This is a genomic window from Streptomyces sp. SudanB5_2050 (genome assembly GCF_964272335.1).
Taxonomy (GTDB): domain Bacteria; phylum Actinomycetota; class Actinomycetes; order Streptomycetales; family Streptomycetaceae; genus Streptomyces; species Streptomyces rochei.
Genome location: NZ_OZ186760.1, coordinates 3,519,021 through 3,575,239, shown reverse-complemented (window position 1 = coordinate 3,575,239; position 56,219 = coordinate 3,519,021). Strand labels below are relative to the sequence as shown.

General features: G+C 74.2%; 51 protein-coding genes (2 of these 51 cut by a window edge). 28 read left to right on the top strand and 23 right to left on the bottom strand.

Features of this window, described 5'->3' with window-relative positions:
* Positions 1-322, bottom strand: the 5' portion of a protein-coding gene (locus ACFZP7_RS15845; RefSeq protein WP_046248910.1) for a MurR/RpiR family transcriptional regulator. It extends 593 nt beyond the left edge of the window; 322 of the gene's 915 nt are visible here — the first part of the coding sequence; it begins with the start codon at positions 320-322; its stop codon lies beyond the left edge, outside the window.
* Positions 323-377: 55 nt separating this feature from the next.
* Here ACFZP7_RS15845 and ACFZP7_RS15840 point away from each other — a divergent pair, with 55 nt between their 5' ends.
* A complete protein-coding gene (locus ACFZP7_RS15840; RefSeq protein WP_019326639.1) occupies positions 378-761 on the top strand; it encodes a hypothetical protein in 384 nt (127 codons plus the stop codon).
* A 19-nt stretch (positions 762-780) separates the two neighbouring features.
* Positions 781-1,068: a DUF4031 domain-containing protein gene (locus tag ACFZP7_RS15835; RefSeq protein WP_019326638.1), complete on the top strand. Its 288-nt coding sequence runs from the start codon at positions 781-783 to the stop codon at positions 1,066-1,068.
* Here ACFZP7_RS15835 and ACFZP7_RS15830 read toward each other — a convergent pair.
* Entirely contained in the window at positions 1,050-2,117 is a 1,068-nt protein-coding gene (locus ACFZP7_RS15830; RefSeq protein WP_019326637.1) for a GNAT family N-acetyltransferase, read from the bottom strand. The two genes, ACFZP7_RS15835 and ACFZP7_RS15830, sit on opposite strands and share 19 nt — an antisense overlap.
* A 10-nt stretch (positions 2,118-2,127) precedes the next feature.
* A complete protein-coding gene (locus ACFZP7_RS15825; RefSeq protein WP_031016151.1) occupies positions 2,128-2,790 on the bottom strand; it encodes a hypothetical protein in 663 nt (220 codons plus the stop codon).
* 107 nt (positions 2,791-2,897) lie between these two features.
* On the opposite strand from ACFZP7_RS15825, the gene ACFZP7_RS15820 reads away from it, so the two are divergent.
* From ACFZP7_RS15820 to ACFZP7_RS15810, 3 genes are all read left to right on the top strand, one after another.
* A complete protein-coding gene (locus ACFZP7_RS15820) occupies positions 2,898-3,548 on the top strand; it encodes a TetR/AcrR family transcriptional regulator (protein ID WP_385634657.1) in 651 nt (216 codons plus the stop codon).
* Between the two features lie 33 nt (positions 3,549-3,581).
* The gene (locus ACFZP7_RS15815; protein ID WP_031016150.1) at positions 3,582-4,265 is read left to right on the top strand and encodes a maleylpyruvate isomerase family mycothiol-dependent enzyme; all 684 of its coding nucleotides are present in this window, start codon (positions 3,582-3,584) and stop codon (positions 4,263-4,265) included.
* Between the two features lie 96 nt (positions 4,266-4,361).
* On the top strand, positions 4,362-5,051 hold the full coding sequence (locus ACFZP7_RS15810) for a copper homeostasis protein CutC (protein ID WP_062131711.1): 690 nt from the start codon (positions 4,362-4,364) through the stop codon (positions 5,049-5,051).
* Positions 5,052-5,234: 183 nt separating this feature from the next.
* On the opposite strand, the gene ACFZP7_RS15805 is transcribed toward ACFZP7_RS15810, so the two are convergent.
* Positions 5,235-7,280 carry an AAA family ATPase gene (locus tag ACFZP7_RS15805; RefSeq protein WP_125770585.1) on the bottom strand — a complete coding sequence of 682 codons (2,046 nt, stop codon included), beginning with the start codon at positions 7,278-7,280 and terminating at the stop codon, positions 5,235-5,237.
* Between the two features lie 303 nt (positions 7,281-7,583).
* On the opposite strand from ACFZP7_RS15805, the gene ACFZP7_RS15800 reads away from it, so the two are divergent.
* Positions 7,584-7,769, top strand: a complete 186-nt coding sequence (locus ACFZP7_RS15800) for a hypothetical protein (RefSeq protein ID WP_007390268.1) — start codon at positions 7,584-7,586, stop codon at positions 7,767-7,769.
* Positions 7,770-7,772: 3 nt separating this feature from the next.
* Here the strand turns inward: ACFZP7_RS15800 and ACFZP7_RS15795 are convergent, their stop codons facing one another.
* The 3 genes from ACFZP7_RS15795 to ACFZP7_RS15785 all read right to left on the bottom strand — a co-directional run bounded on the left by ACFZP7_RS15795 (position 7,773) and on the right by ACFZP7_RS15785 (position 12,735).
* Positions 7,773-9,410 (bottom strand): DNA repair helicase XPB, encoded by a 1,638-nt coding sequence (locus tag ACFZP7_RS15795; RefSeq protein WP_019326630.1) that lies wholly within the window; start codon positions 9,408-9,410, stop codon positions 7,773-7,775.
* Between the two features lie 76 nt (positions 9,411-9,486).
* The gene (locus tag ACFZP7_RS15790; RefSeq protein ID WP_019326629.1) at positions 9,487-9,699 is read right to left on the bottom strand and encodes a hypothetical protein; all 213 of its coding nucleotides are present in this window, start codon (positions 9,697-9,699) and stop codon (positions 9,487-9,489) included.
* A gap of 426 nt (positions 9,700-10,125) precedes the next feature.
* Positions 10,126-12,735 (bottom strand): helicase C-terminal domain-containing protein, encoded by a 2,610-nt coding sequence (locus ACFZP7_RS15785; protein WP_385634656.1) that lies wholly within the window; start codon positions 12,733-12,735, stop codon positions 10,126-10,128.
* A 138-nt stretch (positions 12,736-12,873) separates the two neighbouring features.
* Between ACFZP7_RS15785 and ACFZP7_RS15780 the strand changes: the two genes are divergently transcribed.
* Together ACFZP7_RS15780 and ACFZP7_RS15775 are read left to right on the top strand one after the other, a co-directional pair.
* Entirely contained in the window at positions 12,874-13,893 is a 1,020-nt protein-coding gene (locus ACFZP7_RS15780; RefSeq protein ID WP_385634655.1) for a hypothetical protein, read from the top strand.
* Positions 13,894-14,055: 162 nt separating this feature from the next.
* Positions 14,056-14,712: an HAD family hydrolase gene (locus ACFZP7_RS15775; protein WP_019326625.1), complete on the top strand. Its 657-nt coding sequence runs from the start codon at positions 14,056-14,058 to the stop codon at positions 14,710-14,712.
* Here the strand turns inward: ACFZP7_RS15775 and ACFZP7_RS15770 are convergent.
* Positions 14,667-14,939 (bottom strand): hypothetical protein, encoded by a 273-nt coding sequence (locus tag ACFZP7_RS15770; RefSeq protein WP_031016144.1) that lies wholly within the window; start codon positions 14,937-14,939, stop codon positions 14,667-14,669. The genes ACFZP7_RS15775 and ACFZP7_RS15770 overlap by 46 nt on opposite strands.
* Positions 14,940-15,101: 162 nt before the next feature.
* On the opposite strand from ACFZP7_RS15770, the gene ACFZP7_RS15765 reads away from it, so the two are divergent.
* The gene (locus ACFZP7_RS15765) at positions 15,102-15,485 is read left to right on the top strand and encodes a cold-shock protein (RefSeq protein WP_019326623.1); all 384 of its coding nucleotides are present in this window, start codon (positions 15,102-15,104) and stop codon (positions 15,483-15,485) included.
* 13 nt (positions 15,486-15,498) lie between these two features.
* Here the strand turns inward: ACFZP7_RS15765 and ACFZP7_RS15760 are convergent, their stop codons facing one another.
* From ACFZP7_RS15760 to ACFZP7_RS15745, 4 genes are all read right to left on the bottom strand, one after another.
* A complete protein-coding gene (locus ACFZP7_RS15760) occupies positions 15,499-16,362 on the bottom strand; it encodes a 1,4-dihydroxy-6-naphthoate synthase (protein ID WP_030975152.1) in 864 nt (287 codons plus the stop codon).
* Entirely contained in the window at positions 16,352-17,101 is a 750-nt protein-coding gene (locus tag ACFZP7_RS15755) for a futalosine hydrolase (RefSeq protein ID WP_385634654.1), read from the bottom strand. Before ACFZP7_RS15755 ends, ACFZP7_RS15760 begins: the two co-directional genes overlap by 11 nt.
* On the bottom strand, positions 17,071-17,559 hold the full coding sequence (locus ACFZP7_RS15750) for a DUF2771 domain-containing protein (RefSeq protein WP_233535363.1): 489 nt from the start codon (positions 17,557-17,559) through the stop codon (positions 17,071-17,073). The genes ACFZP7_RS15755 and ACFZP7_RS15750 overlap by 31 nt, the downstream gene beginning before the upstream one ends.
* 73 nt (positions 17,560-17,632) lie before the next feature.
* Positions 17,633-19,024, bottom strand: coding sequence for an MFS transporter (locus ACFZP7_RS15745; protein ID WP_019326619.1), 1,392 nt, complete (start codon positions 19,022-19,024; stop codon positions 17,633-17,635).
* Positions 19,025-19,379: 355 nt separating this feature from the next.
* On the opposite strand from ACFZP7_RS15745, the gene ACFZP7_RS15740 reads away from it, so the two are divergent.
* Positions 19,380-20,303 (top strand): DUF3027 domain-containing protein, encoded by a 924-nt coding sequence (locus ACFZP7_RS15740; protein WP_062131726.1) that lies wholly within the window; start codon positions 19,380-19,382, stop codon positions 20,301-20,303.
* Positions 20,304-20,514: 211 nt separating this feature from the next.
* Positions 20,515-23,652 carry a sacsin N-terminal ATP-binding-like domain-containing protein gene (locus ACFZP7_RS15735; RefSeq protein ID WP_175462264.1) on the top strand — a complete coding sequence of 1,046 codons (3,138 nt, stop codon included), beginning with the start codon at positions 20,515-20,517 and terminating at the stop codon, positions 23,650-23,652.
* Between the two features lie 58 nt (positions 23,653-23,710).
* On the opposite strand, the gene ACFZP7_RS15730 is transcribed toward ACFZP7_RS15735, so the two are convergent.
* From ACFZP7_RS15730 to ACFZP7_RS15720, 3 genes are all read right to left on the bottom strand, one after another.
* The gene (locus tag ACFZP7_RS15730) at positions 23,711-26,104 is read right to left on the bottom strand and encodes an HAD-IC family P-type ATPase (protein ID WP_385634653.1); all 2,394 of its coding nucleotides are present in this window, start codon (positions 26,102-26,104) and stop codon (positions 23,711-23,713) included.
* Positions 26,105-26,203: 99 nt separating this feature from the next.
* On the bottom strand, positions 26,204-26,764 hold the full coding sequence (locus ACFZP7_RS15725) for a GNAT family N-acetyltransferase (protein ID WP_385634652.1): 561 nt from the start codon (positions 26,762-26,764) through the stop codon (positions 26,204-26,206).
* A 5-nt stretch (positions 26,765-26,769) separates the two neighbouring features.
* Entirely contained in the window at positions 26,770-27,024 is a 255-nt protein-coding gene (locus tag ACFZP7_RS15720) for a DUF2530 domain-containing protein (RefSeq protein WP_019326614.1), read from the bottom strand.
* 182 nt (positions 27,025-27,206) lie between these two features.
* Here ACFZP7_RS15720 and ACFZP7_RS15715 point away from each other — a divergent pair, with 182 nt between their 5' ends.
* A complete protein-coding gene (locus tag ACFZP7_RS15715; RefSeq protein WP_385634651.1) occupies positions 27,207-28,664 on the top strand; it encodes an NCS2 family permease in 1,458 nt (485 codons plus the stop codon).
* 16 nt (positions 28,665-28,680) lie between these two features.
* On the opposite strand, the gene ACFZP7_RS15710 is transcribed toward ACFZP7_RS15715, so the two are convergent.
* Complete coding sequence (locus ACFZP7_RS15710) at positions 28,681-28,869, bottom strand: hypothetical protein (protein ID WP_029393620.1); 189 nt, start codon at positions 28,867-28,869, stop codon at positions 28,681-28,683.
* Between the two features lie 150 nt (positions 28,870-29,019).
* On the opposite strand from ACFZP7_RS15710, the gene ACFZP7_RS15705 reads away from it, so the two are divergent.
* The 3 genes from ACFZP7_RS15705 to thpR are packed head-to-tail and all read left to right on the top strand — an operon-like array spanning position 29,020 to position 31,455.
* Positions 29,020-29,457 (top strand): MarR family winged helix-turn-helix transcriptional regulator, encoded by a 438-nt coding sequence (locus tag ACFZP7_RS15705; RefSeq protein ID WP_019326611.1) that lies wholly within the window; start codon positions 29,020-29,022, stop codon positions 29,455-29,457.
* 26 nt (positions 29,458-29,483) lie between these two features.
* On the top strand, positions 29,484-30,845 hold the full coding sequence (locus ACFZP7_RS15700; protein WP_029393619.1) for an MFS transporter: 1,362 nt from the start codon (positions 29,484-29,486) through the stop codon (positions 30,843-30,845).
* Between the two features lie 37 nt (positions 30,846-30,882).
* On the top strand, positions 30,883-31,455 hold the full coding sequence (gene thpR, locus ACFZP7_RS15695; RefSeq protein WP_385634650.1) for an RNA 2',3'-cyclic phosphodiesterase: 573 nt from the start codon (positions 30,883-30,885) through the stop codon (positions 31,453-31,455).
* A gap of 151 nt (positions 31,456-31,606) precedes the next feature.
* Here thpR and ACFZP7_RS15690 read toward each other — a convergent pair whose 3' ends face one another.
* Positions 31,607-32,599 (bottom strand): aldo/keto reductase, encoded by a 993-nt coding sequence (locus ACFZP7_RS15690; RefSeq protein ID WP_385634649.1) that lies wholly within the window; start codon positions 32,597-32,599, stop codon positions 31,607-31,609.
* Between the two features lie 52 nt (positions 32,600-32,651).
* Entirely contained in the window at positions 32,652-33,245 is a 594-nt protein-coding gene (locus ACFZP7_RS15685) for a Uma2 family endonuclease (RefSeq protein ID WP_030975134.1), read from the bottom strand.
* Between the two features lie 90 nt (positions 33,246-33,335).
* Here ACFZP7_RS15685 and ACFZP7_RS15680 point away from each other — a divergent pair, with 90 nt between their 5' ends.
* Complete coding sequence (locus ACFZP7_RS15680) at positions 33,336-34,103, top strand: aminoglycoside adenylyltransferase family protein (protein ID WP_385634648.1); 768 nt, start codon at positions 33,336-33,338, stop codon at positions 34,101-34,103.
* Here the strand turns inward: ACFZP7_RS15680 and ACFZP7_RS15675 are convergent.
* Positions 34,082-34,765, bottom strand: coding sequence for a GDSL-type esterase/lipase family protein (locus ACFZP7_RS15675; RefSeq protein ID WP_031016132.1), 684 nt, complete (start codon positions 34,763-34,765; stop codon positions 34,082-34,084). The two genes, ACFZP7_RS15680 and ACFZP7_RS15675, sit on opposite strands and share 22 nt — an antisense overlap.
* Positions 34,766-34,865: 100 nt before the next feature.
* Here ACFZP7_RS15675 and ACFZP7_RS15670 point away from each other — a divergent pair, with 100 nt between their 5' ends.
* Positions 34,866-35,837 (top strand): YncE family protein, encoded by a 972-nt coding sequence (locus ACFZP7_RS15670; RefSeq protein WP_210902818.1) that lies wholly within the window; start codon positions 34,866-34,868, stop codon positions 35,835-35,837.
* Here ACFZP7_RS15670 and ACFZP7_RS15665 read toward each other — a convergent pair.
* The gene (locus tag ACFZP7_RS15665) at positions 35,811-36,614 is read right to left on the bottom strand and encodes a TetR/AcrR family transcriptional regulator (RefSeq protein ID WP_031016130.1); all 804 of its coding nucleotides are present in this window, start codon (positions 36,612-36,614) and stop codon (positions 35,811-35,813) included. The genes ACFZP7_RS15670 and ACFZP7_RS15665 overlap by 27 nt on opposite strands.
* A 93-nt stretch (positions 36,615-36,707) precedes the next feature.
* Here ACFZP7_RS15665 and ACFZP7_RS15660 point away from each other — a divergent pair, with 93 nt between their 5' ends.
* Together ACFZP7_RS15660 and ACFZP7_RS15655 are read left to right on the top strand one after the other, a co-directional pair.
* Positions 36,708-37,691: an ATP-binding cassette domain-containing protein gene (locus ACFZP7_RS15660; RefSeq protein ID WP_210953185.1), complete on the top strand. Its 984-nt coding sequence runs from the start codon at positions 36,708-36,710 to the stop codon at positions 37,689-37,691.
* Complete coding sequence (locus tag ACFZP7_RS15655; RefSeq protein ID WP_019326601.1) at positions 37,688-38,515, top strand: ABC transporter permease; 828 nt, start codon at positions 37,688-37,690, stop codon at positions 38,513-38,515. The genes ACFZP7_RS15660 and ACFZP7_RS15655 overlap by 4 nt, the downstream gene beginning before the upstream one ends.
* Before the next feature lie 83 nt (positions 38,516-38,598).
* On the opposite strand, the gene serC is transcribed toward ACFZP7_RS15655, so the two are convergent.
* Positions 38,599-39,717 carry a phosphoserine transaminase gene (serC, locus tag ACFZP7_RS15650; RefSeq protein ID WP_029393617.1) on the bottom strand — a complete coding sequence of 373 codons (1,119 nt, stop codon included), beginning with the start codon at positions 39,715-39,717 and terminating at the stop codon, positions 38,599-38,601.
* A gap of 110 nt (positions 39,718-39,827) precedes the next feature.
* On the opposite strand from serC, the gene ACFZP7_RS15645 reads away from it, so the two are divergent.
* On the top strand, positions 39,828-42,686 hold the full coding sequence (locus ACFZP7_RS15645; RefSeq protein WP_385634647.1) for an FAD-binding and (Fe-S)-binding domain-containing protein: 2,859 nt from the start codon (positions 39,828-39,830) through the stop codon (positions 42,684-42,686).
* Between the two features lie 6 nt (positions 42,687-42,692).
* On the opposite strand, the gene ACFZP7_RS15640 is transcribed toward ACFZP7_RS15645, so the two are convergent.
* Positions 42,693-43,877, bottom strand: a complete 1,185-nt coding sequence (locus tag ACFZP7_RS15640; protein WP_385634646.1) for an alpha/beta hydrolase family protein — start codon at positions 43,875-43,877, stop codon at positions 42,693-42,695.
* 181 nt (positions 43,878-44,058) lie between these two features.
* On the opposite strand from ACFZP7_RS15640, the gene ACFZP7_RS15635 reads away from it, so the two are divergent.
* On the top strand, positions 44,059-45,615 hold the full coding sequence (locus ACFZP7_RS15635) for an FG-GAP repeat domain-containing protein (RefSeq protein WP_385634645.1): 1,557 nt from the start codon (positions 44,059-44,061) through the stop codon (positions 45,613-45,615).
* 140 nt (positions 45,616-45,755) lie between these two features.
* Here the strand turns inward: ACFZP7_RS15635 and ACFZP7_RS15630 are convergent, their stop codons facing one another.
* Positions 45,756-46,208 carry an NUDIX hydrolase gene (locus ACFZP7_RS15630; RefSeq protein WP_371847493.1) on the bottom strand — a complete coding sequence of 151 codons (453 nt, stop codon included), beginning with the start codon at positions 46,206-46,208 and terminating at the stop codon, positions 45,756-45,758.
* A 206-nt stretch (positions 46,209-46,414) separates the two neighbouring features.
* Here ACFZP7_RS15630 and ACFZP7_RS15625 point away from each other — a divergent pair, with 206 nt between their 5' ends.
* The 7 genes from ACFZP7_RS15625 to ACFZP7_RS15595 all read left to right on the top strand — a co-directional run.
* Positions 46,415-47,395, top strand: a complete 981-nt coding sequence (locus tag ACFZP7_RS15625; protein ID WP_019326595.1) for a DMT family transporter — start codon at positions 46,415-46,417, stop codon at positions 47,393-47,395.
* Positions 47,396-47,482: 87 nt separating this feature from the next.
* On the top strand, positions 47,483-49,267 hold the full coding sequence (locus tag ACFZP7_RS15620; RefSeq protein WP_385634644.1) for a serine/threonine-protein kinase: 1,785 nt from the start codon (positions 47,483-47,485) through the stop codon (positions 49,265-49,267).
* 156 nt (positions 49,268-49,423) lie between these two features.
* A complete protein-coding gene (locus ACFZP7_RS15615) occupies positions 49,424-50,218 on the top strand; it encodes a TIGR03084 family metal-binding protein (RefSeq protein ID WP_385634643.1) in 795 nt (264 codons plus the stop codon).
* A complete protein-coding gene (locus tag ACFZP7_RS15610; RefSeq protein ID WP_385634642.1) occupies positions 50,215-51,885 on the top strand; it encodes an acyclic terpene utilization AtuA family protein in 1,671 nt (556 codons plus the stop codon). The genes ACFZP7_RS15615 and ACFZP7_RS15610 overlap by 4 nt, the downstream gene beginning before the upstream one ends.
* On the top strand, positions 51,882-53,480 hold the full coding sequence (locus ACFZP7_RS15605) for an acyl-CoA carboxylase subunit beta (RefSeq protein WP_385634641.1): 1,599 nt from the start codon (positions 51,882-51,884) through the stop codon (positions 53,478-53,480). The genes ACFZP7_RS15610 and ACFZP7_RS15605 overlap by 4 nt, the downstream gene beginning before the upstream one ends.
* A 14-nt stretch (positions 53,481-53,494) precedes the next feature.
* Positions 53,495-55,339, top strand: coding sequence for an acetyl/propionyl/methylcrotonyl-CoA carboxylase subunit alpha (locus ACFZP7_RS15600; protein WP_385634640.1), 1,845 nt, complete (start codon positions 53,495-53,497; stop codon positions 55,337-55,339).
* Positions 55,340-55,420: 81 nt separating this feature from the next.
* Positions 55,421-56,219: the 5' portion of an acyl-CoA dehydrogenase family protein gene (locus ACFZP7_RS15595; RefSeq protein ID WP_385634639.1), read on the top strand. It continues 347 nt past the right edge of the window; only the first 799 of its 1,146 coding nucleotides appear in the window; its start codon is at positions 55,421-55,423; its stop codon lies off the right edge, out of view.

Here is a 56,219-nt window from a genome sequence, read left to right as displayed (position 1 = left end):
CGTCGACCGCGATGTCGGTGGTGATGGCGGGCGCGCGGCCGGACTGCTGCTGGGCGGCGAGGCCGGCGAGGGCGAGGCGCAGGTCCCGGTAGCCGGGGTAGCCGAGCAGCCGGGCGGTGCGGACGACCGTCGCCTCGCTGGTGCCGGTCAGCTCCGCGAGGCCGGTGACCGTGAGGGCCGCGCAGCCGGCCGGGTCGCCCGCGACGGCCTCGGCGACCCGCTGCATGGAACGGGTCATCGACGGTGACAGCGTGCGCACCTTGGCCGCCAGCGCGCCCGGTGCGGGAGGTGAGGCGAAAGTTTCCTTCACTTCATCGGTCACTCATGAAAGATATTTTCGTTTCGGTCCGTGGGTCAAGAGTGCGCACAATGGGTGCATGGACCCCATCAGCCCCCTGGAGCAGGCGCTGCACGCCGCACGCGCCCTGGTGCTCGCCGATCTGGTGGCGGGCCAGGTCGCCGAGCCGGACGTCGTGTCCCTGGTGGAGGAGTCCGTCGCGCAGCGTCGCTGGTGGGTCGAGCAGTGGCCCGAGGGCGCCGAGTTCGTGGCCGGGCTGGTCGCGCAGGACGTGCAGGACGCGCTGCTGGAGCGGTACGGACGCTGGCCGCTGTGCCCGGTGTGCGGCTCCGGCGACCCCCACGCGCTGGACGTCGAGCCGGAGTTGGGACCCGACCCGCACTGGGTGTGCGGCAAGGCGGGCGTGAAGGTGGCGGCGGTCGGCTCGCTGGGCACGGCCGGCGCCGGCCCGCGGCCGTCGTGAGCCGGACGGGGACGAGCCGGTGACCGTCTACATCGATCCGCCGACCTGGCCGGGCCACGGCCGTCTGTGGTCGCACCTGGTCAGCGACGTCTCCTTCGCCGAACTGCACGCGTTCGCCGAGGCGCTGGGCGTGCCCCGCCGCGCCTTCGAGCGGGACCACTACGACATCCCCGCGCAGCGGTACGCCGACGCGGTGTCGGCCGGCGCGCGGGAGGTGAGCAGCCGCGAGGTGGTGCGGCTGCTGCACGGGGCGGGACTGCGGCGGCGCAAGGGCGCGGGCGCCGACGCTCAGTCGCGCAGCTCGTAGGTGAGCAGGTCCTCGTCCTCGGCGACCAGGCGGTAGCCGGCCCGGGTGACGACCGCCTGTGAGCGGAGGTTGGCCCGGTCGATCTTCGCGCGCAGGACGGTGCCGTCGCGCCGCGCCGGCGACCAGGCCGACAGCGCGCGCAGCGCCTCGGTGGCGTAGCCCATGCCGCGGGCGTCCTCGGCGAGGTCGTAGCCGATCTCGGCCCGCCCCTCCTCGTCCGGTGGCCCGTGGAAGCCCATGGCGCCGACCGCGCGGCCGTCCTCGCTCCGCACGAGGACGAAGACACCCCACTCCGGCCGGTGCGTGCCCGCCTCGTACGCCTTCAGCAGCATCCCGGCGGCGTCCCGGGTGCCCTGGTAGGGGCCGCTGTCGACCCACGCGAACCCGCCGTCGCCGCCCGCGGCCAGGTCGGCGGCGGACGCGGGGGTGACGCCCTGGAGGGTGAGGCGTTCGGCGTCGATCACCAGGTTGTTGCGCCAGCGCCACTCGGTGACCGCCGGGCGTCCGGGCAGGTCGCCGCGGCCGGTGGCCCACAGCAGGGTGCGCCAGGGGTCGGGGCCGGGGCGGACGTGCGGGAAGAGGCGGGCGAGCACGTCCGCGCAGAGCCCGGCGGGCGGCTCGTGGGCGAGGCCCAGGCCCTCGGCGATGTCGTGCGTGTGGACCAGCACCTCGGTGATCCCCATCGCGGCGAAGCCTTCGCGGTCCGCGCTGCGGAAGGGGTACGGGTGGAAGGCGCGGACCTCGCGCGGCGTGGTGCGGACGGCCGCCGCGAGCAGGGCGCCCGTCGTCTCGATGACGTGCAGGCACCCCTCGTTGTCGGTGCCGTCGTCGAGCGTGATCTCGAACGGGACGTACGCCCGGGTGGCACGGCCGGCGAGCTGGCCCGCGTAGGCGATGAGGTCGCTCGCGATGTGCTCGGCCGTGCGCCGGCAGTCCCAGTCCAGCCGGCCGGCCCGCACCGCCGTCCAGTCCCGGTCCGTCGCCGTCCGCAGCAGCGCCACGGCGCCCGCGACGGCCTCCTCCACCTGTTCCCCGCCCAAGGTCAGCATGCGGGGCAGGCTACGTCGCGGCCTCCCCGCCCGGCGACAGCATTTCCAGCTCGCCGGTGAGGTTGTAGCGGGCGGTCGCCTCCCACGCGCGGCGGCCGTGCGGGGTGTGGAAGAGAGCGGGCAGCGCGAGGAGTCGGCGCAGGATGGCGGCGCGGCCCTCGCGGAAGGCGTCGTCCGGCACGAAGTGGTACTCCTGCCGTACGGCCGCCGTGTACGCGGCGTACGCCGACGGGGGCGAGGCGAGGATCGCGAGGTCGGCGTCGCACAGCACCTGCCCGTCCCGGTCGTCCTCGGCCGGGGCGTGGGTGACGGTGAGGCGGACCAGGCGGGCCACCTCGGCGGTCCGGTCCGCCGGGACGCCGGCCTCGGGCAGGGCGCGCTCGGCGAGACGGGCCGAGCGCTCCTCGTTCTCCGAGCGCTCGGGCAGATAGACCGCGTCGTGGAACCAGGCGGCGAGCCGCACCGCGTCCGGGTCGTCGGCGTGCTCCTCCAGTACGTCGATGTGGTCCAGGACCGCCGTCAGGTGCGCGAGCGTGTGGTAGCGCCGCTGGGGTTCCCGCCAGCGGGCGAGCAGGTTGTCGGCGTACGGCGCGGGGTCCGGACCGCCCCCGGGGCCGCGGGCCCCGTCCAGGGCGCGGGCGAAGCGGGAGCGCAGGGCGTCGAGGTCGGCCATGGGCCCATTGTCCCCGCGCGGAGGACGGCGACCGCGGTGATAACCTCTAACTCAATCTTGACTCTGTAGTCACGCAGGACCCACGCGGACCGGAGAGGCGGCGGACCATGACGCAGGCGGGCACCGGGACACCGCGCGAGCGCTACCGCGCCCAGGTGCGCGCGGAGATCAAGGAGCACGCCCGGGAGCAGATCGCCACGGCGGGGGCGTCCGCGCTCTCCCTCAACGCGATCGCCAAGCGGATGGGGATGAGCGGGCCCGCGCTCTACCGGTACTTCGCCGGCCGCGACGAGCTGATCACCGAACTCGTCAGGGACGCCTACCGCAGCCTCGCCGACACCTTCCGGACAGCCGCCGGTTCCGGCGCCGACCTGGCCGGGCTTGCGCACACCATGCGCTCCTGGGCGCTGGCCGACCCCCAGCGGTACTTCCTGGTCTTCGGCACCCCCGTCCCGGGCTACCACGCGCCCGCCGACGTCACCCAGATCGCCGCCGAGACCATGGCCGTCATCCTCGACGCCTGCGCCGGGCCGGCGGACGAGGGCGGGGGGCCGACGGCGTTCGAGGCGCACCTCGACGGCCACCGGCAGTGGGCGGGCGGGCACCCGGCTCCCCCCGCCGCCCTCCACCGGGCCCTGTCCTTCTGGACCCGGCTGCACGGCGTGCTGTCGCTGGAGCTGGCCGGTCACTTCGCCGGCATGGGATTCGACCCGGCGCTCCTGTTCGCCGCCGAGCTGGACGATCTCACGGCACACTGACCGCGGGGACGGCCGCGCCCCTAACGTGGAGTCATGACGACTCCTGCTGACGTGCACGACGTACGCGATCCCGAACGGCCCGGGCGGCTGCTGGCCGCGGAGCGGGACGAGCTGCTGCCGCTGCTGCGGTCCCGGACGGACGCCGACTTCGCGCTGCCGGTGGCCGCGTGTCCCGGCTGGACCGTGCGGGACGTGCTGGCGCACTGCTCCTCGGCGCTGACGCGGGCGGTGGAGAACCGCTTCGAGCGAGGCGTCTTCTCGCCCGAGTCCAACGACCGGGACATCGCCGAACGCGCCGACTGGACCAACGCCCGGATCCTCGACGAGCTGGAACGCGGCATGACCGAGGCCGGTCCGGTGATCGGCCGCGCCGGCGGCGTCCTGGACATGCTGGCCCTGGGCGAGTGGGTACACGCGGGCGACGTACGGGTGGCCCTCGGCGAGCCGGGGGCGTACGCCGGGCGCGGACTGCCGGAGGCGCTGGCGCTGCTGGGCACGCTCACCCGCGACCGCGGCCATGTGCCGCTCCACGCCGACCTCGACGACGTGGACGAGCCGCTGAAGCTGGGCGGGGCGAGCGGCGAGCGGCCGCCGGGCCGGTTCATCGGGGACGCGCCGACGCTGGTGCGGCTGTACGCCGGCCGGCCCGTCGAGGACGGGAACGGCTACGAGCTGGCCGGGGTGGAGGCGGCGGAGCTGAACCTCTTCGGGGGCTGAGCGGCGCCGGGAGGCGGCGTGGGGGAGTCCCGGCCGGGCTTCGGGGCGTAGTCTTGGATTGGACTAGACCTGTAGTAGGCCGACGAATGGGGTCCCATGAGCAAGCGTGCAGTCCTGGAGGTGATCGCCCTCGACGTCGAGGACGCCGTCGCCGCCCAGGCCGGAGGCGCGGATCGCCTCGAACTGGTCACCGACATGGCGGCCGACGGACTCACCCCGTCGGCCGAGACCGTCGCCGCGATCCGCGCCGCCGTCGACATCGACCTGCGGGTGATGCTGCGGCTGGCGGACGGTTTCGCCGCCGGGGACGTCGAGCGGCTGGTCGGGGTCGCCGGGCGGCTGCGGGAGGCCGGGGCGACGGAGTTCGTGCTCGGGTTCCTCGACGCGGACGGCGACGTCGATCTCGGTGCGGTGGAACGGGTCGCCGGGGTGCTGGAGGGGTGCCGGTGGACCTTCCACCGCGCGATCGACCGCGCCGCGAACCGGGACGCCCTGCGCAAGCAGCTCGCGGACTTTCCCGGGCTGGACACGTATCTGACGGCCGGGGCGGCCGGCGGGGTGGACGACGGGCTGACCGTACTGCTCGCCGAGGCGCGGCGGCGCGGGGAGCCGGGGTACGAGCAGCAGCTGCTGGTGGGCGGCGGGCTGCGGCTGGAGCACGTGCCGGGGCTGCTGGACGCGGGGATCGACGGCTTCCACATCGGTGGGGCGGCACGGCCCTCCGGATGGGACGGGCCGGTCTCGGCGGAGGCGGTCGGGGAGTGGCGGCGGGTGCTGGGGGACTGAGCGGCGTCCGAGCGGTCCCCGGCGCTCGCTGCTCGCGGGGGCGGTTCGCGCGGCCCGGCGCCGCGGGGTGCCTCCCCCACTCTCGGCTTCGCTCGAGCGGGAGGTGCCCCCACCGCCCACCCGTGCCGCCCCGGGGGTGCCTCCCAGGCCGTTCGGACACGGGGAGGCACGCCTGCCCGCGGATCACGCGAGCTGCGGCGGCAGTCCCGACCCGTGGGTCACGATCAGGCCGGACACCGCGCGGGTCAGGCAGACGTACAGCCGTCGCAGCCCCGTCCGCTCGTCCGGCTCCCCGTCGACCACGGCCCGCGGCTCGTCCAGGACCACGTAGTCGTACTCCAGGCCCTTGGCCAGCGAGGCCGGTACCAGGGTCAGGCGGGTGGCCCGGGTCGTCTCCTCGCCGGGACCGACGTGGCCCATCCCCGCCGCCCCGAGCGCCGCCGCCACCTCCGGGACGCGCGCGTCGGCGGCGATCAGGCCCACCGAGCCCTCCCGCTCCAGCAGTTCGCGGCACGCCGCCACCACGTCCGCCGTCCCGTCGGCCGTCTCACGGACCTCGAAGAACCCCGGGTTCTCACGGATCGACGCCACCGGGGTCAGCCCCGGCGCGATGTGCGGCAGCAGCCGGGAGGCGTACGCGATCACGTCCGTCGGCACGCGGAAACCGGCGGTCAGCTCCTCGATCACGGCCCCCTCCTTGCCCAGGTGGGCCAGCGCCTCCTCCCAGCTCCGGGTCGCCCACGGGGTGGTGCCCTGCGCCAGGTCGCCCAGGACGGTCACCGAACCGGTGGAGCAGCGCCGGCCCACCGCGCGGTACTGCATGGGGGAGAGGTCCTGCGCCTCGTCGAGGACCACATGCCCGAGGGAGTGGGTGCGCTCGATCAGGTCGGTCGCCTCGTCGATCAGCACGGCGTCGGCGGGCGACCACCTGGCGGACTTCACCGAGCGGGCCGGCTTCACCCACAGCACCGCCTTCTGCTCCTCCTCACCGAGCAGGCCCTCGGCGTGCTCGGCGAGGAAGTCCGCGTCGGTCAGCAGGCGCAGGACGAGCTTGGCGGGGTCCACCTGCGGCCAGACGGTCTTCACCACGGCCTTCACGGCGGCGTTGCGCGCCACCGCGTTCTGCACCCGGTCGTCCGGCGCCTCGCCCGCCCGCTCCATCTGCACCAGCACGGCGTGCGCGATGCGCTGCGGAAGCGCCTCGCGCGCGGCGCCGTAGCGGATGTCGCGGGCGAGCAGCTCGCGGACGATCTCCTCCAGCTCGTACGCCGCCACCCGCCAGCGGCGCGAGCCGCGCACCACCACGACGCCCTCGGTGGGCATGACGACGTGCGCGTACAGGGCACGGCGCAGCACCCGCGCCATCCGCGCGTCGCCCTTGATCACCGCCGCCGTCGCCTCGTCGGTGCCCCGCACCTCGACGTGCGCCACCAGATCGTCGACGGTCGCCTGGCGCACCGTCAGCTCGCCGAGGGCCGGCAGGACCTGCTCGATGTAGTGCAGGAAGGACCGGTTGGGGCCGATGACGAGGGTGCCGGTGCGGGCCAGACGCTCGCGGTGGGCGTAGAGGAGGTAGGCGACCCGGTGCAGGCCCACGGCGGTCTTGCCGGTGCCGGGGCCGCCCTGCACACAGACCGACCCGGACAGCCCGGCGCGCACGATCTCGTCCTGCTCGGGCTGGATGGTCGCCACGATGTCCCGCATCGGACCGACGCGGGGCCGCTCGATCTCCTGCTGGAGCAGCTTGCTGGTGGTCGCCGCCTCGTCGGGGTCGGACAGGTGCTCGTCCTCGTACGCCGTGAGGTCGCCGCCGGTGTAGCCGAAGCGGCGGCGCAGGGCGATGTCCAGCGGGTTCTTCTTCGACGCCTGGTAGAACGGCTGCGACACCGGGGCGCGCCAGTCGATCACCATCGGGTCGCCGTCCGCGTCGTGCACATGCCGGCGACCGACGTAGAAGCGCTCCCCCTCCGCGCCCTCCGCCTGCTCGGCGCCGGGGGAGTGCAGGTAGTCGAGCCGGCCGAAGAAGAGCGGGGTCTCGCTCAGGTCGGCGAGCGCCTTGATGCGCTCCTCGATCTGGCTCTCCAGCACCGCGGCGTTGACCCAGTTCGCGGTGACGTCGGTGATGTCGAGGGACTCGACGTCCTCCCGCATGGCGCGCAGGGCGGAACGCGAGGCGGCGAGGTGGGCGCGCTCCTTGGCGAGGGGGTCGTCGTGGACGGGCGTGGACAAGGGGGTGCCTCCGGATGACCTGCGGTGGGGTGGGCGCGGTTTCCGCGCGCGGGGAACCGGCCGGTTTCCGTCCGGTCGGCGGCGCTCCTGGGGGAGGCGGGCAAGAGCGGAGATTGTAGGGGAGCGGACGGGAGGCGGGCCAACGGTTTTTCCGTGCCCCGCCGTTCCGCCCGGCCCGACCCCTAGGGGTTCGGGCCTCCCGCTCTCGGGGGACGCGCTCCCTCCACGGTCGTAGCGGGGGACGGCGGGGCTTCGGCCCGCAGACCGATGCCGGTCGGGGGTGGGCAGTCGCACCATGGAGACATGAGCGCAGCAACCATCTCCCCCGCCCCGGCACCGGGCCGCGCGTCCGGTGCCACGCCCGTGGCCGGCAGCCACCGGCACCGGCTCGGCGACGCCGTGCGCGCCGTGCGGGTGTTCGCGGGCGCCGCCTTCGACGTCGTCATCCTCGGCGAGTACGGCGAGGAGGCAGGCGTCCGCCGCCGCTGAGCGTCAGTTCAGGATCTCGTCCGCGTCCATGATCCGGTAGGCGTAGCCCTGTTCCGCCAGGAAGCGCTGGCGGTGGGCGGCGAAGTCCTGGTCGAGGGTGTCGCGGGCGACCACCGAGTAGAAGTGCGCCTGGTGACCGTCGGCCTTCGGCCGCAGCACCCGGCCCAGGCGCTGGGCCTCCTCCTGCCGCGACCCGAAGGTGCCCGACACCTGGATCGCGACCGTCGCCTCCGGAAGGTCGATCGAGAAGTTCGCGACCTTCGACACGACCAGCACGCTGATCTCACCCTGCCGGAACGACTCGAAGAGCTTCTCCCGCTGGGCGTTGGACGTGTCGCCCTTGATCACCGGCGCGCCCAGGTGCTCGCCCAGTTCGTCGAGCTGGTCGATGTACTGGCCGATGACGAGGATCTGCTGCCCGGCGAAGCGGCGCACGATCGCCTCGGTCACCTTGCGCTTGGTGTCGGTCGTCGCGCAGAAGCGGTACTTCTCCTCCGCCTCGGCCGTCGCGTACGCCAGCCGCTCCGAGTCGGTCAGATTGACCCGGACCTCCACGCAGTCGGCGGGCGCGATGTAGCCCTGCGCCTCGATCTCCTTCCAGGGCGCGTCGAAGCGCTTGGGCCCGATGAGGGAGAACACGTCCGACTCGCGGCCGTCCTCGCGCACCAGGGTCGCGGTCAGGCCGAGGCGGCGGCGCGCCTGGAGGTCGGCGGTGAACTTGAAGACCGGCGCCGGCAGCAGGTGCACCTCGTCGTAGACGATCAGCCCCCAGTCCCGGGAGTCGAACAGCTCCAGGTGCGGGTAGACACCCTTCCGCCGGGTCGTCAGCACCTGGTACGTGGCGATGGTGACCGGCCGGATCTCCTTCTTCGTGCCGCTGTACTCGCCGATCTCGTCCTCGGTCAGCGAGGTGCGCTTGACCAGCTCGTGCTTCCACTGCCGGGCGGAGACCGTGTTGGTGACCAGGATCAGGGTCGTCGACTTCGCCTGCGCCATCGAACCGGCGCCGACCAGCGTCTTGCCCGCGCCGCAGGGGAGGACGACGACGCCGCTGCCGCCGTGCCAGAAGTTCTCCACCGCCTGCTTCTGGTACGGGCGCAGCGCCCAGCCGTCCTCGGCCAGCTCGATCGGGTGCGCCTCGCCGTCGACGTATCCGGCGAGGTCCTCGGCGGGCCAGCCGAGCTTCAGCAGCGTCTGCTTGATCTGGCCGCGCTCGGAGGGGTGCACGGCCACCGTGTCGGGGTCGATGCGGGCGCCGACCAGCGGCGCGATCCGCTTCGACTTCAGGACCTCCTCCAGCACCGGCCGGTCGGTGGTCGTCAGGACCAGTCCGTGCGCCGGGTGCTTGGAGAGGGTGAGGCGGCCGTAGCGGTCCATCGTCTCGGCGATGTCGACCAGCAGCGCGTGCGGCACCGGGTAGCGGCTGTACTCGACGAGCGCGTCGACGACCTGCTCGGCGTCGTGGCCCGCCGCCCGCGCGTTCCACAGGCCCAGCGGCGTCACCCGGTAGGTGTGGATGTGCTCCGGGGCCCGCTCCAGTTCCGCGAAGGGCGCGATGGCCCGACGGCAGTCGGCGGCCTGCTCGTGGTCGACCTCGAGGAGCAGGGTCTTGTCGGACTGGACGATCAGCGGACCATTCACGGGCGGCACCCTTTCGCGTGCGTGAGGCCGACGACGGCTCGGCCAACAGTCCAGTGTGCCTGATCGTCCCGGCGGCCTACCGCAGGGCGATGTTGTTGATCAGCGGTCCCTCGACCGTGACCCCCTCCGTGACCAGGGACTCCACACCGGTGGCCGGCAGCGGCAGGGGCAGGGCGGCGGCCTTGGGAGCGAGGGCGCCGAACAGCGCGGCGGCGGTGATCAGGGCGGCGACGGAGACGGCGACGGCGGAACGGGCGGCGCGGTCCGGATCGGGGAGCTGGGAGCGCATGAGGTGCCTTTCGGGAGACTGGCGGGGGGGGAGGAGACGGGAGGACCTGGGGCAGCGGGCCGGGCCCGGGGGGCTGGGACCCGGCCCGCCGTCAGGGGACGTGAGCGCGTAGCTCAGCGAGCGGTCAGAGGGTCAGGCCCCCACCGAGGTCGATGCCGACCGCGGCGGCCTCGGCGGCGAACGCCGCGATCAGCGCGGCGGTGGAGGTCAGGACGGTGGCGACTCGACGAACGGCACGCATCGGATGGTTCCTTTCGGTTCGGTGTGCAGGACACCCGGTGGCTGCCCGACCGCCGAAAAATCGATGCGGATTATGAAAAAAGCTCCCTCTCAGGTGCTAATCACCCGGCGTGGCGTGCATGATCCGGCCCGTTCCCCCGGAAGAGGGGGCGCGCAGGAGGTGGCGGAGGGGCGCGTCGGCTCGCTTCAGCCCGCGTCGTCGGCGAGTTCGGCCACACCCGTGATCCGGTGCAGCGGGTAGGTGCGCACCTCGTCCGCCGTGTGGTCGTACGCCGTCACGAAGCCGCCCTCGACCCGGATCGGGGCGATGAGGCGCTGGCTGGCGGCGCCCTCCGCGTTCACGTAGCCGATCCACAGCGCCTCGCCGGTCAGCACGGCCGCCTGCACGGTGGCGAGCGTCTCGGCGGCGCCCGTGCGGGGCAGTTCGCCGCCCGACCGGGCCGGGCCGTCGCCCGCGTCGTCCCCCGGCCCCGGCTTGCGCGGGGTCGTGGAGGCCAGGTCACCGGCCCGGATGGCGCGCACCGCGGCCGTCAGCAGGGTGTCGTCCGGCACCGGCGGACCGTCCGGGACCGGCTGCGGCGCCGCACGCGGCGGGGTGCGGTGGGCGTCGGCGCGGGCGATCAGCACGTCACCGGCGGCGGACTCCGCGGCCGGCGCGAACCCCATCGCGCGCAGCCCCTCCAGCAGCGCCGCCGGGTCGGCCTGCGCGGCCAGCACGGTCGGCGCCAGCCGGCGCAGCCCGAGCCCGGCGGCCCGCTTGTCGGCCAGGATCTCGTCCAGCGTCGCGTCGTCGTCGCAGCGCACGTACGCCGACGCCGCCCCCACCCGCAGCCGCCCGTGCCGCCGGGCCACGTCGTCGATCAGGTACGTCAACGGCTGCGGCACCGGCGTGCGGGAGTGCCGGGCGAGGAAGGCGTGCAGGTCGGCCGCGCTCTGCCCGGCGTCCAGCGCGCGCCGCACCGAGCCCGGCGTGAACCGGTAGACCGTCGCCCCGCCCTTCGACTCCACGTCCGCCAGCACCCCGAGCACATCGGCCAGCTCCCGCTCCAGAGGCCCCGGCGCCACCGCCGTCAGGTCGGCCTGGAGCAGGACGTGGTCCAGCGGCTCGGGGAAGAGCGGCGCGAGCAGCCGGGCGGCGGCCGCGGTGGCGGCGGCCTGCTCGGCGGGGGTCGCGGGGGCGGGCACGGGGGGCGTGCGGTGGTGGTGCACGGGAAGCTTGTCGCCGGGACCCTCGGGCTCGGGCTCCGCCGCCGGGTGCACGGGCTCGGGCGCCCCGATCAGGGCCCGGCCGGGCGCCGCCAGCGCACCGCGCCCGGTGACGCCCAGCAACTCGGCCTCGGACAGCGTCCAGCGGGCGAGCCGGCTGCGCAGGTCTTCCTCCCCCTGGGCCCCCTGGCCCCCTTGGCCCCCTTGGCCCCCCTGGTCCCGCTGCTGCGCCCCGCGCAGGGGCCGCTCCCAGCGCAGCCGGGCCAGCACCGACTCGGCGTCGGGCGCGGCGCCCTCGGGCAGCCCGGCCAGCAGGGCCAGCACCCGGTGCCGCACCTCCGGCGCCGCCGAGCGGTCCAGGTTCGGACCGAGCGCCGAGAGCGTGCGGTCCTTCGCGTCCCGCCCGCCGATCACGCCCGGCGTCCGGGTGGCCGTCAGCCACGACTCGGCCAGCCGCGCCCAGCGCTCGGCCGGCGGCAGCTCCCGCCACTCGTCGTACGCCGGGGTCGCCGCGTACCGCTCGTCGGCCTCCCCGTCGGAGGCGATCAGCCCGGCCGCGTAGGCCAGTTCGACCCAGAAGGCGGCGACCGGCTCGGGCACGTCCAGGGCGACGGCCGTCCGCTTCAGGTCGCGCACGCTCAGCCCGCCGGCCCGCAGCACCGCCGGACCGCCCTCGTCCCACTCCTTCAGCAGCTCCTCCACCGTCGCCAGCGCGGCCAGCGCCTGTCCGGCCGCCGTGGCGTCCACAACCTGTGGACGGTGCGCGGCCGCCGCCTCCACCGGCGGCGGCACCGGCTCGGTCGTACGGTGCGCCCGGCCCCCGCGCAGATGAAGGGCGACCTCCCGGGGCAGGACGACCGTGCCGGGAGCCGTCGGCAGCAGCAGACCCCGGTCCAGCAACGCCCGCAGGTGGGCCGCCGGATCATGCGTGACCTGCCCGTACGGCGGGCCCCACATCAGCCGCTCCAGCACCTCCCGGGACGGTCCGGGCAGGGCGTCCAGGAGCGCCGCCATCCGCGTCCGGTCGGTGAACAGCCCGCCGAGCGCGGTCACGGCGGAGACGGAGTCATGGGTCGAGGAGAGACCGGCCGCCGCGAGGATCTCCTGGATCCGCCCCGGCGACATCCCCGCCGTCGCCTCCCGCACGGTCGGCCCAAGCCCCGTCGGGGAAGGGTGCTGCGCGGACGGCGCGAGCAGCTCGCGGGCGGTGCGCACCAGCCGCAGCCGGTCGTCGGCGCCCCACACCAGGGCCTGCTCGCGCAGCAGGGCGACGGCCCGGGGCAGGGCCGCGGAGACGGCCGGGTCCCCCTCGTCACCGGCCATGAGACCGAGCAGTTCCTCGTACGACGCCGGGTCCTCCGCCACGGCCAGCGCCTCGGCCGTCTGCAGCGCGAACCGGTCCAGCCGCTCCAGGGCGCGGACCACCGAGGCGCGGGTGCCGGCCCGGGTGGCGAGCTGCGTGAGGTCCGTGGGGACGGGCGTGACGAGGTCGGGCCTGCTGCGCAGGAGGGCGGCCAGCGAGACGTCGTCCCTGACGCGGAGCGCCTCCGCGAGGGACCGGGGGGCCGCGGACTTCTCCTCGGTGCTCATCCGGCCCACGGTAGCGGGTGGGTACGACGGCGGGGCGGCGCGTGCGCCGGTGACGTGCGCGGGGGTACCGGCCGTACGGGCGCGGATTGGGTACCGTCGTCCGACGGGGCATCACAACACACCGTCCCGGAGGGGATCGTGGGGATCGAGAGCGACCAGGTCGTCTTCGAGTATCTGAGCCGCGTCGGCGACGTGGCCCAGCAGCGGCAGCTGCCGTCGGCCACCCGCATGCGGCTGGTGTCCGAGCTGCGCGGCGAGATCGACCGGAGCAGGGCGAAGGCCGTGGTGGACAGTCCCGCCGCCGTCCGCCGCATCCTGGACCGGCTGGGCAGCCCCGACGACGTCGTGGACGCGGCGGGCGGCGCGAGCGCGGTGCGGCGGCCGCCGGTGCCGCCGCCGACCGCCGTGCCCGAACAGCCGGACGGCTCGCCGCGCGACGGCGACAAGCGCAGGGGCCTGCGCCGAGCCGTGCCCCGCCCCACCGCTCCCGAGACCGCCCCCGCCCCCGCGCCGGCCGCCTCCCCGCCCCATCTGGCGGGCGCCCACGAACTGGGCGACAGCGCGGCCCGGCGCGACTGGTGGCGGGTGGACAGCGGCCCCTTCGGAGGCATCGGCGACGAGGTGCCCGGTTTCGTCGGCGGGGTGGAGATCCCCGACCTGCTGAAGCCCCCGCCGCGGGAACGGGACGAGACCGAGCGCGAGGAACGGGAGCGGCGCGCCGCCGAGAAGACCGCGCCGGCCCGGGAGGCGGCCGAGCCGGTCGTCGCGGAGCCGGCCGCGTCCCGGCGCCGCCGCCTGCCCCGCCTGTGGCCCGAGGGCGGATGGAACAACCCCCTGCTCCTGCTGGCCGCCGCCCTGCTGATCGCCGGCGCCGTCATGGGCAGCCTGGTCCCGCTGGGCCTGGGCTGGCTGATCGCCTACCTCTCCCGCAGGCTGACCCCCGCCCAGTCGAAGTGGGCGGTGCTGGGCCTGCCCGGCACGGTCGCCGCCGCCGGGGTCGTCTGGCTCTGGGGCCGCACGGAGGGCCGCTGGGGCGACCCCATCGCCGAGGGCCGGATGAACGCCGCGGTCGCCGAGACCTGGCCCTGGACCCTGCGCACCGCCGCCGTCGCCACGGCCCTCTACCTCCTGTGGCACACCCGCCGGCCACGGGGCTGAGCGGCGCGACGCCCCACCGCCACCCGCCCCGCCCGGGCGGAGGGCGCCACGACCCGACGGGGGCCACGCTCGGCCCGGGCCGCATGCCCGCACCCGGCGCCGCCCCGTGCCGTGGCACACCGCCCGCCCGGCCCCGGCGGCCCTCCCGGCACAATGGAGCCCATGGCCACCACCACCCGCCCCGCGCCCACCGTCGGTTTCGATCTCGACATGACGCTGATCGACTCGCGGCCCGGCATCCGCGCCTGCTACCTGGCGCTGACCGAGCGGACCGGGACCTACGTCGACGCCGACCTGGCCGTCACCCGGCTCGGGCCGCCGCTGGTGGAGGAGCTGGCCCACTGGTTCCCGGCCGAGGAGATCGAGGCCGTCGCCGACCTGTACCGGGAGATGTACCCGACGTACGCCGTCGCCGCCACGCCCGCGCTGCCCGGCGCCCGCGAGGCCGTCGCCGCCGTCCGCGAGGCGGGCGGACGGGCGATCGTCGTCACCGCCAAGTACGAGCCGAACGCCAAGCTCCACCTGGCCCACCTCGGCATCGAGCCGGACGCCGTGATCGGCGACCTGTGGGCCGAGCAGAAGGCCGTCGCTCTGCGCGAGCACGGCGCGGAGGTGTACGTCGGCGACCACCTCGGCGACGTCCGCGGCGCCCGCGCCGCCGGAGCCCGCTCCGTGGCCGTGGCCAGCGGCCCGTGCGACGCCGAGGAGCTGCGCGCGGCCGGCGCCGACGTGGTCCTCGGCGATCTGACGGAGTTCCCGGCGTGGCTCGCGGACTACCGCGCGGCCGGCGCCGGCGGAGCGGACGCCGCCCGGGCCTGACGCCGGCCCGCCGCGATCGACCGGAAGACCCCGGCCCCGGCGATGAGGAAGCCCACTCCCATCAGCATGCTCAGCACGAACATGTAGGTCGGGAACGGCGTCGTGCCCAGCAGCAGCGGGGCCACCGTGACCAGAGTGGCCACGGCACCGACGAAGAAGACGATCGCACCGGCGCGGATCAGTCGGTCACCGGGCGCGGCGGAATTCGTTTGGGTTTTGTCACGCACCCGACCAGGGTAGTTCCCAGCCCTGAGGAACAGCCGGGGGACGTCTTGTCACCGGCCCGAAGACCATTAGCCTGGGTACCGGCGGGTCGGACGACCCGCCCGAGTGCTATCAAGAGCCGTTTCCGAGCAGTTTTTCCGACGAGTACGAGGACGAGGACAGACGTGCCTACCGGCAAGGTCAAGTGGTTCAACAGCGAGAAGGGCTTCGGCTTCCTCTCCCGCGACGACGGCGGTGACGTCTTCGTGCATTCCTCGGTCCTCCCCGCCGGAGTCGAGGCACTGAAGCCGGGGCAGCGAGTCGAGTTCGGCGTGGTCGCCGGGCAGCGCGGTGACCAGGCACTCTCCCTCACCCTGCTGGACCCGGCGCCCTCGGTCGCCGCGGCCCAGCGCAAGAAGCCCGACGAGCTGGCGTCGATCGTCCAGGACCTGACGACGCTCCTGGAGAACATCACCCCGATGCTGGAGCGCGGACGCTACCCCGACAAGGCCGCCGGCAAGAAGATCGCCGGGCTGCTGCGGGCGGTCGCCGACCAGCTCGACGTCTGACCCGCCCCGCCCCTTACGGGAACGCCAGCGCGTCCGGGCCGAGGGCCGGTACCAGGCCCTCGGCCGCCGCGCGGGTCAGCAGGCCCCGGATCGCCGCGTAGCCGTCCTCGCCGAGGTCGGCGGTGAACTCGTTGACGTACAGCCCGATGTGCTGGTCGGCGACGGCCGGGTCCATCTCCTGGGCGTGCTCCATCACGTACGGCCGGGACGCCTCGGGGTCGTCCCAGGCCGCGCGGACCGAGGCGCGCACGGAGTCGGCCAGCCGGGTCAGCGTCTCCTCGCCCAGCGACCGCTTGGCGATGATCGCGCCGAGCGGGATCGGCAGCCCGGTGGTCTGCTCCCAGTGCTCGCCCATGTCGGCGAGCTTGTGCAGCCCGTAGTTCCGGTACGTGAAGCGCGCCTCGTGGATCACCAGCCCCGCGTCGACCTTGCCGTCCCGCACCGCCGGCATGATCTCGTGGAACGGCATGACGACGATCTCGCCGACGCCGCCGGGCACGGTGTCCGCCGCCCAGAGGCGGAACAGCAGGTAGGCCGTCGAGGTCTCGCTCGGCACCGCGACGGTGCGCCCGCGCAGGTCGGCGTCGGCCTCCCGGGTCAGCACCAGCGGGCCGCAGCCCCGGCCCAGCGCGCCGCCGCAGGGCAGCAGCGCGTACTCGCCGAGGACGTACGGCAGTACGGCGTACGACACCTTCAGCACGTCCGACTCGCCGCGCTCGGCCATGCCGTTGGTGATGTCGATGTCCGCGAAGGTCACGTCGAGGGCGGGGGCGCCGGGGACGCGGCCGTGGGCGAGGGCGTCGAAGACGAAGGTGTCGTTCGGGCAGGGGGAGTAGGCGATCCGCAGGGTGTCGGTCGGCAGGGGCTCAGTCGTCATGTGGGTTCCAACTCGTGAGGACGGGGGCGAGCTTCCCGAAGGCGTCCGTCAGGGCCGCCAGCGCGTCGCCGATGCGCCAGGCGGCGCGGTCGCGCGGGCCCACCGGGTTGGACACCGCGCGCAGTTCCAGCACGGGCACGCCGTGCGCGGCGGCGGCCTCGGCGACGCCGAAGCCCTCCATCCCCTCGGCCAGGGCGCGCGGGTGGCGGGCGCGCAGCAGCGCGGCGCGTTCGGCGGTGCCGGTGACGGTGGACCCGGTCAGGACGGTCCCGGCGCGGGCGCCGGTCGCGGCGGCGACGGCGCCGACCAGGCCGGCGGGCGGGAGGTGGGTGACGGTGCCGAAGCCGAGTTCGGTCACCGGCAGGAAGCCGTCGGCCGTCTCCGCCCCCAGGTCGGCGGCGGTGATCTCGTCGGCGACGACGAGGGAGCCGACGGGCGCGTGCGGTGCGAAGCCGCCGCCGATGCCGGCCGAGACGACCAGGGCGTAGGGGGCGCCGTCGAGGGCCGCGGCGGTCAGCGCGGCGGCCGTGGACGCGGCGGCGAGGGCGGGGCCGACGCCCGCCGCGAGGAGGTCGGGGCCGTGCGGCGGCCGGTGGAGGGTGATTCCGGGGCGGGTCACCTGTGTGCGGGCACCCGGGAACGCCTCAGCCACCGCGTCCCGTTCGACGGGGACCGCGGTGGCCACGAGGACGCGTACGGAGGACGTGGTCAGTCGTCCTTCTTCAGCCGGAAGGACCACAGACCGGTGGCCTCCTCGCTGTCGTCCTTGCCGTCGCCGGCCTTGATGGTGACGAGCGTGGAGTCGCCCTGGGCGCCGTACTGGGCGTTGAAGAACACGCTGCCCGGCACCGTGCGGTACGTGTTGTCCGTGTCGTCGGTCAGCTGCTGACCGTTCATCAGGATCGTCCAGCGCTCGTCCGCGACCTCCGGGTCCACGCCGAAGCGGACGGTGTCGTCGGGGTTGACCGTGATGGACTCGACGTCGTCGTCCTGGAGGCACTTCTGGATCTCGGCGGTCTCCAGGGTCTTGCCCTCGCCGCCGCAGGTGGCCTCGGAGCTGACCGAGTCGCTGCCGACCGTGACCGTCGACATCGGGGTCGGCTGGTCGCAGGCGGACAGCAGGAGCAGTCCGGCGGATACGGCGCCGGCGGCGGCGACGGCGCGGCGGCGTCGCACAGCGGATTGCAACGTGGTCATGGCCGAAGGCTATACGGCGCCCCCGGCCCGCTCCCCACCTGGGTACGGCGTGGCGTGATCACGCCACCGCGCATCAGGCCACCCTCGGCCGGGCCGTTCCCTTGTGCCGGGCCGAGTCGACCAGTCCCCGTACGGTCGTCAGCCACCCGGCGGCGACGATCGCCGCTCCGACCGCGAGGCCCAGCGTGCCGTTGAGCGGCAGCACGATGCCGACCGCTCCGCCCAGCACCCACGCCACCTGGAGCAGTGTCTCCGAACGCGCGAACGCCGAGGTGCGCACCTGCTCCGGCACGTCCCGCTGGATCAGGGCGTCCAGCGACAGCTTCGCCAGCGCCTGCGCGAACCCGGCGACCGCCGCCAGGCACGCCACCAGCACGGTGCTGAAGAACACCGCCGCCGTGACCGCCGTGCCCAGCACCACGGCGAGGACGGTCACGATGATGATCTCCGGCGCGCGGGCGCGCAGCCACGCCCCGACCGCCGTGCCCAGCGCGTTGCCCGCGCCGGCCGCGACGCCCACGATGCCCATGGAGACGGCCGCGCTCTGCCCGGACAGCGGGTGCACCCGCAGCAGGAACGCCAGGAAGAAGATGAGGAAGCCGGTCAGGCAGCGGACCGCGGCGTTGGCGGCCAGCGCGTGGGTCACCGCCGGGCCCACCGTGCGCAGCCCGGGGCGCTTGACGGGCTTGCGGTGCGGCCCGTGCAGGTGCCGCTCGTCGGCGGCGAGCAGCGCCCGGTCCTCGCCCCGCGCCGAGTCGACCTTGGGCGGCAGGGTGAAGGAGAGCACCGTCCCCGCGACGAAGATCACGAAGGCGCCGTACAGCGGCCAGCGCGGCCCCACCGCCTGGAGGCCGGCCGCGATCGGCGCGGCGACGCCGGTGGCGAGCAGTCCGCACAGCGTGACCCGGGAGTTCGCCTTCACCAGGGAGAACCGCGGGGGCAGCAGCCGCGGCACCACCGCGCTTCTGACCACGCCGTAGGCCTTCGAGGCGACCAGCACCCCGAGCGCCGCCGGATACATCTCGATGCTGCCGCTGATCACCGCCCCGGACAGCACCAGCGCGAGCAGGGCCCGGGCGCCCATCGCGGCCGCCATCGCGGCGCGCCGGCCGTGCGGCAGGCGGTCCAGCAGCGGGCCGATCACCGGGGCGAGGAGGGTGAACGGGGCCATGGTGATGGCCAGGTAGAGCGCGACCCGTCCGCGCGCCTCGTCGGTCGGCACGGAGAAGAAGACGGTGGAGGCGAGCGCGACGGTGATCATCACGTCGCCGGCGCCGTTCACGCCGTGCAGTTCGATCAGCTTGCCGAGGCCGGACTCGCCGGCGCCGTGCGCGTGCGTCGCCTTGCGGATGCCGCGCGCCGTCCCGGTCACCGGCAGGCGCAGGGCCCGGCCGACCGCACGGAACCGGGAGCCGGGACCACGCCCCCGGCTCCCGCCCTTGAACTCCGTCCGTGCGGCTGCCACCCCGTCATAGTGCCCCGGAAGCCGGGGCCATAGCGTCCTTACGGCACGTATGGCGGCGTTCGAGTCGGGTGACACCCGTGTCGCGGCGGGCCGGCGCCACCGCGCGACGCGCGGCCGTACCCCGCCGAAACTCCCGTCGGTGTAGGCCCAGCGCACGGGAACAGGTAGCGTGCGTAGCGCGCCGTGGCGAACGTTCTCGGCCGCGCGCCGTACGGCCATCCCGCAGAATGGATGACGTAGGTGCGCCCGAGCGCGATCGGGCGCGGACGTCGACGCGGTCCCCAGGTCCGCTCCGTCCGCCCCCTCGCAGGCAGTGGCGCACTCGTGAGACGGCGTATGGAGAGAAGCGATACCTGTGAGCGCAGCGACAACGCGAAGCCGCACCCCTGACCGCCTGTGCGCCGAGGCTGTCGACCTCGCCCGGTCCGCGGCCGAGGAGGCCGCCGCCCCCGGTGTGGTCGGCGAGCACGAGGGGATGGTGTCGGAGGGCGACCGGGTCGTCACCCACTACTTCGCCTGCAAGGAGCTGGGGTACCGCGGCTGGCGGTGGGCCGTCACCGTCGCCCGTGCCTCCCGCGCCAAGATCGTCACGGTGGACGAGGCGGTGCTGCTGCCCGGCCCGGACGCTCTCCTCGCCCCCGAGTGGGTGCCCTGGAGCGAGCGGCTGCGGCCCGGCGACATGGGCCCCGGGGACCTGCTGCCGACCGACGCGGACGACCTGAGGCTGGAGCCCGGCTGGACCGGCGAGGACGAGCCGCCGCCGAACTCCGCGGTCTCCGACGAGATGGCCGCCCTGGTGGAGGCCGAGGACGCGGAGGTCACGGCGGGCCCGCCCGCCGAACTGCCGGCCGTCCCGGCCCGCGGCACCATCTCCGCGGTCGCCGAGGAGCTGGGCCTGCGCCGCTCGCGGGTGCTGTCCCGGTACGGGCTGCACGTCGCCGCCGACCGCTGGGAGGAGTCCTTCGGGCCGAAGACCGCGATGGCGCAGGCGGCCCCCGCCTCCTGCGTGAGCTGCGGCTTCCTCGCCCGGATCGGCGGCTCGCTGGGGCAGGCCTTCGGCGTGTGCGCCAACGAGTTCTCCCCGGCCGACGGGCGGGTCGTGTCGCTCGCCTACGGGTGCGGCGGGCACTCGGAGGCGGCGGTGATGCCGAAGCCGCCGCGGGTGGCTCCGCCGGTGATCGACGAGACGCGGGTCGATCCGTTCCCGCTCAGGCCGGCGGCGGATTCCGGGTCGGTGTCGGTGGCCGAGGACGACGCGGCGGATCTCGGGCACTCGTAGGTCCTGCGTAGGTTCTCTCGCAGGTCCCTCGCGGGTCCCTCGAGGGTCCCGCGCAGCCCCCTCGTAGGTCCGGGGAGCGGTGCGCGTCCGCGGGTGCGGGCGGGTCGTGGCCCGCGTCCCCGCAGGCCGCGCTCCCGGCGCCTTTCGGCCCGACGGCCTCGTCCTCGATCGCCGGGCGGGCCGGACGAGGCGGTACCTTCGTGGTCCGTCGATGAGGAGAGTCACCGTGAGCATGTTCGTGCAGCCGGCCGCCGAGGGCGCCGACCCGTTCGGCACGGCACGTCTGCGGCGCGGGGTGCTGGACGCCTGGGCCACCAGCCCGGCCCGGTTCCGTGAGGACGCCAACGCCGAGGAGGATCTCGTCCTCGGCGGCTACCGCGACCGGCTCGTCGTCGAGCTGGCGCAGAACGCCGCCGACGCCGCCGCCCGGGCGGGCGTGCCCGGACGGCTCCGGCTCACCCTGCGCGACGGCGTCCTGGTCGCCGCCAACACCGGTGCCCCGCTGGACGCGGCCGGCGTCGAGTCGCTGTCCACGCTGCGCGCCTCCGCCAAGCGGGACGCCGGGCCGGGTGCCGTCGGCCGGTTCGGAGTCGGCTTCGCCGCCGTCCTCGCGGTCACCGACGAGCCCGCCGTCGTCGGCCGGCACGGCGGCGTGCGCTGGTCGCTGGCCGAGGCGCGGGGGCTGGCCGGTGACACCGCCCTGCACAGCCCCGGACTGGGCGACGAGATCCGGCGGCGCGACGGGCACGTCCCGCTGCTGCGGCTGCCGTTCCCCGCCGAGGGCAGCGCCCCGAGCCCCTACGACACGGCCGTCATCCTGCCGCTGCGCGACACGGCCGCCGCCGACCTCGCCGAACGGCTCCTGAACGCCGTGGACGACGCCCTGCTCCTCGCCCTCCCGGGCCTGGAGGAGGTCGTGGTCGAGACCGGGGACGAGACGCGCACGCTCGCCCGTCGCAGCGAAGGTCCCCTGACCGTCGTCGAGGACTCCCGGGAGGGCACCACCCGCTGGCGCACCAGTGCCGCGCACGGCCCGCTCACCCCCGACCTCCTCGCCGACCGGCCGGTCGAGGAGCGGCTGCGCCCGCACTGGTCGGTGACCTGGGCGGTGCCCGTGGACGCCGACGGCGGCCCCGTCCGCCCCCGCACCGGCCCCGTCCTGCACGCCCCCACGCCCAGCGACGAACCCCTCGGCGTGCCCGCCCTGCTCATCGCGTCGTACCCGCTGGACTCCACCCGCCGGCACGCCGCGCGCGGTCCGCTGACCGACTTCCTGACCGAGCGGGCGGCGGACGCCTACGCCGGACTGCTCGCCGACTGGCGCCCGGTCGGCGCCGGCCTGGTCGACCTCGTGCCCGGCCCGCTCGGCAAGGGCGAACTGGACGGCGCGCTGCGTCGGGCGATTCTCGAACGGCTGCCCCGCACCGCCTTCCTGCCGCCCGCCGTCCCGCCGCGCGAGGACGACCCCGACCTGCCCGAGTCCCTGCGCCCCCGCGACGCCGAGGTGGTCGAGGGCGCGGGCGCCGACACCGTACGGGTCCTCGCGGAGGTGCTGCCGACGCTGCTGCCCGCCGGGCTGGAGCGCCGGGTGGAGCTGCGCACGCTGGGCGTGGCCCGGGTGCCGCTGACCGACGCGATCGACCGGCTGGCGGGGCTGGAGAAGGCCCCCGACTGGTGGCGGCGGCTCTACGACAGCCTCGCCGGGGTCGACCCCGACCGGCTGTCCGGGCTGCCCGTGCCCCTCGCCGACGGCCGCACGACCATCGGCCCCCGGCAGGTGCTGCTGCCCTCCCCGGACGCCGCCTCCCTCGACCCGGAGGTCCTCACCCGCCTCGGTCTGAAGGTCGCCCACCCGGACGCCGCCCACCCGCTCCTGGAGAAGCTCGGCGCCCTCCCGGCCACCCCGCGCGCGGTGCTCACCACCCCGCAGGTCCGCGCCGCCGTCGCCGCCTCCCTGGACGACGAGGGCGGCACCAACTGGGAGGAGGACACCCTCGACGCCGACGAACTGGCCGACACCGTCCTCGGCCTGGTCCGCGACGCCGGACTCGAACCCGGCGACGAACCCTGGCTCGGCGCCCTCGCCCTGCCCGACGAGGACGGCGAACTCTCCCCGGCCGGCGAACTGGTCTACCCCGACGGCCCCTTCGCCCGGGTCATGCGCGAGGACGAACTCGCCGCCGTGGACGCCGAACTGGCCGAGAAGTGGGGCCCGGAGCCGCTGGCCGCCTGCGGTGTCCTCGTCACCTTCGCCCTGGTCCGCGCCACCGACGTCGTCCTCGACCCCGACGAACTGGAGCCCCGCGAGGGCGACTTCGCCGAGCCGGACGACCCGGGCCTGCTGGACGCCGTGGACGTGTGGAGCGAGGACGTCCTCGACCGCTTCCCCGACAGCCCCGTCCCGCCGGTCGCCACCGAGATCGTCGCCGTGCGCGACCTGGACCTGGTGGACGACGACCGCTGGCCCGAGGCCCTGGCCATGCTCTCCCGGCCGCCGCTGCGCGACGCCCTGGTCCAACCAGTGCGCATCCTGCTGCACGACGGCACCCACGAGGTCGTACGGCCCTACACCGCGTGGTGGCTGCGCGGGCACCCCGTGCTCGGCGGACGCCGCCCGGCCGGTCTGCGCGCGGCGGGCGGCGACCCGCTGCTGCGCGGCCTGTACGACGAGGCCGACGCGTCCGGCTTCGAGGACGAGCAGGTGCTGCGGGCGCTGGGCGTACGCACCTCGGTGGCCGCCCTGCTCGACGAGCCCGGCGGCGCGGCCGAGCTGCTGGACCGCCTCGCCGACCCCGACCGCCCCGTCACCGCCGCCCAGCTGCACGCCCTCTACGGCGCGCTGGCCGACCTGGACCCGGAGCTGGTCACCCTGCCGGACGAGGTGCGGGCCGTGGTCGACGGGCGGGTGGAGGTGGTGGACGCCGCCGGCGCCGTGGTCGTCGACTCGCCCGACCTGCTGCCCTTCACCGCCGGCGTCCCGCTGCTGCCGGTGCGCCCGGCCCGTGCCGCCGAGCTGGCGGAGCTGTTCCAGGTGCGGCGGCTGAGCGAGTCCGTCACCGGCCGGGTCGACTCCGAGGGCACCGAGCACGAGGTGCCGGAGTCCGTGCGGGTGCTGCTCGGGGCGCGGACCCCGGCGTCGTACGTGGAGCACGAGGAGCTGGTCGTCGACGGTGTGGAGATCGACTGGCGGCTGACGGACGACGGGGTGCTGCACGCCGCGACCCTGGAGGGCGTGGCCGCAGGGCTCGCCTGGGCGGCGGGGCAGTGGCCGCGGCGCTTCGAGGTGGCGGCGCTGCTGGAGGACTCCTCGCGCACGGAGGAGCTGGCCAGGGACCGCTGGTTCGACTAGCGGTCCGCGAAGACGGCGGACGTCCCTCCCCCGTGAGCGGCTCCGCCGTCGACAGGGCCTAGGCCGGAAGGCGCCGGTCCACCCACCTCCACGCCAGTTCCAGAACGGCCGCCGCCCCCGCCGCGATGCCGACGGCCGCCCACGGCATGGTCACGCCCACCAGCTTCAGCGCGAAGAAGTCCTGGAGCCACGGCACCGCCAGGACCACCACGAACCCCAGGCCCATCGCCGCGACCAGTCCCACCCGCCACCAGGTGTAGGGGCGGGCGACGATCGCCAGCACCCACATCGAGACCAGGAACAGCGTCAGCGTCGCCACGCTCGTCTCCGCGTCCAGCGCCCCGGGCCCGGAGTAGTGCTGCCGGGCCACGAGGTACGTCGTGAAGGTCGCCGCCGCGGCCACCACGCCGCCCGGGATCGCGTACCGCATCACCCGGCGCACGAAGTGGGGCCGGGCCCGTTCCTTGTTCGGGGCGAGGGCCAGGAAGAAGGCGGGGACGCCGATGGTGAGCGTCGAGAGCAGGGTGAGGTGGCGGGGCAGGAACGGATACTCGACCTGCGAGCAGACCACCAGGATCGCCAGCAGCACCGAGTACACGGTCTTCACCAGGAACAGGGTCGCGACCCGGGTGATGTTGCCGATGACCCGGCGGCCCTCGGCCACCACCGACGGCAGCGTGGCGAAGCTGTTGTTCAGCAGCACGATCTGCGCGACCGCCCGGGTGGCCTCCGAGCCGGAGCCCATCGCCACGCCGATGTCGGCGTCCTTGAGGGCCAGGACGTCGTTGACGCCGTCGCCGGTCATCGCGACGGTGTGACCGCGCGACTGGAGGGCGCCCACCATGACCCGCTTCTGCTGCGGGGTGACCCGGCCGAAGACCGTGCCCTCGTCGAGCGCCCCGGCCATCTCCTCCCGTCCGGCGGGCAGCCGGCGCGCGTCGACCGTGGCGCCGGACAGCCCCAGCTTGGCGGCCACCGCCCCGACCGACACCGCGTTGTCGCCGGAGATCACCTTGGCGCGGACGTCCTGGTCGGCGAAGTAGCGCAGGGTGTCGGCGGCGTCCGGGCGCAGCCGCTGCTCCAGGACGACCAGGGCGGTGGGCGTGACGCCCTCGCTCACCCCGGGGTCGTCCAGCTCCCGGGTCGCGCGGGCGAGAAGCAGCACCCGCAGGCCCTGCTCGTTGAGCCGCCCGGTCTCGGCGAGGGCCGGGTCGTCCTCCGCCAGCAGCACGTCCGGCGCGCCCAGCAGCCACGTACTGGAGGTGCCGTCGCCCTCGCTGAAGGCGGCGCCGCTGTACTTGCGGGCGGAGGAGAAGGGCAGCGACTCGGTGCAGCGCCACTCCTCGGGGGCCGGGTACGCGGCGATCACCGCCTGGAGGGAGGCGTTCGGGCGCGGGTCGGACTCGCCGAGGGCGCCGAGCACCGTACGCACGTACTCCTCGTCGGCGCCGTCGAGCGGGCGGAGCCCGGTGACGTCCATGCCGCCCTCGGTGAGGGTGCCGGTCTTGTCGAGGCAGACCGTGTCGACCCGGGCCAGGCCCTCGATGGCGGGCAGTTCCTCCACGAGGCACTGCTTGCGGCCGAGCCGGATCACGCCGATCGCGAAGGCGACGGAGGTCAGCAGGACCAGGCCCTCCGGGACCATGGGCACGATGCCGCCGACGGTCCGGGCGATGGAGTCGTCCAGCTCGTCGTTCTCGGCGAGGAGCTGGCTGAGGATCAGGCCGATCGCGGTCGGGACCATCATCCAGGTGACGTACTTCAGGATCGTGGAGATGCCGGAGCGCAGCTCGGACTGGACCAGGGTGAAGCGGGACGCCTCCTCGGCGAGCTGTGCGGCGTACGCCTCGCGGCCCACCTTGGTCGCCTGGAACGCGCCGCCGCCCGCGACCACGAAGCTGCCGGACATCACCTGGTCGCCGGGGCGCTTGACGACCGGATCGGCCTCACCCGTCAGCAGCGACTCGTCGATCTCCAGCCCGTCGGACTCGACGCACACCCCGTCGACGACGACCTTGTCGCCGGGCCCGATCTCGATGACGTCGTCCAGCACGATCTCGGAGGTGCTGATCTCGGCGGACGTCCCGTCCCGGCGCACGGTCGGCCGGACCTCGCCGATCAGGGCCAGGGAGTCCAGGGTCTTCTTCGCGCGCCACTCCTGGACGATGCCGATGCCGGTGTTGGCGAGGATCACGAAGCCGAACAGGCTGTCCTGGATCGGCGCGACGAACAGCATGATCACCCACAGCACGCCGATGATCGCGTTGAAGCGGGTGAGGACGTTGGCGCGGACGATGTCGGTCAGGGACCGGCTGCTGCGCACGGGCACGTCGTTGACCTGGCCGCGCGCCACCCGTTCGGCGACCCCGGCCGCCGTCAGGCCGGTCGCCGGGGTCGGGGTGTGGACGGGGCGCGCGGAGTCGAGTCGGTCGTCCGCGTCGAGATGCGTCATGCATTCGACGGTACGTGCGGTTCTGGGGGCTCACCCGCCGAAGGTGCGGAAGTTCCGACCAGGGGATGACGGGACGACGGGCCGCATGATGCCCCGGTACTACGGGGTGGGGACCGTGGGGCCGTACGGGGCCGGGCCCGGTTCCTCGGGGCGGTGCGGGTCCGCCGGGCCGCGCAGGTCGCCGAGGTCGCGCCGGAAGGTCAGCCCGGGGCGTCCGTCGAGCAGCGTCTCGCCGGTGCGGACGAAGCCGGTGTGGGTGAGCACGGCCCGCGAGGCGGCGTTGTCGACGGTGGCCGCGGCCCGCAGCGCGGTCAGCCCGTAGGCGCGGGCGGCGAGGGCGCAGACCTCCCGTACGGCCCGGGTGGCCAGGCCCTGCCCGGCGGCCCGCTCCGCGATCCGGTAGCCGAGGTCGGCGACGCCCTGCTCCACGTCGACGAGGTTGACCCGGCCCAGCACCTCGCCGCCCGTGCCGACCAGCACGTGGAAGTGGCAGACGCCGGCCTCCTGCTCGGCCAGCAGAGCGTGGATCCGCTCCTCGAAGTGGGCGAAGTAGTCGTCGCCCCGGTCGGGCACCCGGGCGGCGAACCAGGCCCGGTTCTCCCGCTCGAAGGCGAGCAGGGCGGGGATGTGGTCGGCCCGCAGCCGCCGCAGCTCGGGCACGGCCGTCAGTCCGCGTCCCGCGCGGCCCGCTTCAGGGCGGCGTCGCGGCCCCGCACGTACCAGATGCCGATCAGGCCCAGTCCGCCGCCGGCCAGGCAGGTCCACACCCACCAGGTGTGCCCGTGCTCGTCGAACCAGCCGTAGAAGGGCAGCTGCGCCAGGAAGAGGACGAACCAGAGGACGGTGCCGCCGACGATGGTCGGAACCACGGGGCCCTCCAGGGGCTCCGGCGCCTCGTGCGTGGGTGTCCACTTCGTCATGCGTACAGCTTACGAGGCACCCGGCGGCGGGCCGAGGGGCCCCGCGCCACCCCGGGTCTACGCGCGGAGATAGCGATCTCGGGCTCATACGTTCATACTGAATCCGTTTGTCTCTGACCGCTTTCATTCGTAGAAAACACCAACAAGGCCGTGGGGGAACCTGTTGGTGATGAGGTCCACGCATGCCCACCTCGGCCTCCGCCAAGGTCCCCCCGTCCCCCGAGTCGCCGGAAGACCGGCGGCCCCCGCAGAACGGCCTGGACCGTTACTTCAAGATCTCCGAGCGCGGCAGCACCCTGTCGCGTGAGGTCCGCGGCGGCTTCGCCACCTTCTTCGCGATGGCCTACATCATCGTGCTGAACCCGATCATCCTGGGCAGCGCGAAGGACATGTACGGCAACCAGCTCGACAACGGTCAGCTGGTCACCGCGACGGCCCTGACGGCGGCGTTCACCACGCTGCTGATGGGCGTCATCGGCAACGTCCCGATCGCGCTGGCCGCGGGTCTCGGCGTGAACTCCGTCGTCGCCCTCCAGCTCGCCCCGCGGATGTCCTGGCCGGACGCCATGGGCATGGTGGTGCTGGCCGGTTTCGTGGTGATGCTGCTGGTCGCCACCGGCCTGCGCGAGCGGGTCATGAACGCCGTGCCGTACGGCCTGCGCAAGGCGATCGCCATCGGTATCGGCCTGTTCATCATGCTGATCGGCCTCGTGGACTCCGGGTTCGTCACCCGGATGCCGGACGCCGCCCAGACGACCGTCCCGCTCCAGCTGGGCACCGGCGGGCACCTGCTCGGCTGGCCCGTGCTGGTCTTCGTCCTGGGTGTGCTGCTCACCCTGGCGCTGATCGTCCGCAGGACGCCCGGCGCGATCCTGATCTCGATCGTCGTGATGACCGTCGTCGCCATGGTCATCAACGCGGTCGCCGACGTCCCGTCCTGGGGTCTGACCACCCCCGAGTGGCCCGGCAACCCGGTCGCCACCCCGGACTTCGGCCTGGTCGGCGAGGTCAGCCTGTTCGGCGGGTTCGAGAAGGTCGGCATCCTGACCGGCGTCCTGTTCGTGTTCACCGTCCTGCTGTCCTGCTTCTTCGACGCGATGGGCACGATCATGGCCGTCAGCGACGAGGCGAAGCTGACCGACGGCGAGGGCCAGATGCCGGGCATCAACAAGGTCCTGTTCGTGGACGGCATCGCGGTCGCCACCGGCGGTGCCAGCTCGGCGTCGGCGACCACCTGCTTCGTGGAGTCCACGGCCGGCGTCGGCGAGGGCGCGCGCACCGGCTTCGCCAACATCGTCAGCGGCGCCCTGTTCGCCCTGGCCCTGTTCCTCACCCCGGTCGCCACGATGGTGCCGTCCCAGGCGGCCACCCCGGCACTGGTCGCGGTCGGCTTCCTGATCCTGGCCGGCTCGATCAGGGAGATCGACTGGGACGACTTCACCATCGCCGTCCCGGCCTTCCTGACGATGCTGATGATGCCGTTCACCTACTCGATCACCAACGGCATCGGCATGGGCTTCATCGCCTTCTCGGTGCTGCGCCTGGCCGTCGGGCGGGGCCGCGAGGTCCCGGTCACGATGTACGCGGTGTCGGCGGTGTTCGCCTTCTACTACCTGATGCCGGCCCTCGGCCTGACGTGATCCTCGCGGGGCGCGCTCACGTGACCCCGTAGAACCGTTCCGTCTCCTCCACGGCGGACTGGAACCGCTCGTCGAAGTCATCACGGATGAGCGTCCGGACGACATAGTCCTGGACGCTCATTCCTCTTTTCGCCGCATGGTCACGGAGCCGGTCGAGCAGCTCCCCGTCTATCCGCAGGCTGAGCACGCTGGTCCCCATGGGCACGAGGGTCACCCGCACTCGCCGGGTGATGCTCCGATTTCCGGAAACGACTCACTCGTACGGGTGAACTGCGGGTTTCAGTGGCAGGCGTCACGGGCACGCGGGCGGTTGTGCGGTGGTATTTCGCCAGACTAATGAGTTACGCTAAGGAACATGCCGGACCTCAAGCATGGCGACGACGCCGCCGCCGTGAACTCCCTGCGCTCCGCCGTGATGCGGTTGTCCCGTCGACTCAAGCACCAGCGGGTCGACGAGTCGCTCAGCCCGACCGAGATGTCGGTGCTGGGCACCCTGTCCAACTGCGGCAGCGCGACCCCGGGCGAGCTGGCCCGCAAGGAACACGTCCAGCCGCCGTCGATGACCCGCATCGTGGCGCTGCTGGAGGCGAAGGGGCTGGTCCGGCTGGAGCCGCATCCCGAGGACCGGCGCCAGAAGGTCGTGACGCAGACCGAGCAGGCCGTGGTGATGCTCGAGGAGAGCCGCCGCAAGCGGAACGCGTTCCTGGCCACGCTGGTCGAGGGACTCGACGAGGACGAGTGGGCGACCCTGCGTGCCGCCGCGCCCGTGCTCGAGAAGCTGGCGCACGTGTAGGCAGCACCGACGAGGAGGCGAACCTTTTGAGTACGGGACCCGGAGCAGCTTCCGTCCCCGCACCTGACGGCCACGACGATCCGACCACCCCCGACGCCCCTCGCAAGTCCTCGATGTTCTCCTCCCTGAAGGTGAGGAACTACCGCCTGTTCTTCACGGGCCAGGTCGTCTCGAACATCGGCACCTGGATGCAGCGCATCGCCCAGGACTGGCTGGTGCTCAGCCTGACCGGCTCCTCCGCCGCCGTCGGCATCACCACCGCCCTGCAGTTCCTGCCGATGCTGCTCTTCGGCCTCTACGGCGGCGTCCTCGTGGACCGCCTGCGCAAGCGCCCCACGCTGCTGGTCACCCAGTCGTCGATGGCCGTCACCTCGCTGTTCCTCGCCGTCCTCACCCTCACCGGCCATGTCCAGGTCTGGCACGTCTACGTCGCCGCCTTCGCGATGGGCCTGGCGACGGTCGTCGACAACCCGGCACGTCAGTCCTTCGTCTCCGAGCTGGTCGGCCGGGACCAGTTGCAGAACGCGGTCAGCCTCAACTCCGCGAACTTCCAGTCCGCCCGCCTGGTCGGTCCCGCCGTCGCCGGCCTGATGATCACCGGCGTGGGCACCGGCTGGGCGTTCCTCGCCAACGGCCTGTCCTTCGTCGCGCCGCTGAGCTGCCTGCTGCTGATGCGCGCCCGCGAACTGCACGTCGTCGCGCGCGCCCCGCGCGGCAAGGGCCAGCTGCGCGAGGGCCTGCACTACGTCGCCGGCCGTCCCGAGCTGATCTGGACGATCGTGCTGGTCGGTTTCATCGGCACCTTCGGCTTCAACTTCCCGGTCTTCCTGTCCGCCTTCGCCGACGACGTCTTCCACGCCGGGGCCGGCGCCTACAGCCTCTTCAACACCCTCATGGCCGTCGGCTCGCTGGCCGGCGCCCTGCTCGCCGCCCGGCGCGGCACGGCCCGGCTGCGCGTGCTGATCGCGGCGGCGCTGGCCTTCGGCGCCCTGGAGATGGTGGCGGCGACGGCACCCGAGCTGTGGCTGTTCGCCCTGCTGATGGTCCCGATCGGCGTCTTCAGCATGACGGTGAACGTCACCGCCAACACCAGCATCCAGATGTCCACCGACCCGGCCATGCGGGGCCGCGTCATGGCCCTCTACATGATGGTCTTCCTCGGCGGCTCCCCGGTCGGCGCCCCGATCGTCGGCTGGGTCACCGACGCGTACGGCGCCCGGGCGGGCTTCGCCGCGGGCGGCGCGGTGGCGGCGACGGCCGCGCTCGTGATCGGCCTGGTCCTCGCCCGCGTCGGCAACCTGCGCCTGTCGGTCGGCTGGCACCGGGGACACCCGCAGGTCCGCTTCGTGCCGCGGGAGCGCCGGGAGGAACTGGCGCCGGCGGCGTAAGGGGCCGGGCGGTACGGGTCTGACAGGGTGAGGAGACATGAGACTCTTCGCCGCCGTACTGCCCCCCGAGGACGTCACCGCCGCCCTCGCCGCCGAGGTGGCCGCGCTGAGGAAGCTGCCCGGCGCGGAGGGGCTGCGCTGGACCGGGCGCCCCGGGTGGCACCTCACGCTCGCCTTCTACGGCGAGGTGGACGACGACCTCGTACCGGACCTCTCGGCCCGCCTGGAGCGGGCCGCCCACCGCACCGCGCCCTTCGGGCTGACGCTGCGCGGAGGCGGTCAGTTCGGGCACGGGCGGGCCCTGTGGGCGGGGGTGGAGGGCGACGTGGCGACGCTCCGGCTGCTCGCCGACCGCGCGGAGTCGGCGGGGCGCAGGGCGGGCGTCGAGAGGGGCGAGCACCGGCGCTACAAGCCCCACCTGTCGGTGGCCCGCAGCCGGAACGCGTACGACGTGCGGCCGTACGTCGAGGCCCTGGACGCCTTCACCAGCCCCGCCTGGACGGTGACCGACCTCGCGCTGGTGCGCAGCAACCTGCCGAGGTCCGGGGTGCCGGGGGAGCAGCCCCGTTACGAGACGGTCGCCCGCAGCCCGCTCGGCGCGTCCGGTTAGGCTCGGGGGCGTGGACCCGAAGACCCGTAACCGGATCATGGCCGGTGTGCTCGTGCTGATGCTCGTGGTGGTGGCGGTGGCGGCGGCCCTCGGCTGACCGGGCCGTGGGTGCCGCCGCCCCGCTCACCACGTCACCGTGCTGCCCGCCGGCCTACCAGGCGAACGCCTCCGGCGAGGGCCCCGGCCCCGGGAAGATCTCGTCCAGCCCGGCCAGCAGCTCGTCCGACAGCTCCAGCTCCACGGCCCGCAGCGCCGACGCGAGCTGTTCGGCCGTGCGCGGGCCGACGATCGGGCCGGTGACGCCGGGCCGGGTCAGCAGCCAGGCCAGCGCGGCCTCGCCGGGCTCCACGCCGTGCTTGTCGAGCAGGTCCTCGTACGCCTGGACCTGCGCCCGCTTCGCCGGGTCGGCCAGAGTGTCGGCGGCCCGGCCGGAGGCGCGGCGCCCGCCCTGGACCTCCTTCTTGATGACCCCGCCGAGCAGTCCGCCGTGCAGCGGCGACCAGGGGATGACGCCGAGGCCGTAGTCCTGGGCGGCCGGGATGACCTCCATCTCGGCGCGGCGCTCGGCCAGGTTGTACAGGCACTGCTCGCTGACCAGGCCGATGGTGCCGCCGCGCCGGGCGGCGGTCTCGTTGGCCTGGGCGATCTTGTAGCCGGGGAAGTTCGACGACCCCGCGTACAGCACCTTGCCCTGCTGCACCAGCGTGTCGATGGCCTGCCAGATCTCGTCGAAACCGGTGGCGCGGTCGATGTGGTGGAACTGGTACAGGTCGATGTGGTCGGTCCGCAGCCGCTTCAGGCTGGCGTCGACCGCCCGGCGGATGTTCACGGCGGAGAGCTTGTCGTGGTTGGGCCACGCCTCGCCGTCGGCGCCCATATTGCCGTACACCTTGGTGGCGATGACCGTCCTGTCGCGCCGGTCGCCGCCCTTGGCGAACCAGTTGCCGATGATCTCCTCGGTGCGGCCCTTGTTCTCGCCCCAGCCGTACACGTTGGCGGTGTCGAAGAAGTTGATGCCGGCGTCCAGCGCCGCGTCCATGATGGCGTGGCTGTCGGCCTCGTCGGTCTGCGGACCGAAGTTCATCGTCCCGAGGACGAGCCGGCTGACCTTGAGTCCTGTGCGTCCCAGCTGCGTGTACTCCATGGTCCCCAAGCCAACGGCTTGGAGTGCGCTCCAGGCAAGCGGGTCGGGTCGGTCAGTCGCGGGGGAAGTCGGCTGTTTCGAGAGTGAGGCCCAGGTGCGTGTTCGTCATGTCGACGACTCCGCCGTACTCGATGGAGGTGTCGGTCACGTAGACGCCGTCCTTGGGCTGGGTGAACAGACGGCACCTGCGTGCATAGGGGTCAGCGATGAGATAGACCGGTACCTCCGCAAGGGCATAGGCGGTCTTCTTGGCTTCGTAGTCGTTCCGCGCCGTGCCTCTCGAGATGACTTCGGCGACGAACTCGACGTCCTCGTAGCGCCACTTGCCGTTGTCGTCCTTCTGCGCCCCACTTTTGATCTTGGCGACGTCCGGACAGAACCCGTTCTCGTAGCCGGGGAAGTCGATGCGGACGTCCGAGAAGATCCTCGCCTGACGCCGACCGAAGTGATCTTCCAGGGCCCAAAGGATCTCGAGGATGGTTTCCCAGTGAATGTCCCGCTGTGGCGCCATGTAGACGACCCCCCCGACGATCTCGACCTTGTAACCCTCGGGGACGGGCATCTTCTCGAGTCGCTCGAACATCTCGTCGAGTCGACGCGTGTTGTCGCTCTCGGCCATCGCGATCCTGTCGTCAAGGACGGTCATCGTGGCGCTCCTCCCCGGCCGTCCCACGGGCGGGAGCAGCCGCGCGGTACAACGATACGCACGGCGACCTGGACACAGGAGGACGCGCATATGCCAGAGCGGGACCGGGACCGCACCGACCACCTCGTCACCCTCGTCCGGCACCACCTGGGCGACGAGGACGTGCTCGGCGTCTACGCGCACGGCTCCGCCACCCTCGGCGGCCTGCGCCCGCACAGCGACCTCGACCTGCTCGTCGTCGTACGGAACCCCACGACGCACGCGCGACGCGCCGCACTCACGCAGGAGTTGCTGAAGCTGTCCGGCGGCGAAGGGCGCCGCCCCGTCGAACTGATCGTCGTCGTCCACGGCGACGTCCGGCCGTGGCGCTACCCGCCCCGCCGCGACTACCTCTACGGCGAGTGGCTGCGCGACGCCTACGAGCGCGGCCACGTCCCCGGGCCCGAGGACGACCCCGACCTCGCCCCGCTCCTGACCATGGTGCTCAGCGCCGACGCCCCGCTGCACGGCCCGCCGCCCGCCGCCCTCCTCGACCCCGTCCCGCACACGGATTTGCGGCGGGCGATCGTCGCCGGGGTCCCGGAGCTGACGGCCGAGCTGGAGTCGGACACCCGCAACGTCCTGCTCACCCTCGCCCGGATCTGGAGCACGCTCGTCACCGGCGAGATCCGGTCGAAGGACGCGGCGGCCGACTGGGCCCTCGCGCGGCTGCCCGCCGGGCACCACGAGCCCTTGGCCCACGCCCGCGCCGTGTACCTCGGGCACGAGCGCGACGAGCGCTGGGACGACGGCGTGCGGCCCTGCGCCGAGCACATGGTCCGGGCGATCCGGGCGGCCTACGAGGAAGCGGCCGAGTAGGGCCCGCCCAGCCCCCACCCCTCGTCCATCGCCTGCGCGAACGCGCCCGCGATGCGGTGCTCGCCGCTCTCGTTGGGATGCGTGCCGTCGTAGGTGTCGACGTGGAAGTCGTACGCCTGGGGCGGCGGGACCAGCAGCAGCGGGGAGGCCGGCTCGTCGAGGGCGGCGACCGTCTTCGCCAGGAGTTCGTTGAAGCGGTGGACCTGCCCGGCGAAGGTCTCGTCGGCGTCCACCCGGATGTTGTGCAGCACCGGCATCACGGCCATGCGGACCCGCGGGTTCGCCGAGCGGGCGTCCGCCACGAAGGCGCGGACGTTGTCGGCGGTCTGCTCGGCGTTGGTGTAGAAGCCGAGGTCGATGAGGCCGAGCGAGACCAGGAGCACGTCCGCGCGGCAGGACCGTACCGTCTCGCCGATGATCGGGGTCATGTGGTGCCAGCCCTCGCCCCAGCCGGCCAGGTGGGCGCGGGGGAAGTCCGGCTCGGCGTAGGCGTACGAGGTCGGCTCGTCCGTCGACGGGTCGTGCAGCGTCTCGCGCGGGCCCACGAAGGTGAAGGGCCTGCCGCAGGAGTCGCGCAGGTGCCGCCACAGCCGGTAGCGCCAGGTGTGTTCGCCGGCGCTCCCGATCGTCATGGAGTCACCGACGAACATGAACCTGAGCATCCGCTCATCATGGACGATGGGTCCGTCCGGCGCGATGTGAGCCCGGCCACGCAGCGTGACGGCCGGGGTGAACGGCCGCACGGGATGGCAGGCTTGGCGCATGCGCCGATCTTTCGCCCTCCTCGCCTCGGCCCTCCTCGTGGGCGCGTTCGCCGTGCCCGCCTCCGCCGCCGACGGGGACGACGGGAGCGACGGCTTCACGATCAAGGACCCGCGCATCACCGAGTCCAGCGGCCTCGCCGCCTCCCGCCTCCACCCTGGCGTCTACTGGACGCACAACGACCAGGACACCGGCCCGTACCTGTACGCGGTGGACGGCTCCACCGGCGAGACCGTCGCGCGCGTGGCGCTCTCCGGCGTGGGCACGCCGCGCGACGTCGAGGCGATCTCCATCGGGCCGGGCAACAAGATCTTCGTCGGCGACATCGGCGACAACCTCGGCGGCACCTGGCCGTACGTGTGGATCTACGAGCTGCCCGAGCCGACGGAGCTCAAGGACCAGACGGTCAAGGCGACCCAGTACGTCGTGAAGTACGCGGACGGCGCGCGCGACGCCGAGTCGATGGCCGTCCACCCGAAGACCGGGCGGGTCTACATCGTCGACAAGAACGAGGACGGCGGGCACCTGTACGAGGGTCCCGAGAAGCTCTCCGCCTCCGGCACCAACGTCTTCCGGCCCACCGTCCCCGTGGAGCTGTGGGCCACCGACGCCGCCTTCTCCCCGGACGGCAAGACGCTCGCCGTGCGCGGCTACCTCGGGGGCGTCTGGTACGACTGGAACGGCGGGAAGATCCAGCGCAAGGGGCGGATCAGCGTGCCGCTGGGGCAGGGGGAGTCCGTCACCTACACGCCCGACGGGCGGAAGCTGCTGCTCGGGATGGAGGGCGCCGGCAGCCCGGTCAAGGCCGAGGACGCGCCCGGCGGGAGCGGCGGGTCGGGCACCGGCGGCTCCGACGCCTCGGGTGAGGGAGCCGACGGTGCGGGCGGCGACACGCTCAAGGTCGGGGCGGTCGGACTGCTCGTGGCGTGCGCCGTCCTGTTCGGCCTACGACGGCTGTTCCGCCGCCGCTGACCCGTCGGCGGCCGGCCCGTCGGCCGCGCGTCGCGCGGCCACCAGCACCTCCAGCCCGTCCAGGATGCGCTGCAGCCCGAAGTCGAAGTGGTCGAAGCCGGTGCCGAAGGCGTCCTCGGAGAGGGAGGCCAGCACGGGGTAGCGCCCGCTGGTCATGGCCTTCACCAGCACCGGTTCCTGGGCCTGCCAGAACTGCGCGTCGGTGAGGCCCGAGGTGCGTTCCGCCTCCTCCTGGTACACCTGCGTGCGGGCGGCCCCGACGACGTACCCGTCGATCAGGACGATCGCCGAGACCAGCTCGGGGTCGGTCAGGCCCATGGGCTTGATCCGGGCCAGCACCTTCTCCATGCCGTCCAGCGCGCTCGGGCCCAGGATCGGACGGGACTGGTTGACCTCCAGCAGCCAGGTGTGGCGGCGGTAGAGGGCGAGCGTCGCGTGGCCGAGCGCCTCCAGCGCGGAGCGCCAGTCGCCGTCGCCGAGGTCGCCGGGGTCCTCGGAGGGTCGCTGGACGCGGTCCAGCATGAGGTCGAGGAGTTCGGCCTTGCCGGGGACATAGCGGTACAGGGACATGGTGCCGGTGCCCAGTTCGGTGGCGATGCGGCGCATCGAGACCGCGCCCAGCCCGTCCCGGTCGGCGACCTCGACGGCCGCCTCCACGATCCGCTCCAGCGTCAGCCCCGGCTTGGGTCCGCGGCTGGGCCGCCGGCCGGTGTCCCACAACAGTTCCAGGGTGCGGCCGACGTCGCCGCTGCCACTGGTCTCCGTACCGCTCGCCATGGGGTCAGTCTAGGTCCGCGCCCAAAAACTGAGTACGGTGTACGCGCAATCGGGTACGGTGTACTCAGTTAAGGACTGGAAGGGGGACCGTCCATGAGCGACGGACACGCGGTACGGGCCGAGGGGCTGGAGAAGCGGTACGGCGACAAACGCGCCCTCGACGGCTTCGACCTGGCCGTCCGCGAGGGCACCGTGCACGGGCTGCTGGGGCCGAACGGCGCGGGCAAGACCACGGCCGTGCGCATCCTGTCCACGCTGATCCGGCTGGACGGCGGACGGGCCGAGGTCGCCGGCCTCGACGTCGCCCGGCAGGCGCGCGAGGTGCGGGCCCGGATCGGCCTCACCGGCCAGTACGCGGCGGTGGACGAGGTGCTGACCGGCCGGCAGAACCTGGAGATGTTCGGGCGGCTGTTCCACCTGGGCGGCGGGCGGGCCCGCGCCCGGGCCGTCGAGCTGCTGGAGCAGTTCGACCTGACCGACGCCGCCGACCGGGGCGTCGGCAAGTACAGCGGCGGCATGCGGCGCCGCCTCGACCTCGCCGCCTCGATGATCCTCGCCCCGGCCGTGCTGTTCCTGGACGAGCCGACGACGGGCCTCGACCCGCGCAGCCGGGGCGAGGTCTGGGACTCGGTGCGGGCGCTGGTGGCGAGCGGCACGACGGTGCTGCTGACCACGCAGTACCTGGAGGAGGCGGACAAGCTGGCCTCCCGCATCACCGTCATCGACCGGGGCCGGGCCATCGCCGACGACACCCCGGACGGGCTGAAGAACCTGGTCGGCGGCGACCGGATCGAGGTCGTGGTGGCCGAGCGGGCCGACATCCCGAGGGCGGTGAAGGTCGTCGCCCGCGTCTGCGAGGGCGAACCCGAGGCCGACGAGGAGGCGTCGCGCGTGCACGCGCCGGTCACCGACCGGGTGGCCGCGCTGACCGAGGTCGCCCGCACTCTCCAGGACGAGGGCGTCGCCGTCGAGGACATCGGGCTGCGCAGGCCGAGCCTGGACGACGTGTTCCTGCGCCTGACCGGACACCGCACGGACCGCACCGGCACCCCGGAGAAGGAGGCGGTGGCGGCATGAGCGCCCTCGACCCGACGACGGCCCCGGCCGCCGAGCACGGCCGGCTGTACTGGCTGCTCGCCGACTGCGGCAACATCGTCCGCCGCGGCCTGACCCACTACCAGCGCCAGCCCGTCAACATCGCCTGGCAGCTGGGCTTCCCGATCCTGTCCGTCCTCCTCTACGGCTATGTCTTCGGCAGCGCGATGACCGTGCCCGGCGGCGGGGACTACAAGGACTTCCTGATGCCCGGCATGTTCGTGATGACCATGGCCTTCGGCTTCATCAACACCGCGACCGTCGTCGTCCACGACTCGACGAAGGGCGTCATCGACCGCTTCCGCTCCATGCCGATGGCGTCGTCCGCGGTGGTCGCCGGGCGCGGGGTCACGGATCTGGTCGTCGCCTGCGCGGAACTGGCCATCATGATGCTGACGGCACTGGCCATGGGCTGGCGGCCGGACGGCGGCTGGGGGTTCCTGGCCGCGTTCGGGCTGCTGCTGTGGCTGCGGTTCGCGCTGATCTGGATCGGCGTGTGGCTGGGCCTCCTCGTCCCCAACCCGGAGGCGGCGGGCGGCCTGTTCGCGGTGGCCTTCCCGCTGACGATGATCTCCAGCATCTTCGTCGCCCCGCAGCTGATGCCCGACTGGCTGGGCTGGGTGGCGGCCTGGAACCCCATCTCCTCCACGGCGGCGGCCGCCCGCGAGCTGTTCGGCACGCCGGTCGGCGGCGGCGGTTCCTGGGTCGAGCGGCACGCGCTGCTGATGGCGGGCGTGTGGCCGGTGATCCTCACGGCGGTCTTCCTGCCGCTGGCGGTGCGGCGCTTCCAGCGGCTCAGCAGGTAGGCGCGGGAGAGCAGAAGTCCGCACGCACGGAGGGGCGCCCGGCGATGTGCCGGGCGCCCCTCAGCGTCGTACGACGGTTGTCGCTACAGCTTCTCGATCACGTAGTCGACGCACTTCGTCAGCGCCTCGACGTCCGCCGGGTCGATCGCCGGGAACATCGCGACGCGCAGCTGGTTGCGGCCCAGCTTGCGGTACGGCTCGGTGTCCACGACGCCGTTGGCGCGCAGCACCTTGGCGACGGCGGCGGCGTCGATGTCGTCGGAGAAGTCGATCGTGCCGATGACCTGGGACCGCTTGGCCGGGTCGGAGACGAACGGGGTGGCGTACTTGGCCTCCTCCGCCCACGCGTACAGGCGGGACGAGGAGTCCTTGGTGCGCGCGGTGGTGAAGTCCAGGCCGCCCTGGCCGTTCATCCACTCCAGCTGCTCGTTGAGGAGGAACAGGGTGGCCAGCGCCGGGGTGTTGTACGTCTGGTTCTTGCGGGAGTTGTCGATCGCGGTCGGCAGCGAGAAGAACTCCGGGACGTGCCGGCCGGACGCGTGGACGCGCTCGGCGCGCTCGATCGCGGCCGGGGAGAAGACGCCGATCCACAGGCCGCCGTCGGAGGCGAAGGACTTCTGCGGCGCGAAGTAGTAGACGTCGGTCTCGGCGATGTCGACCGGCAGGCCGCCGGCGCCGGACGTCGCGTCGACCAGCACCAGGGAGCCCTCGTCGGCGCCGGCGACCCGCTTGATCGGCATGGCGACGCCGGTCGAGGTCTCGTTGTGGGTGAACGCGTACACGTCCACGCCGGCCTCGGCGTGCGCCTCGGGGTGCGTGCCCGGGTCGGCGGAGACGACCGTCGGCTCGGCCAGCCAGGGCGCCAGCTTGGCGGCCTTGGCGAACTTGGAGGAGAACTCGCCGAACGTGAGGTGCTGGGACTTGTTCTCGATCAGACCGTGGGTCGCGATGTCCCAGAACGCCGTGGAACCGCCGTTGCCGAGGACCACCTCGTAGCCGTCGGGGAGCCGGAACAGCTCGGAGATGCCCTCACGGACCTTGCCGACCAGGTTCTTGACGGGAGCCTGGCGATGGGAGGTGCCCATGAGGGACGTACCGGTGGCGGCCAGGGCGTCCAGCGCCTCCACCCGCACCTTGGAGGGACCCGCGCCGAATCGACCGTCCGCGGGCTTGATGTCAGCAGGAATCTGGATCTCAGCCACGTGCCGGAGCGTATCCCGTCGGCCAAACCGGACGGGAACATGTCCGTCCGATGAGACGAGATCTCCGTCTTGCGGACCTGTGCCAAGCCACAAGGCTCATGCTGGAGGACATGACCGATCTGGAGGCAGCACTGCGCAGGGCCGTCCGCGGCGAGGTCGGATTCGACGTCACCTCCCGGGCGCTGACCACCATGGACGCGTCCAACTACCGCCGGGTGCCGCTGGGCGTGGTGGCGCCCAGGGACGCCGACGACGTGGCGGCGGTGCTGGAGGTGTGCCGGGCGCACGGGACGCCGGTCGTCGCGCGGGGCGGCGGCACGTCGATCGCGGGTCAGGCGACCGGCACGGGCGTGGTCCTGGACTTCACCCGGCACATGAACCGGCTGATCGACCTGGACCCCGGGACCCGCACCGCCGTCGTCCAGCCCGGCCTGGTCCTCGACCGCCTCCAGGAGGCCGCCGCCCCGCACGGCCTGCGCTTCGGCCCCGACCCCTCCACCCACAGCCGCTGCACCCTCGGCGGCATGATCGGCAACAACTCGTGCGGCTCCCACTCGGTGGCGTGGGGCACGACGGCGGACAGCGTGCGCGAGCTGTCGGTGCTCACCGCGCGGGGACGGTCCCTGCGGCTCGGGCCGGACTGGGCCGGGGCGCCACCGGGCCTGCGCGAGCTGGTGTCCGGCGAGTCGGCACGGCTGCGCACGGGCTTTCCCGACCTGCCCCGCCGCATCTCCGGCTACGCGCTGGACGCGCTGCTGCCGGAGCGGGGCGCGGACGTGGCCCGCTCCTTCTGCGGTTCGGAGGGCACGCTGGGCGTGCTGACGGAGGCGGTGGTGCGGCTGGTCGAGTCCCCGCGGGCGCGGGCGCTGGCGGTGCTGGGATACGCCGACGAGGCCGGGGCGGCGGAGGCGGCGGCCGGGCTGCTGCCGCTCGCGCCGCTGACCGTGGAGGGCATGGCGGTGGACCTGGTGCCCTCCACGCGGGGGCTGCCCCGCGGCGGGGCGTGGCTGTTCGTCGAGACGGGCGGCGACTCGCCGGCGCAGGCGCGGGCGCGCGCGGAGGCGGTGGTGCGGGCGGCCGACGTCGTGGACGCGCTGGTGGTGACCGACCCGGCCGGTCAGCGGAGGCTGTGGCGTGTCCGGGAGGACGCGAGCGGCACGGCGACCCGGATGCCGGACGGTGCGGAGGCATGGCCCGGCTGGGAGGACTGCGCGGTGCCCCCGGCCCGGCTGGGCGCCTACCTGCGGGACTTCAGGGCGCTGCTGACCGCCCACGGCCTGCGCGGCACCCCGTACGGGCACTTCGGCGACGGCTGCATCCACGTGCGCATCGACTTCGACCTGATGACGGACGCCGGAGTCGCCCGCTTCCGCCGCCTCTCGGAGGAGCTGGCGGACCTGGTCGTCGCGCACGGCGGCTCGCTCTCCGGGGAGCACGGCGACGGGCAGGCGCGGGCGGAGCTGCTGCCCAGGATGTACGGCGAGGAGACGGTCGCCCTCTTCGCACGCGCCAAGGGCGTCTGGGACCCGGACGACCTCCTCAACCCCGGCATGCTGGTCCGCCCCGCCCCGCTCGACACCGACCTCCGCTTCTCCGTCCTGCCGCGCGAGCCGGTCGACGTCGCGTTCGGCTACCCGGCCGACGGGGGCGACTTCTCGGCGGCGGTACGGCGCTGCGTCGGCGTCGCCAAGTGCCGTACGACGTCGGTGACCGGGTCGGGCGTGATGTGCCCCTCCTTCCGGGCGACGGGGGACGAGGCGCACTCCACGCGGGGCCGCGCCCGCCTGCTGCACGAGATGCTCGCCGGTGAGGTGGTGACCGACGGCTGGCGCTCGACGGAGGTCCGGGACGCCCTCGACCTGTGCCTGTCCTGCAAGGGCTGCCGCTCCGACTGCCCGGTCGAGGTCGACATGGCCACGTACAAGGCGGAGTTCCTGCACCACCACTACGCGGGGCGCCGCCGCCCCGCCGCCCACTACACGATGGGGTGGCTGCCGGTGTGGCTGCGCTGGGCGGCGCGGGCGCGGGTGGCGCCGGTCGTCAACGCGCTCGCCTCCGTGCGGCCGTTGGCGGCGGTGGCGAAACGGCTGGGCGGGATCGCGGGGGAGCGGGACGTGCCGCGGCTGGCCGGGGAGACCTTCAGCCGGTGGTGGCGCGGGCGCGGGGGGCCGCGCGCCGAGGGCGAGCCGGTGGTCCTGTGGCCCGACACCTTCACCGAGCACCTGTCGCCGTCGGTGGGCCGGGCGGCCGTACGGGTGCTGGAGGCGGCGGGCCTGCGCGTGGTGCTGCCGCCGACGCTGCGCACCCGGGGGCGGGGCCTCGCCGACGGCCGTACGAGGTCGGCGACGGCCCTGCTGACCGCCCGCCGGGGCCGGGTCTGCTGCGGACTGACGTACGTGTCGACGGGCCAACTGGACCGCGCCCGCGCGGTGATGCGCCGCACCCTGGACCTGATGGAACCCGTGCTGGAGACCTCGGCACCGGTCGTCGTCCTGGAGCCGAGCTGTGCCGCCGCGCTCCGCACGGACCTGCCGGAACTCCTGCACGACGATCCGCGGGCGGCCCGCCTCGCCGCCCGCGTGGTGACGTTCGCCCAGGCCCTGGAGCGGCACGCCCCCGACTGGAGACCGCCCGCCGTCGGCCTCCCCGCGGTCGGCCAGACCCACTGCCACCAGCACGCGGTCCTCGGTGACGCGGCCGAGCGCCGGCTGCGCGAGGCGGCGGGCCTGACCGGCGACCTGGCCGGCGGCTGCTGCGGCCTCGCGGGCAACTTCGGCTTCGAGGACGGCCACTACGAGGTCTCCGCCGCCTGCGCCGAGGACCAGCTGCTCCCGGCGGTGCGCGAGGCACCGGAGGGGGCGGTGGTCCTGGCGGACGGCTTCTCCTGCCGGACCCAGCTGGAACACCTGGCGGGGGTGCGGGGGCGGCACCTGGCGGAGGTGCTGGCGGAGCGGCTGGAAGGGGCGTGACGCGGTCTACGGCCGGTGGAACGCGACCTCGGGGTGGGTCGCCGTGGGGCCGTCGAGCAGCGGCTGCGGGATGCCGCGCAGGTGGAGGTCGAGGAAGGCGCCCACATGGTCGCGGGTGATCTCCCAGCTCCGCTCGGCCGGGAGCGGGGTCGGGTCCGGCAGCTCCAGCCGCTTCCCCAGCCAGGGGAGATCGGTGAAGGAGAAGTGCCCGGCCCCCTGGACGGTCAGCCAGCGCTTCCAGCCGTGCAGACGGTCCCAGGCGCCGTCCCAGTCGGTGATGTCACCGCCGGGGGTGTGGGTGTTCTCCGCGCCGAGCATCATGAACGGCCGCCGGCCGATCCCGGCCCCGGCGTCGTCGACGAAGAAGTTGCCGTCGAGATCGACGCCGGCCCGCACCCGGCGGTCGACGGCCATGGTCGCCGCGGCCGCCGCCCCGCCCATCGAGTGACCGGCCGCCGCGATCCGCCGTGAGTCGATCACCCGGGACAGCGACCCCGCTCTCCGGCCGTCCGTCAACTCGTCGATCACGAACGACAGGTCGGCCGCCCGCCCGCGCACGACGGCCGCCTGCTCCGGGCCCGGGTCGACCTCCTCGCAGGCCACACAGGGCGGGACGCGGCCCCCGGGGAACTCCGTACCCACCGACTCGTGGGCGTGGTCCACGGCGGCGACGACATACCCGCGAGCGGCCAGGTCGTCGGCGAGCGAGGTGAGCGTGGCGCGCGGCATCCCGAAGCCGGGGGACAGCAGCACCAGCGGGAAACGGCCCCGCGCCGGGGCGGCCCCGACCCGCGCGTGGGTACGGGTGCCGGCCAGGGTGGAGGCCGGCACGACCCCGCCGAGCCCCCTGGCCTCCAGCAGCAGCCGCGCTTCCTCGACCGTCATGTACGGCGCGGGCGTCCCCGTGCCCGCCGAGCGGGCCGGGTAGGACACGGACACCATCAACTCCCGCCCCCGCGCCGTCGGCACCCAGGGGTCGGTGCGGTCCCGGTCGACGAGGTGCAGGGTGCGACGCCCCACCGGGTGGGGACCGGCGGGACGGGGCAACTCCGGCGCGCCCGCGCTGGGCACCTCTTGGGCCGCGTGCCGCGCCCGATGCGTGGCCGACGTGGGCGCGGCACCCAGGAGCGGGACCGCCAACGCGCATGTCAGCAGGGCGGCCACCGCGCCCTTGCGTGTTCTCGAGATCATGGGTCGAAGCTAGATCCCGAACCGGGCCCCATACATCGGCCCGGCGCGCCACTTGGGGTACGACCTGAGGACCACGCCGGAGGGCGGCGTGATACCGAGGGGTGAGCGGACCGAGGCGGCCGCAGCGGGCGTGCCCGCCGTGACCGGAACCGCGCCGGGCGTCCGGAGCGTGATCGTTCCCATGGACGTTCCGGGTGATGACGGGGCAGGGGCGCGGCGACGCGTCGGCAGGCGGTGGTGGGCGGGCGCGGCGGGTGCGGGTCTCGTCGCGTCGGCCGTCCTCGCGGGTGCGGTGATCGCCGCCGACCCCGAGACCGGCCTCGCCGCGCCGCACGCTTGCCGGACCTCCGTGCACGGGTCCGCGCCCGCGCCGCAGCGGCCCGCCACGGGCCCCGCGGCGGCCTCCGCCGCAGACTTCGACGGGGACGGCCACCCCGACCTGGCCTTCGGCTCGCAGGGGGACGTGGCGGGCGGGGCCGGCGGTGGCAGCATCCAGGTGGCGTACGGGGCGGAGGGCGGGACGGGGCCGGCGCGCTGTCAGCACCTCACGCAGGACGACCCCGGCATACCGGGGAAGAACCGCGACGAGAGCTTCTTCGGGTCCGACGTGGTGGCCCGCGACTTCGACGAGGACGGGTACACCGACCTCGCCGCCGCCGTCTTCGACGGGAAGCCGAGCGTGATCGTCATGTGGGGTTCGGCGGACGGGCTCTCCCGGGCCGTCCGGGTGCCGGGCACGGACACCAGTCACGTCTCCTGGGACGACGACCCGATCCTGGACGAGCAGCTCGCCGCCGGTGACTTCGACGGCGACGGCCACGCCGACCTGGTCTTCGGGCTCGGCTCCGACAAGGGCCTGCTCGAGGGCCCCTTCGAACGGGACGGCACCCCGGCCCGGAGGGCCGCCGTCCCGGCCCCGAGCCGGCCCGCGGGGGACGTCGACGGCGCGAGCTACGGCGATCTCGTCGCCGGGGACCTCGACGGCGACGGCGCCGACGAACTGGTGACCTTCCACTACGACTGGTCCCCGGACGCCTCCTGGTCCCGCACGCGCCGGCCGGTCGGCCTGTTCCGGGGCGGCCCGGACGGCCTCACCCGGGCGGACGGCGTCGACCTTCCGGACGCGGCGACGGGGGCCGTCGGCGACGTGGACGGCGACGGCTACGGCGACCTGGTCCTCAGCCCCCGGGGCGGCGACGCGAGCCGCAGCTCGGTGACGGTGGTGTACGGGTCGGAGTCGGGGCCGGGGAAGCGCAGGACGACGATCGACCGGGACACGCCGGGCGTGCCCGGCGAGGAGCCCCAGGACGAGGACGCCGTGTTCGTCTCCCTGGACACCGGGGACGTGAACGGCGACGGGTACGCGGACGTGGTGGCCGGGGCGTCGCGGTGGGGCCCGTACGTCGAACCGGGTCCCGAGCAGGTGCTGTTCCTGGCGGGCGGCCCGGAGGGACCGACCGGCGAGGGCGCCCGGGTCTTCGAGGGCGGTGACCTGCCCGGTTCGCACGAGCGGGCCGGGTTCGGCGCGGAGGTCGCCCTCAGCGACCTGGACGGCGACCACCGCGCCGAGCTGGTGGTGGCCGAGCCGGGCGGCGACACGGCGGACAGCTCCGTGTGGCTGCTGCCCGGCACGGACGACGGGCCGTCCGCCGGGGGCGTCACCCGGCTGTCCGGGGACACCTTCGACGACGACGAGAGGCTGGACCTGCTGATGGGCGGCGGCGGGATCGCTCACTAGGTCAGGCCCTCGGGGCGGCTCGGGGCGGCTCCGGGCGACTCCGGGCGGCTCCGGGACCGCTCGGGGGCGAGCCCCGGCCCGGGCGACACCGGGCGTCCCCCTCGCGCTCTCCCTCCCGGCACGCCCCCGGCGAAGGCGGCTCAGGGCGCCGTCTCGCCCCGCACCAGGGGGTGGCACACCGGCTGGACGTCCTCGGGCAGGTCGTCCGGGCGGCACCAGCGGGCCTCCAGGATCTCGAACGGGTCGACGCGCAGCTCGCCGCCGAGCAACCGGGCCTCGTAGGCCACCTCCAGCCGGGTGCGCAGGCCGCTGTTCAGCATGACCAGGCGGCCCACCTCCACGTCGAGGTTCGTCTCCTCGCGCACCTCGCGGACCACCGTCCGCCGGAAGTCCTCGCCCTTGCGCGCGAAACCGCTCGGCAGGCCCCACTGGCGGCCCGGCGGCCACATCCGGTGCTTCAGCAGCAGCACCCGACCCTCGTCGTCGCGCACCACGCCGGTCACACCGACCACGTACTTCGTGTGCAGCAGCCACATCACACGGCTCTGGACCGGGCGCAGCAGGCGCCACAGGCGGGCAACGAGTCGTCTCACACGGCGGACGCTACCTTCTCGCCGGGTGCGCCCCTCACGGGGAGGCCGCCCACGGAGCGGATGTCCGTTGACAGCGGCGATCCCCGCCCGCGACAGTTGCATGGCAGGAGTACGCGCCTGTCCCGGTCCACTACTGTGGACTGTGCCGTACAGCTTGATGAACGAAGTCGACCGCACACCGACCCGCAGACCGTCCCGGAGCCCCCGTGAGTACCCCCAGCGCTACCCCCGGCACCCCCACCCCGGCCGCCACCGCTTCCCCGGCGGGCTCGGGGACAGCGCCCGGCCCCGCACCCGAGGGCGGCCGGTGGGGCTCCCTCGGGCCGGTCGGTCTGGTGCTCGCCGGCGGGCTCTCCGTGCAGTTCGGCGCCGCGCTGGCGGTGAGCCTGATGCCCCGCGCCGGCGCGCTCGGCGTGGTGACGCTGCGGCTGGTCGTGGCCGCCGTCGTGCTGCTGCTCGTCTGCCGGCCCCGGCTGCGCGGGCACTCGCGGGCCGACTGGGGCACGGTCGTCGTCTTCGGCATCGCCATGGCCGGCATGAACGGCCTCTTCTACCAGGCCGTCGACCGCATCCCCCTCGGCCCCGCCGTCACCCTGGAGGTGCTCGGCCCGCTGGCCCTGTCCGTCTTCGCCTCCCGCCGCGCCGTCAACCTGGTCTGGGCCGCCCTCGCCCTGGCCGGCGTCTTCCTGCTCAGCGGCGGCGGCTTCGACAGCCTCGACCCGGCCGGCGCCGCCTTCGCGCTCGGGGCGGGCGCCATGTGGGCGGCGTACATCGTCTTCAGCGCGCGTACGGGCCGGCGCTTCCCGCAGGCCGACGGGCTGGCCCTCGCGATGGCGGTCGGAGCGGTGCTGTTCCTGCCGCTCGGCATCGCCGAGTCGGGCGCCGAGCTGATCGACCCGGTGACGCTGGCGCTCGGCGCCGGGGTCGCCCTGCTCTCCTCCGTCCTGCCGTACACCCTCGAACTGCTCGCCCTGCGCCGCCTGCCCGCGCCGACCTTCGCCATCCTCATGAGCCTGGAGCCCGCCATCGCCGCGGCGGCCGGTTTCCTCATCCTCGACCAGGCCCTGTCCGCCACGCAGTCCGCCGCCATCGCCCTGGTGATCGCGGCGAGCATGGGGGCGGTGCGGACCCAGGTGGGGCGGCGGCGCCGGACCGAGGCGCTCGCGGACCTGCCCCAGGGGAACTGAGCGCGAGCGGCCCGGCCCGGCCGGTTCCCACCCCACCGCATAGGCTGCGGACCTGGTCATCTCATCGGGATCATGGGGAGGGAACCGATGAACCACACGGCCGAGGTCTTCCAGCCTTTGCAGGACGACGACCCGCGCGCGGTGGGGGGTTACCGGCTCGCCGCCCGGCTCGGCGCGGGCGGCATGGGCCGGGTCTACCTGTCGCACACCCCGGGCGGCCGGCCGGTGGCCGTCAAGGTCGTACGGTCCGAACTGGCCGACGACCCGACCTTCCGGCGGCGCTTCGGCCGCGAGGTCACCTCGGCCCGCAAGGTGAAGGGCGCCTACACCGCCGAGCTGATCGACGCCGACGCCGACGGCACACCGCCCTGGCTCGCCACGCTGTACGTGCCGGGCCCCGCCCTGTCCGACGTCGTCGCCCGGAGCGGGCCGCTGCCGGTACCGGCGGTGCTGTGGCTGATGGCGGGGGTCGCCGAGGCGCTGCAGGCCATCCACGGCGCGGGCATCGTGCACCGGGACCTCAAGCCGTCGAACGTACTGCTCGCCTCCGACGGTCCCCGCGTCATCGACTTCGGCATCGCGGTCGCCGCCGACAGCACCGCGCACACCGCCACGGGCGCCGCCATCGGCACGCCCCAGTTCATGGCCCCCGAGCAGGCGTCCGGGGGTGACGTCACCGAGGCGACCGACGTCTTCTCGCTGGGCCAGACGGCCGCGTTCGCGGCACTGGGCCGGCCGCTCTACGGGGACGGGCCCGCGGTCAGCGTGCTCTACCGGATCGTGCACTCCGAGCCCGACCTGTCCGGGCTGCCCGAGCGGCTGAGGCCGCTGATCGCCCGGTGCGTGGCCGCCGACCCCGGGGAGCGGGCCACCGCGGCGGAGGTCGTCGAGTGGTGCCGGCGGGAGCTGGGCCCGGACGCCGAGGCCGGGGCGGGCCCGGCCGTCTGGCGGGAGATCGCCGGGCCGGAGGTGACGGTGCCGCCGCCCGCACCGGCCCCCGAGGCGGCACCGGCCCCCACCGCGGTCCGTACGGGACCCTGGACCGTCCCGCAGCCCCTCGCCCGGCAGCCGGCGACCGCACAGTGGCCCGGTGCCGCGCAGTGGCCGGGCGCCGCGCAGTGGGCCGCCGGTCCGTACGGTCCCACCGTCCCGCAGCGGCCGGACGGGCCGCAGGAGCGCAAGCGCCGCAGAAGACGCGCCGCACTGATCACGGCCGCCGCCCTGGTCGCGGGCGGTCTGGGGCTCACGGCGGCGTGGACGGTCCTCGACGCGGCGTGGGACGGCATCCGGGACCGCACCCGCGACACGGCGGCGTCCGCGTCGGGAACGCCCGGTACGGGCACGGAATCCGGTACGGGCACGGGGCGGTCGTCGGCGTCCGGGGACGCGGGGACGGGACCGTCGGGCGCCGAGGCGACCGCACCGGGGGCCGCGGCGTCCGCCGGGCGGGGAGCGGCGGCCGACGGTCCCGCGGCCGGCCCCACGGCACCCGTCGCCCACGCCTACGGCCCGCAGCTTCTGAACGGCGAGAACTCGCTCAGCATCACCACCGGGACGATGCGCGAGGACCGCGAGGGCGACATCCGCTTCGCCTGCGAGCAGGCCAGTTGTGCCCTGGAGAGCGACACCAGCGCGTTCAGCATCATGCTGGGCGAGCCGGGCGCCACGTACGAGGACTGCCGTCTGCGCTTCGCGGACGCGTCGGGCACCGACGGCCGCCGCCTTCCGCTGGCCGCCGCGTCGGCCGGGACCGAGATCTGCGTCAAGCACCGCGACGGGGACATCGTGCTGCTCGTCCTCCAGGTCAAGTCGACCGCGATGCCGGACATCGGCTTCGTCACCGCCGACATGACGGTCTGGCGCGCCGACTGAGGTCCTGGAGCGGCCCGGAAGCCCGACGGTCCCGCGCCGTCCCGGGGCGTCCGGCTGCGCGGCGAAAAATCATGCAAGCATGCTTGATTGTTCCGCGACCCCCTGCCATGCTCCCCCCACCGCGCCGCACACCGCCGTGCCCGAGGGGAGCGCCCCGTGTCCGACCCGACGCCCGTGATCGACGACCTGCGCGAGGAGAGCGAGGAACTCGACGCCCTGGTCGCTTCGTTGAGCCCGCAGGAGTGGCGGCTGGCCACCCCGGCGCCCGGCTGGACCGTCGCCCACCAGATCGGGCACCTGCACTGGACCGACCGGGCCGCCCTGGTCGCCGTCACCGACGAGGCCGGGTTCGCCGCCCTGGTCGAGCAGGCCCTCGCCGCACCCGACCGGTACGTCGACGACGCCGCCGAGGAGGCCGCCGGGCAGGCCCCCGCCGCCTTGCTGGCCGCCTGGCGGCAGACCCGCGCCGCGCTCGACAAGGCGCTGCGCGAGGCGGCCCCCGGCGCCCGCTTCCCCTGGTACGGGCCGCCCATGGCCACCGCCTCCATGGCCACCGCCCGCCTGATGGAGACCTGGGCCCACGGCCTCGACGTCGCCGACGCCCTGGGCGTGCGGCGCCCGCCCACGGACCGGCTGCGGCACATCGCCCGCATCGGCGTCCGCGCCCGGGACTTCGCCTACGCGGCCCACGGACTGACCCCGCCCGTCGAGCAGTTCCGCGTCGAACTCACCGGACCGGGCGGGGACGTGTGGGCGTACGGCCCCGAGGACGCCGCCCAGCGCGTCACCGGCCCCGCCCTCGACTTCTGCCTGCTCGCCACCCAGCGCGCCCACCGCGCCGACCTCGCCCTCACCGCCGAGGGCCCGGACGCCGACCGCTGGCTCGACGTCGCCCAGGCCTTCGCCGGCCCGCCGGGAGCCGGACGCCCGCCGCGCGGGGAGGCACGATGAGCGTGCTCCGGATCGGCAACGCCTCCGGCTTCTACGGCGACCGCTTCGACGCCGTGCGCGAGATGCTCACCGGCGGCCCGCTGGACGTCCTCACCGGTGACTACCTCGCCGAGCTGACCATGCTGATCCTCGGCCGCGACCGGCTGAAGGACCCGGACGCCGGGTACGCCCGCACCTTCCTGCGGCAGATGGAGGAGTGCCTCGGCCTCGCCCACGAGCGGGGCGTGCGGATCGTGGCCAACGCGGGCGGGCTCAACCCCGCCGGACTCGCCGACGCCGTACGCGCCCTGGCCGACCGGCTCGGCATCCCCGTACGGGTCGCCCACGTCGAGGGCGACGACCTGACCGCCGCCCACCCCGGAGCGCTGGCCGCGCACGCCTACCTCGGCGGCTTCGGTATCGCCGCGTGCCTGCGCGAGGGCGCCGACGTGGTCGTCACCGGGCGGGTCACCGACGCCGCGCTGGTCACCGGGCCCGCCGTCGCACACTTCGGCTGGGAGCCGACGGAGTACGACCGGCTGGCGGGCGCGGTCGTCGCCGGGCACCTGCTGGAGTGCGGGGCGCAGGTGACCGGCGGCAACTACGCGTTCTTCCGCGAGGGTGACGTACGGCGGCCCGGCTTCCCGCTCGCCGAGGTGCACGCCGACGGAAGCTGCGTCCTCACCAAGCACGACGGCACCGGCGGCTTCGTGGACGTCGGCACGGTGACCGCGCAGCTGCTGTACGAGACGGGCGGCGCCCGGTACGCCGGACCCGACGTCACCGCCCGGCTGGACACCGTACGGCTCACCCGGGAGGGACCCGACCGCGTCCGCGTCGACGGCGTGCGCGGCGAGGCGCCGCCGCCCACGCTCAAGGTCGGCGTCAACCGGCTCGGCGGCTTCCGCAACGAGGTCGCCTTCGTCCTCACCGGCCTCGACATCGAGGCCAAGGCCGCGCTGGTCCGCGCCCAGATGGAACCCGCCCTCGGCGCGGTCGCCGACGTCCGCTGGGACCTCGTCCGCACCGACCGGCCCGACGCCCCCACCGAGGAGACGGCGAGCGCCCTGCTGCGGCTCGTGGTGCGCGACGCCGACCAGCGGGCCGTCGGGCGGGCGCTGAGCGGTGCCGCCGTCGAGCTGGCCCTCGCCGGTTACCCGGGCTTCCACGTGAGCGCGCCCCCGGGCAAGGGCTCCCCCTACGGCGTCTTCGAGGCCGCCCGCGTCCCGCAGGACGCCGTGGACCACGTGGCCGTCCTGCACGACGGGCGCCGGGTGCCGGTGGCGCCCGCGAAGGACACGGCCGTCCTCGAAGCCGTACCGGAACCACCCCTGCCGCCACCGCTTCCGCCCGGCCCCGTCCGCCGCGCCCCGCTCGGTCTCGTCGCCGGTGCCCGCAGCGGCGACAAGGGCGGCGACGCCAACGTGGGCGTGTGGGTGCGCACGGACCGGGCCTGGCGATGGCTCGCGCACCAGCTGACCGTCGACCGGTTCCGGGAGCTGATCCCCGAGGCCCGCGACCTGCCCGTCACCCGGCACGTCCTCCCCGGCCTGCGCGCCGTGAACTTCGTCGTCGAGGGCCTCCTCGGCGAGGGCGTCGCCGCCCAGGCCCGTTTCGACCCGCAGGCCAAGGCGCTCGGCGAATGGCTGCGCGCCCGGCACCTGGACATCCCGGAGGAACTGCTGTGACCGTCCTCGCCTCCACCCTCGATCCGACCGCCCCCGACCACCGGGCGAGCCGTGAGGCCATGCTCGCCAGGCTCGCCGAGCTGGACGCCGAACACGCCAAGGCCCTCGCGGGCGGCGGCGACAAGTACGTCGCCCGGCACCGGAAGCGCGGCAAGCTGCTCGCCCGCGAGCGCATCGAGCTGCTCCTCGACCCCGACACGCCCTTCCTGGAGCTGTCGCCGCTCGCCGGCTGGGGGAGCGAGTACACCGTCGGCGCCTCGCTCGTCACCGGCATCGGGGTCGTCGAGGGCGTCGAGTGCCTGATCACGGCCAACGACCCGACCGTGCGCGGCGGCGCCAGCAACCCCTGGTCGCTGAAGAAGGCGCTGCGCGCCAACGACATCGCGCTCGCCAACCGGCTGCCCTGCATCAGCCTGGTCGAGTCCGGCGGCGCCGACCTGCCGTCGCAGAAGGAGATCTTCATACCCGGCGGCGGCGTCTTCCGGGACCTCACCCGGCTGTCGGCGGCCGGCATCCCGACGATCGCCGTCGTCTTCGGCAACTCCACGGCCGGGGGCGCCTACATCCCCGGCATGTCCGACCACGTGATCATGGTCAAGGAGCGCGCCAAGGTGTTCCTCGGCGGGCCGCCGCTGGTCAAGATGGCCACCGGTGAGGAGAGCGACGACGAGTCGCTGGGCGGCGCCGAGATGCACGCCCGCACCTCGGGACTCGCCGACCACTTCGCCGTGGACGAGTCCGACGCCCTGCGCCAGGCCCGACGCGTCGTCGCCCGCCTCAACCACCGCAAGGCGTACGCCGACCCGCCGCTGGCCGAACCGCCCGCCCACGACCCCGAGGAACTCCTCGGCATCGTCCCCGGCGACCTGCGCACCCCCTTCGACCCGCGCGAGGTCATTGCCCGGATCGTCGACGCTTCCGACTTCGACGAGTTCAAGCCGCTGTACGGGACGAGCCTGACCACCGGCTGGGCGAGCCTGCACGGCTACCCGGTCGGCATCCTCGCCAACGCCCAAGGGGTCCTCTTCAGCGAGGAGTCGCAGAAGGCGGCCCAGTTCATCCAGCTCGCCAACCAGCGCGACATCCCGCTCCTCTTCCTCCACAACACCACCGGCTACATGGTCGGCAAGGAGTACGAGCAGGGCGGCATCATCAAGCACGGCGCGATGATGATCAACGCGGTCGCCAACTCCCGCGTCCCGCACCTGTCCGTCCTCCTCGGCGCCTCCTACGGCGCCGGGCACTACGGCATGTGCGGACGCGCCTTCGACCCGCGCTTCCTCTTCGCCTGGCCCAGCGCCAAGTCCGCCGTCATGGGCCCGCAGCAGCTCGCCGGCGTGCTCTCCCTCGTGGCCCGCCAGTCGGCCGCCGCCAAGGGACAGCCGTACGACGACGAGGGCGACGCGGCGCTGCGCGCCATGGTGGAGCAGCAGATCGAGTCCGAGTCGCTGCCCATGTTCCTGTCCGGGCGGCTCTACGACGACGGCGTCATCGACCCGCGCGACACCCGCACCGTCCTCGGCCTGTGCCTGTCCGCCGTCCACACCGCGCCCTACGAGGGGGCGCGCGGTGGCTTCGGCGTCTTCCGAATGTGAGGGGTGAGGGACCTGTGATCACTTCCGTACTCGTCGCCAACCGGGGCGAGATCGCCTGCCGCGTCTTCCGCACCTGCCGCGAGGCGGGCATCCGGACGGTCGCCGTGCACTCGGACGCCGACGAGACCGCCCTGCACGTCCGTCTGGCCGACGCCGCCGTACGGCTGCCGGGGACCGCGTCCGCCGACACCTATCTCCGCGGCGACCTGATCGTGAAGGCCGCGGTCGCCGCCGGCGCCGACGCCGTCCACCCCGGCTACGGCTTCCTCTCCGAGAACGCCGACTTCGCGCGCGCCGTCACCGACGCGGGACTGACCTGGATCGGGCCGCCGCCGGAGGCGATCGAGGCCATGGCGTCCAAGACCCGGGCCAAGGAACTGCTGGGCATCGCACCCCTGGACCGGGTCACCGAGGCCGACTTGCCGGTGCTGGTCAAGGCGGCGGCCGGCGGCGGCGGACGCGGCATGCGCGTCGTACGGCGCCTCGCCGACCTCGACGACGCACTGACCGCCGCCCGCGCGGAGGCCGTGAGCGCCTTCGGCGACGGCGAGGTCTTCGTCGAGCCCTACGTGGAGAACGGCCGCCACGTCGAGGTGCAGATCCTCGCCGACACCCACGGCACGGTGTGGGCGCTCGGCACCCGCGACTGCTCACTCCAGCGCCGCCACCAGAAGGTGATCGAGGAGGCGCCGGCGCCGGGCCTGAGCCCCCGGCTCGACGCCGAGCTGCGCGAGACGGCCGTCCGCGCGGCCCGCTCCGTCTCCTACGTCGGCGCCGGGACCGTCGAGTTCCTGGTGGACGCCCACGGCCGGGCGCACTTCCTGGAGATGAACACCCGCCTCCAGGTGGAGCACCCGGTCACGGAGGCGGTCTTCGGCGTCGACCTCGTCGCCTTCCAACTGCGGGTCGCCGAGGGCCACGCCCTGGAGACCGATCCCCCGCCCGCGCGGGGCCACGCCGTCGAGGCCCGCCTGTACGCCGAGGACCCGGCGCACGGCTGGGCCCCGCAGACCGGCCGCCTGCACCGCCTCGCCGTCCCCGACGGCATCCGCCTGGACACCGGCTGCACCGACGGCGACGAGATCGGCGTCCACTACGACCCGATGCTCGCCAAGGCGGTCGCCCACGCGCCCACCCGCGCGGAGGCCGTCCGCCGCCTCGCCGGCGCCCTGGAACGGGCGGCGGTCCACGGCCCGGTCACCAACCGGGACCTGCTCGTGCGCTCCCTGCGGCACGAGGAGTTCGCCTCGGCCCGGATGGACACCGGCTTCTACGACCGCCACCTGGCCGACCTGACGGCCCCGGCCCCGGACCCCCTCGCGCCGCTGGCCGCCGCCCTCGCCGACGCCCACGGCCGCTCCCGGTTCGGCGGCTGGCGCAACGTCCCGTCCCAGCCGCAGGTCAAGCGGTACACCATGGCCGGCGAGGAGCACGAGGCGCGCTACCGCCACACCCGCACCGGCCTCACCGCCGACGGCGTACGCGTCGTCCACGCCGACGCCCGCCTGGTCGTCCTCGAAGCCGACGGCGTACGCCACCGCTACGAGGTCGCCCGCTACGGCGACCAGGTCCACGTGGGCGCCACCCGCCTCACCGCCCTGCCCCGCTTCCCCGACCCCACCGCCCAGCACGCCCCCGGCTCCCTCCTCGCCCCCATGCCCGGCACCGTCGTCCGCGTCGCGGAGGGCCTGACGGAGGGGGCGGCGGTGGAGGCGGGCCAGCCCCTCCTGTGGCTGGAGGCGATGAAGATGGAACACAAGATCACCGCCCCGGCCTCGGGCACGCTGACGGCCCTGAAGGCCGTACCCGGCCAGCAGGTCACGGTCGGCTCTCTACTGGCGGTAGTGCAAGAGGCATAGGGGCGCGGGGCTGCATTGAATATGCGGCTCCGCCGCGTGAGCGCGACCAGCCACGACGAAACCCGCACCCGAAGGAGCCGCATGACCCCCGTAATCGAATCCGACGCGCACAAGTCCCTCCGCGAAGCCGTGTCCGCCTTCGCCGCCCACCACCCCCGCACCCTCGGCACCGACACCACACACCTCTGGCAGGCCGCAGCCAAGCTCGGTTACATCGGCGTCAACCTCCCCGAGGCCTACGGAGGAGGCGGCGCCGGCATCACCGAACTCGCCCTCGTCCTCGAAGAGCTAGGCGCCGCCGGCAACCCCCTGCTGATGATGATCGTCTCCCCGGCGATCTGCGGCACCGTCATCTCCCGCTTCGGCACCGACGAGCAGAAACGTGAGTGGCTCCCGCCGCTCGCCGACGGCTCCCGCCTCATGGCCTTCGGCATCACCGAACCCGACGCCGGCTCCAACAGCCACCGCATCACCACCACCGCCCGCAGCGACGCCACCACCGGCGACTGGGTCCTCACCGGACGCAAGGTCTTCGTCTCCGGCGTCGACATCGCCGACGCCACCCTCATAGTCGGCCGCACCGAGGACGCCCGCACCGGCAAGCTCAAGCCGTGCCTGTTCATCGTCCCCCGGGACGCCCCCGGCTTCGAGCGCCGCCCCATCGACATGGAACTCAACGCTGCCGAGAAGCAGTTCGAGCTGACCCTCGACGACGTACGGCTTCCCGCCGACGCGCTCGTCGGCGACGAGGACGCCGGACTCCTCCAGCTCTTCGCCGGCCTCAACCCCGAGCGCATCATGACGGCGGCCTTCGGCATCGGCATGGGCCGCTACGCGCTCTCCCGCGCCCTGGAGTACGCCCGCGAGCGCACGGTCTGGA

Bases quoted from the DNA above. Each gene is read 5' to 3' on its own strand.
- ACFZP7_RS15840 (WP_019326639.1), top strand. From the start codon at position 378: ATGGACCCCATCAGCCCCCTGGAGCAGGCGCTGCACGCCGCACGCGCC.
- ACFZP7_RS15830 (WP_019326637.1), bottom strand. From the start codon at position 2,117: ATGCTGACCTTGGGCGGGGAACAGGTGGAGGAGGCCGTCGCGGGCGCC.
- ACFZP7_RS15825 (WP_031016151.1), bottom strand. From the start codon at position 2,790: ATGGCCGACCTCGACGCCCTGCGCTCCCGCTTCGCCCGCGCCCTGGAC.
- ACFZP7_RS15820 (WP_385634657.1), top strand. From the start codon at position 2,898: ATGACGCAGGCGGGCACCGGGACACCGCGCGAGCGCTACCGCGCCCAG.
- ACFZP7_RS15815 (WP_031016150.1), top strand. From the start codon at position 3,582: ATGACGACTCCTGCTGACGTGCACGACGTACGCGATCCCGAACGGCCC.
- ACFZP7_RS15810 (WP_062131711.1), top strand. From the start codon at position 4,362: ATGAGCAAGCGTGCAGTCCTGGAGGTGATCGCCCTCGACGTCGAGGAC.
- ACFZP7_RS15800 (WP_007390268.1), top strand. From the start codon at position 7,584: ATGAGCGCAGCAACCATCTCCCCCGCCCCGGCACCGGGCCGCGCGTCC.
- ACFZP7_RS15790 (WP_019326629.1), bottom strand. From the start codon at position 9,699: ATGCGCTCCCAGCTCCCCGATCCGGACCGCGCCGCCCGTTCCGCCGTC.
- ACFZP7_RS15785 (WP_385634656.1), bottom strand. From the start codon at position 12,735: ATGAGCACCGAGGAGAAGTCCGCGGCCCCCCGGTCCCTCGCGGAGGCG.
- ACFZP7_RS15775 (WP_019326625.1), top strand. From the start codon at position 14,056: ATGGCCACCACCACCCGCCCCGCGCCCACCGTCGGTTTCGATCTCGAC.
- ACFZP7_RS15760 (WP_030975152.1), bottom strand. From the start codon at position 16,362: ATGACGACTGAGCCCCTGCCGACCGACACCCTGCGGATCGCCTACTCC.
- ACFZP7_RS15750 (WP_233535363.1), bottom strand. From the start codon at position 17,559: ATGACCACGTTGCAATCCGCTGTGCGACGCCGCCGCGCCGTCGCCGCC.
- ACFZP7_RS15735 (WP_175462264.1), top strand. From the start codon at position 20,515: ATGAGGAGAGTCACCGTGAGCATGTTCGTGCAGCCGGCCGCCGAGGGC.
- ACFZP7_RS15730 (WP_385634653.1), bottom strand. From the start codon at position 26,104: ATGACGCATCTCGACGCGGACGACCGACTCGACTCCGCGCGCCCCGTC.
- ACFZP7_RS15720 (WP_019326614.1), bottom strand. From the start codon at position 27,024: ATGACGAAGTGGACACCCACGCACGAGGCGCCGGAGCCCCTGGAGGGC.
- ACFZP7_RS15715 (WP_385634651.1), top strand. From the start codon at position 27,207: ATGCCCACCTCGGCCTCCGCCAAGGTCCCCCCGTCCCCCGAGTCGCCG.
- ACFZP7_RS15705 (WP_019326611.1), top strand. From the start codon at position 29,020: ATGCCGGACCTCAAGCATGGCGACGACGCCGCCGCCGTGAACTCCCTG.
- thpR (WP_385634650.1), top strand. From the start codon at position 30,883: ATGAGACTCTTCGCCGCCGTACTGCCCCCCGAGGACGTCACCGCCGCC.
- ACFZP7_RS15690 (WP_385634649.1), bottom strand. From the start codon at position 32,599: ATGGAGTACACGCAGCTGGGACGCACAGGACTCAAGGTCAGCCGGCTC.
- ACFZP7_RS15685 (WP_030975134.1), bottom strand. From the start codon at position 33,245: ATGACCGTCCTTGACGACAGGATCGCGATGGCCGAGAGCGACAACACG.
- ACFZP7_RS15680 (WP_385634648.1), top strand. From the start codon at position 33,336: ATGCCAGAGCGGGACCGGGACCGCACCGACCACCTCGTCACCCTCGTC.
- ACFZP7_RS15675 (WP_031016132.1), bottom strand. From the start codon at position 34,765: ATGCTCAGGTTCATGTTCGTCGGTGACTCCATGACGATCGGGAGCGCC.
- ACFZP7_RS15670 (WP_210902818.1), top strand. From the start codon at position 34,866: ATGCGCCGATCTTTCGCCCTCCTCGCCTCGGCCCTCCTCGTGGGCGCG.
- ACFZP7_RS15665 (WP_031016130.1), bottom strand. From the start codon at position 36,614: ATGGCGAGCGGTACGGAGACCAGTGGCAGCGGCGACGTCGGCCGCACC.
- ACFZP7_RS15660 (WP_210953185.1), top strand. From the start codon at position 36,708: ATGAGCGACGGACACGCGGTACGGGCCGAGGGGCTGGAGAAGCGGTAC.
- ACFZP7_RS15655 (WP_019326601.1), top strand. From the start codon at position 37,688: ATGAGCGCCCTCGACCCGACGACGGCCCCGGCCGCCGAGCACGGCCGG.
- ACFZP7_RS15645 (WP_385634647.1), top strand. From the start codon at position 39,828: ATGACCGATCTGGAGGCAGCACTGCGCAGGGCCGTCCGCGGCGAGGTC.
- ACFZP7_RS15640 (WP_385634646.1), bottom strand. From the start codon at position 43,877: ATGATCTCGAGAACACGCAAGGGCGCGGTGGCCGCCCTGCTGACATGC.
- ACFZP7_RS15635 (WP_385634645.1), top strand. From the start codon at position 44,059: ATGGACGTTCCGGGTGATGACGGGGCAGGGGCGCGGCGACGCGTCGGC.
- ACFZP7_RS15620 (WP_385634644.1), top strand. From the start codon at position 47,483: ATGAACCACACGGCCGAGGTCTTCCAGCCTTTGCAGGACGACGACCCG.
- ACFZP7_RS15610 (WP_385634642.1), top strand. From the start codon at position 50,215: ATGAGCGTGCTCCGGATCGGCAACGCCTCCGGCTTCTACGGCGACCGC.